This window comes from Prevotella sp. S7 MS 2, assembly GCF_000762865.1.
GTDB lineage: Bacteria > Bacteroidota > Bacteroidia > Bacteroidales > Bacteroidaceae > Prevotella.
Genome location: NZ_JRPT01000023.1, coordinates 1 through 57,671 on the forward strand (window position 1 = coordinate 1; position 57,671 = coordinate 57,671).

A 57,671-nucleotide genomic window follows, 5' to 3' on the forward strand; every position below is an offset into this window, starting at 1 on the left:
GACGATAGACATGGCAAAGATACAAATTAAATCTGAGAGACTCACTCCTTTTTGGGGGCTTATTTTCAATCATGGAGCGAAGTTCATGATTAAAGACTGAAGGGTAACAAAACCCTCACTACTACTTGTGTAATTCGAAAGAATTTCCGAAATTTGCGAATATGTAAGTTCCATTGTTTTTTCTTTTTTATAGTTTACAAATACAAAGATAAGAAAAAAGGAGCTTACACACTTTTATAGGACAGTACCTCTCTTCTACATGGATAGAATATGTTGGAATAGAAAGACAGACACAAACAGAAAGCTATATGTCGCGAAACGACTAAAGACGAATAACCGGTGGTTTATTACCACTGGGAAATAGTATCGACAAAGAAAATGAGTGCCGAGAGGTACTCAATACGGATGACTTCCGCACCCTCCTTACACGATATTCATATTCAGTACCTTCGGCACTGACTCTTGAGCATTATACGTTTTCCACGGACTTCGTCCGCGGTTATTCATCTATAGTCGCTCCGCGACAAAGACAAAAATCAGCTTACAGATGCTACTTAAGAGTTTTCTTGTTCAAAGGGTATCTGTTACATAGTCGCACATCGGCTACTCTCTATACTAGCCGATACATTAGGCAGAAACACCAATCATCGGAAAGCGAGACCACACAAACGAAGAATACTAACAAGTACTCCACTTATGAAGCTGTTCCACATCACTACCTATGAAGAACAGGAAGCATATGAAAAGAAAAAATCTTCAGAATAGTTCTATAAACCCAAGGCACAAACAAACAAAAGGTTGGCAGATTGTTACCAAATCAGAATATTATCATTAAATTTGCAATATATTTAACGAAAACATAAACATGTCTGAAGAAAGAGTAAACTTTGGTAGTAAGCTGGGCGTTATCCTTGCTACAGCCGGCTCGGCAGTAGGTTTGGGCAATGTATGGCGCTTTCCCTATATGACCGGACAGAATGGTGGCGCAGCCTTTATCATCATTTATCTAGGTTGTATCTTGCTGCTCGGCATTCCTTGTATATTGTCGGAATTCATCATTGGTAGGCACAGTGCCTCAAATATGGCACGTGCTTACACCAAGCTTGGTAATGGTACAGCGTGGCGATTGGTGGGGTATATGGGCGTCATCACGGGCTTTCTGATTACCGGTTACTATGCTGTGGTGTCGGGATGGTGCCTGCAATACATCTACGCCTCTATCATGGGAGAATTGAAAGGTGATCCTACGATGGTGGCACAATATTTCTCTGATTTCGAACAATCGCCTATCCGTCCTATCTTTTGGACCGTCGCTATCCTGCTCATGACTCATGGCGTCATCATTCATGGGGTGCGAGGCGGTATTGAGAAGGTTTCGAAGCTCTTCATGCCGGTGCTGTTTATCTTGCTATTGGTCATCGTTGTGGCCTCTTGTCTGTTGCCCGATGCCGGTAAAGGAATCAACTATTTGTTGAATCTCGACTTCTCCAAGGTAGATCAAAACGTATTTCTTGGCGCCCTCGGACAGTCGTTCTACTCGCTCAGTATCGGCATGGGTTGCATCTGTACCTATGCCTCTTACTTCAGTCGACGAACCAATCTACTGCGCTCATCGGTGCAAGTGGCAGCGGTAGACACACTCGTTGCCATCCTAGCCGGGCTCATGATATTCCCCGCAGCATTCTCTGTCGGTGTGAATCCCGATAGTGGTCCGGCTCTCATCTTCATCACCCTACCCAACGTCTTCAACCAAGCTTTTGTCGGATTTCCTGCATTAGGTTGGCTTGTATCACTTTTCTTCTATGCCTTGTTGGCGTTGGCTGCATTGACAAGCCTCATCTCCCTGCACGAAGTAAGTACGGCTTTCTGCTTCGAGGAGATGCACATCAGTCGTAAAAAAGGTGCTACCATCGTGACTATAGCCACCATCATCGTGGGCAGTTTCTGCTCGTTGTCGCTAGGCGGAGTAGATTTCTTGAGGATAGGAAGCATGTCGATATTCGACATCTTCGACTTTGTGACGGGACAGATATTCCTCCCTGTCATCGGATTTTTTACTTGTATATTCCTCGGATGGTATGTCCCACGCACACTGATATACGACGAATTCACCAATTGGGGAACGGTAAGCACACGCTTCTTCGGCATCTATCTCTTTGCCGTTCGGTTTGTTTGTCCGCTCTGTATATTGGCTATTTTTCTCCATCAGTTGGGCTTTATTTGATGAACTATGCGCTGGCGAGAGTTTTTCTATTTCCAAAAATCCGACCGAAAGGTGTTTCTTACGATTCTCACCATCGTGGTGATGGCATTCGGCGCATACCTGTTGATGGATAAAGAGGAACCCCTTCAACCTATAGTCAAGGCTCACAAAGAAGTAAAAACGGAGCAGTCTACATCGGCAAAGTATTATACCCAGCCTCATCAAGTTCCCGAACGATTTGCCTTCGATCCCAATACGGCCGACAGCACACAGCTGCTTCGACTTGGATTGCAGCCATGGCAAGTGCGTGCCATTTATCGTTATCGTGCCAAAGGCGGTGTCTATCGGCAGCCGGAAGACTTTGCTCGGCTCTATGGTTTGACCAAAGGACAATATGAATCGCTACGTCCTTATATTATAATAGGTGAAGATTATCAGCCTGCCGACAAGTTTTATGGGAAGCCACTATTAGTAGGCAAATCGACCAATCGCGACACTTTACTCCATGATTACCCCATGAAACTAAAACCGGGAGAACACGTGATACTTAACATAGCAGACACATTGATGCTGAAACGAGTACCGGGAGTGGGGAGTTATTATGCTCGCCAAATCATGAACTACGGGCGGAGACTGGGCGGTTTTGCACATACAGAACAACTTAGAGAGATAGAAGGATTCCCCGAAGAGGCCATAAGTTATTTCAAAGTGGACGACAGCGCAGTAGAAAAACTCAATCTGAACACGCTCACATTGAACCAAATGCGACGCCATCCATATATCAACTTCTACCAAGCACGCGAGATTATGGACTTCCGACGGTTGAAAGGGGCACTGAAAAGCATCGACGATTTGCACCATCTGCGCTCGTTCAGTTCTACAACTATAGAACGATTGCGCCCTTACGTAACTTTCTAAACTGAATAGGTGTGATATGTTTTCGGCATGTCGGGCACGATTATCACTTATTTTGTGTATTTTTGCAACTTGACAAAATAAATGGTGAGCGTTTCACATAGCATGGGCTCGCTTGGTATATAACTCAAAACAAGTAGCAAATTATGAATCATACTCATTGGAAGTCGGCTTGGCTGACACTCTTTCTAGCGATATTTACTCTTGCCATACATGCTCAGATACAAGAGCCGGTACACTTCTCGGTGCAACAGAAACAAGTTTCGCCCACAGAGGTAGACCTTGTCTTCACCGGAAAGATAGATGCCGGTTGGCACGTCTATTCCACCGGTTTGCCATCAGACGGCCCCATATCGGCCTCATTGGCAGTGGATAAAGCCGTCGGTGTACAAAAGATAGGAAAGCTACAGGCGCGTGGTAAGGAAATCAGTACGTTCGACAAGTTGTTTGAAATGAACCTGCGTTACTTTGAACACGCTGTGACTTTCGTTCAGAAATTTAAGATTACAGGCAAGACCTACGAGGTAAAAGGCTCGTTGGAATACGGCGCTTGCAACGACCAAAACTGTCTGCCACCAACCCAAGTAGACTATCATATTAAAGGAAATGGGCCGGCCGATGCACCGGAAACAGCCGATGTAGCAGCCTTAGTGCCTGCCAATCAACCGAAAGCCGACTCTACAAGCAAGGTACAGGTAGCTGAATCGACTAAAGCAGACAGCATCGTGGCGGCTGCACCTGTATCAAACGTGAAAGCCGACTTGTGGAAACCGGTTATCAAAGAACTGAAGAAACTAAATGGAGATACCGCTCATCAATCATGGTTCTATATCTTCTTCATGGGGTTTGTAGGCGGATTGTTGGCACTGTTTACACCCTGTGTGTGGCCCATCATCCCCATGACGGTGAGTTTCTTCCTCAAGCGTGCAGGCGACAAAAGCCGTGGTGTGCGCGATGCCGTACTCTATGGTATATCCATTATTGTGATTTATCTGTCGCTCGGCCTCATTGTGACAGGCTTGTTTGGAGCCTCATCACTCAACGCACTGGCCACCGATGCAGGATTCAACATCTTCTTCTTCTTGATGCTCGTGGTGTTTGCGCTGTCGTTCTTCGGCTGGTTTGAACTCACGTTGCCCTCATCTTGGACCAATAGTGTAGACTCCAAGGCCAGCAACACCAGCGGAATACTAAGCATTTTCTTGATGGCTTTCACGCTGGCATTGGTGTCGTTCTCGTGCACCGGACCGATTATCGGCTTCTTGTTGGTGGAAGTTTCTAACGCGAAAAACATCCTTGGACCGGCTATCGGCATGTTCGGATTTGCCTTGGCTTTGGCACTTCCGTTCACACTCTTCGCCCTTTTCCCCACTTGGTTGAATAAAGCACCGAAATCGGGCGGATGGATGAACATCATCAAAGTGACATTGGGATTCATCGAACTAGCCTTCTCGCTGAAGTTCTTCTCGGTAGCCGACATGGCTTACGGATGGCATCTGCTCGACCGCGAAGTGTTCCTCTCGCTGTGGATAGTCATCTTTGGATTGCTGGGATTGTACTTGATAGGCAAACTGAAGTTCCCTCACGACGACCAAACGAGCACAGCTATGCCCGTTCCCTGCATCATGCTGGGACTTGTTTCGCTCTCTTTCGCCGTGTATATGGTACCCGGTCTGTGGGGCGCACCATTGAAGGCTGTGAGCGCTTTTGCCCCTCCTATGTTCACACAAGACTTCAATCTGTACCATAACGAGGTGCGCGCGCAATATACCGACTACGAAGAAGGCATGGCAGCAGCGGCAGCTCAGGGCAAACCGGTGATGATAGACTTTACCGGATTCGGCTGTACAAACTGCCGAAATATGGAATTGGCCGTATGGACAGACCCTGTGGTGGCCGACAAACTCAAGAAAGATTACATCCTCATCTCGCTCTATGTAGACGATAGAAAGCCGTTGGCCGAACCGATGGAAGTGGTAGAAAACGGGAAAAAGCGTACTCTGCGCAATGTAGGAGAGAAGTGGAGTTATCTGCAACGCAGTAAGTTCGGCGCCAATACGCAGCCTTTCTATGTGTTGCTCGATGCTAAAGGAATGCCTCTGACGCGCTCTTATAGCTACGATAAGGATATATCCCACTACTTGGATTTCCTGAACAAGGGATTGGAAAAGGCTCGGAAGAAATCTAAATAAAGTGTGACAGGCCTCTTATAAAGAACAGCCACCTTCTTGATATAAGTCAAGAAAGTGGCTGTTATCGCAAACAATTGTAATGATTACTTTGTTTTTTAGGGGTTTACCCCTATCTTTGCATCGTGTTTTTCATAGTATTAGATTTAAGGTTAACAAAGGTTTGGACTCGGCGGAGTCCTTTTTTTATGCCCTTACGTTTGGTGCAGTCTCGTGGAAAATGATTAATTTTGGCAGACGATATGAGTAAAACAATGGAAAATCCCTATATCAGACAATATCCCGACTTGATGGTTGGTAAGAAGATTTTGTATGTGCATGGCTTCGGGTCGTCGGCACAATCGGGTACGGTGAAGCGCATTCAAGAGGCGTTACCACAGTCTACGGTGTTGGCATACGACCTGCCTATCCACCCACAAGAGGCGATGGAACTATTGAGAAAGGTGTGCGAAGAACAGCAACCCGACTTGATTATCGGTACATCAATGGGTGGTATGTATGCCGAAATGCTCACTGGCTATGACCGTATCTTGGTAAATCCGGCCTTCGAAATGGGACAGACCATGCACGACCACAATATGATGGGGAAGCAAATATTCCAAAATCCGCGCCAAGACGGGGTACAGGAGTTCTTCGTAGACAAGCCTTTGGTGAAAGAATATCGCGAAGTGACGGGGCAATGTTTTACCCATGTATTGCCCGAAGAACAGGAACGTGTCTACGGGTTGTTCGGTGATGAAGATCCGGTGGTGCATACGTTCGACCTCTTTCGCAGCCATTATCGACATGCCATCCACTTCCATGGCGAACATCGCATGACGGATAGAAGTTTTATGCGTGGCGTGTTGCCCGTGATAAGGTGGATAGATGACCGGCAGGAAAAACGCGAACGCAATATTATATATATAGGTGAGGAATGTCTGAAGGATTCGTATGGCAAACCGAAGTCGAGTTTTAACAAGGCATACGATTTCCTAATAGAGCATTATACGGTGTATATTGTGGCCTCGGCGCCTACTAACGATCATGAAGCTATCACACAAATGCAGGACTGGACAGAGCAATATATCTCTACACCGGCCCACGATCGCGTCGTATTCACCAATCAACGACAACTGCTTTATGGCGATTATTTCATTGCGACAGAGCCGTTGGATGACTTCATGGGAACAGTAATACCTTTCGCTACCGACGAGTTTAAGACATGGGAGGAAGTGATTGTTTACTTTGAACGGTTGGGCGGACAGTAACTATACGTACTCGTCGCCTTTTTTCATCTGCACTTCGCTGACGTATTTACGGATGAGTGCCGATGAATCTTCTTTCTTACAAATTAATAAAACATTGTCTTGTTCGGCTACGATGAAGCCGTCGAGCCCGTTGATGACAGCAAGTTTACCTTCTGGCAGCTTGATGATATTACCGTGACTTTCGTCTAATAACACGTCGGAAGAAATGACTACATTATCGTCTTGACTCTTCTGCATCGCCTCATAGATACCATGCCACGTGCCAAGATCGGCCCAACCGAAGTCGCACATCATCACACAAACTCGGTCGGATTTCTCCAAAATGCCGTAATCAATAGATATATTAGGATACGACGGGAAGTTCTCGTTGATAAATTCGTTTTCTTCTTCGATGGTGAAATTGGGTTTTACTTCGTCTAACGTACTCAACACAGCAGGCAGAAATTTATAAAAACATACGCTCAGATATTGCAAATTGCAAAGAAAAAGACCAGTGTTCCAATACCATTCGCCACTCTCCATGAACATACGAGCAAACTCGCGGTCGGGCTTTTCGGTAAAAGTCTTCACTTCGTAGACATCCTCCATATCGGCAGGATTACCCACTTGGATGTAGCCATAACCCGGTTCGGGACGCGTAGGACGAATACCCATGGTGAGCAAACTATTGTTTTTGCTCACAAAATCCAATCCTTCCAAGATATTCTTACGGTACAACTCTTCGCGAAAGACAATCTGGTCGGACGGCGTAACCAGCAAGTTGGCATTGGGATTAATGTGAGCTATGCGATGTGCAGCCCACGCTACACTGGGCGCAGTATTACGCCATATAGGTTCAGCCATGAGATTATCAGGAGGCAATTGAGGCAATTGTTCTCTGACAAAGTCGACATATTCTATATTCGTATTGACAAAAATATGGTCTAAAGGGAATATATGGGATATGCGTTCGTATGTTTGTTGTAATTGGGTTTGTCCGGTTCCAAAGAAATCAATGAATTGTTTGGGAAGTTTCTCACGACTGCAAGGCCACAGTCTTCGACCTTTCCCACCGGCTAGAATGACGCAGTAATTGTTTCTAAGGTCATTATCCATGTTTGTACGATTATCGTTCTTGCCACGAAAGTAACGAATAAAAATCACTCCAACAAGGCTTTTTCACTTTTTTATTAAACAATAAGCATTTTGTAACTTGCACTTTGATGAAAGGAGTTTTGTTTTCTTTTAGATATTTTACGGCTTCGTATCCATAATAATCCATATCCTCAGCTACAATATAGAAGTCGCCTAGCCCTTGTTTATCCCAGCGTTTGGTTTGTGCATAGGCTGGAAGAATGAAAGCTATATCTCCCGGATGCAGAAATATGGCTTTCGGAGAAAATCTCTTCGGACTTTTTGCTTTTGCAGGGGTGGTAAAAGTGAAAGCCATGATTGTAATGATGAAGGTTAATAAAGCTGCTCTTATATCATTAAGTTTTAAAGGTTTTACTCTAAAGAAGAGTGCTGTTGGGAGGGTTGAATGTCCATAATACGAGTGTAAGACTGGACGAAATCTACGGTCGAAACGACTTTGTAGCCTTTGCTTGAACACAAGATAGCGATGCCGCCGGCATCCGCTGGCAGGAAGTCTACAACCTCTTCTTGGTCACCGTTGACATAGATGAATTTTTTGTTGCTGGTCTCTTTGGTACTCGCAATGCCTTGAGCGTCGAGGTATTTGGTGGCTTCGTTCACGTAATAACGCATGTCGCGGATAGTCTCCCGGTCGTCGGCATTACCTACAGCCATCCAATGATTGAGCTGGGCACGCGTGGGTTGGATGAAAACAATATTGCCCGGACGTAGGTAAACGGTGTTGGATGAAACCTTTTTAGGTGTTGTTGCATGGACTGAACTAGCGAATATAAAGGTTATGAGGGGTAGAATAACGGAAAACATCCATGTGTTAATATTGTTCCTAAAGATGTGTAGATGAATCATTTTAAGTAGTGGAATACGGATAGAGAGGATGTATAAAAACAAAAGTGTACCTATCTCCACGGTGCGGATGATGGGTACACTCCTATAATGTTACTTCACTGTGATGAGGAAGTAGTTCTTTTTACCTTTTTGTACGAGCAAGTATTTGCCGTCGATAAGGTCGTCGGTGCTGACAACTTGGTCGAAAGCTGTGAGCTTTTCTTTGTTCAGCGACACACCGCCACCTTTAACGAGCTTGCGCATCTCGCCCTTGCTGGGGAAGATATTCATACCTTCTTGGCAGAAGATTTCGATAGCCGGCTGTCCCAGTACGCTGCTGTCGATGGTATAGGTGGGCACACCACTGAACACATCGAGGAACGTTGCTTCGTCGAGCTTCACCAAACTGTCTTTCGTTGCCTTGCCAAAGAGGATGTTACTTGCCTCGATAGCCATTTCCAAATCTTCGCGAGAGTGAACCATGGTGGTTACTTCTTCGGCCAAACGACGCTGCAATATGCGACGACCGGGGTCTTGCTTGTGCTCTTCTACGAGCGCGTCGATGGTCTCTTTATCAAGACTTGTGAAGATTTTGATGTACTTTTCAGCATCGTCATCGCTCACGTTGAGCCAGAATTGATAGAATGCGTAAGGTGTCGTACGGTTGCGATCGAGCCAAATATTACCGCTCTCGGTCTTACCAAACTTCTTTCCGTCGGCTTTGGTGATGAGCGGACAGGTGAGGCAGAAAGCTTCTGCTTCGTTGCCAAGGGTACGGCGAATAAGCTCGGTACCCGTAGTCATGTTGCCCCATTGGTCGTTTCCACCGAGCTGAAGTTTCACTCCATGCTTCTCATAGAGGTGCAGGAAGTCGTAACCTTGCAGCAATTGGTAAGTAAACTCGGTGAAAGAAAGACCGTCGTTAGCTTCTCCGCTGAGGCGTTTCTTCACACTATCCTTGGCCATCATGTAGTTGACAGTGATGTGTTTGCCCACTTCGCGGGCGAAATCAAGGAAAGTGAAGTCTTTCATCCAGTCGTAGTTGTTCACCATTTCGGCACGATTCTCATCGGCAGAATCGAAGTCAAGGAATTTAGCTACCTGTGCTTTAATAGCCTCTTGGTTGTGATAGAGGGTTTTGGCATCAAGCAAATTGCGCTCCTGACTTTTGCCTGAAGGGTCTCCAATCATACCCGTGGCGCCACCGACGAGGATATATGGCTTGTGGCCGCAGCGTTGCAAGTGGCGCAACATCATGATACCACAGAGGTGGCCGATATGTAATGAGTCGGCAGTGGGGTCGGTTCCCAAATATGCCGAAACTGTTCCTTTCATCAAAAACTCCTCGGTACCCGGCATCATCTGTGCCAACATACCGCGCCATTTCAGTTCTTCTACGAAGTTCTTTGTCATAGTTGATAGTTGATAATTGACAATTGGTAAGAATGATAACCTTTTGTCTCTTATTGATTGTAAACGTTAATATTTTGTTTGAATGTTATTTCTTCCAGTCTTACGAGTCGTTTTCAGATTGTCAATTTATAATTTTAAATTATCCATTGTCAATTCTTCATTTAGTATTTCAGGGTACCGGGTCGTATCCACTGCCTCCCCATGGGGTGCAACGCAGAATACGCCAAATGGCCAAGGCGACTCCTTTGAAAGGACCATGCTTCAAGATGGCTTGCCGGGCATACTCGGAACAGGTAGGCGTGAAGCGACATGAGGGTGGTGTGTAGGGGCTGATAGCCGCTTGATAGAAACGGATGGGTAGTATCAGAAGCCAACCCAAAACGTGCAACAGTGTGTGAAAGATGTCTTTGATGGTACTCATAACTTCTCTGCCACACGCGTCAATAGGTTGCATACACGCTGTTCTACCAACTTACTTTCGGCTAATGTGTCGCTTAACCAAATGAAAGCCAGACTCACACGACGATTGGGCTGCCCGGCTAAACGGTCTATAACAGTGTATTTATTGCGCCTGTATGCTTCGCGAACTTGTCTTTTGACGCGGTTGCGTTTGACTGCTCGCTTAAAGCAACGCTTTGGTACGCTTACCAAAATGGCTACTTGTGCGTCCTCAACAGGTTCTTCCAGTTCCTCAACCATATAGACTATCCGTAGTGGGTAGGCCGACATAGAGCGGCTCTGCCCACCCAAAAAGAGCTTGTCTATCTGTTTTTTACTGGATAGTCGCTCTGCCTTCGTCAACGTCTGAGGACGGCATTCGGCCATAAGGGTAGGAATTTAATCCGGTTTATTTATTCTTTTTCAGGAATGCCTGAAGTGCACTAGTCATGGAAGGATACTCTTTTGACGGAGCCATGAAGTCAAGATTGTAGCCCTCTTCCTTCACTGCTGCAGCGGTAGCAGGACCGAACGCACCTACATGGATACCACGATTTTTGAAGTCGGGCATGCTAGTAGCGAGTGATTTCACGCCGGTAGGACTCACAAAGATGACCATACTGTAGTCGAAGTTCTTTACTTCTTCTTCGGTCAAGTCGTCGCTTACGGTGCGATACATTACACATTCAGTATGCTTGAGATTCTTTGCATCGAGCAATTTCTGTATCGTGTCGGTGTGTACATCGCTCATCGGAACGAGGTATTTCTCGTTTTTATGCTTCACCATCGTAGGGATGAGGTCGTCAATTTTGCCCGTAGAGCCGAAGAATATCTTGCGTTTGCGATACTGGGTGTACTTCTGTATGTAGAGTGCAATGGTCTCTGTGACGCAGAAATACTTCATTTCTTCGGGGATGGTAACACGGAGTTCTTTGGCCAATTGGAAATAATTGTCTATGGCATGACGTGATGTGAACACCACAGCAGTATAATCTAAGATGCTAATCTTTTGTTGACGGAACTCACGGCTGGATATTCCCTCGACCCTGACAAATGGACGGAACACGAGTTCTACGCCATATTCTTTCGCAATATCATAATAAGGAGACTTCTCGCTGGAAGGCTTGGGCTGAGAGATTAATATCTTCTTCATCGTTCTGTGTCCTAAAAATTAATTTTCAAATATCCATTCATTGTCACCAATGCTCCCCAGATGGCAAGCAGTGGTAGGATTTCAAGGGCACAAAAGTACAAAAAAAAATGCACAAAAACGGCTCTTTCTCTAAAAAAGATAATGTAGGACTTATAGAATAGTAACAATTTCAATAAAGCCAACACGACTATTATATAAATTGAAATTGTAGATACCGACAAGTTGAAGAATGCCAAGAGCATGATGGCAGGGAATAATAAGACTCCTTCCATGGCTCCGATGAAGAGGTAGGAATGTATCCATTGTATGTTTCGTCGGCGGTCGAAGAACACCCAATTGATAAATGAATAGAGGATGACTTTGAGCAGAAAGTATCCCGCTATAGAACCTGTGTAAATGCCTATGACTTGGTATTGCTCAATGACGAACGTGTCGTTGAGTTGCGCTTTGGAATAGAAGAAGTAGAGTAAGGATATGAGCAAGCAGGTCTGGAGGATGAGAAAGATTTGGAATCGCATCTCTCCACCGGTCTCGGTGAGAGCTGTCGGCCGGTCGCTATGCTGCACATAGAAGAAATTTCTGGTTTGTCTGAAGATGAAACGGCGCGATTGTGAGAACGCTAACATCGTCAAGATAAAACATCCAAGAAGGATGCTGGTAATGAGATTGTCGCCGGCTATGGTGTAAGGAACGGGGTCGCCAGCTACTCCGGGACGCCCTCCTTGCAGTTCGGGATGGAACAATGAGTCTTTTGAAAAGAACGACTCCTTGTAATATTTTGGCAGACTTACATCGCGAAAACTTCGTCCAACAGGATGCCCCGGTAGATGTAAGGTGTCGGGTTCATTGCTCCAATGAATCTCAGAGGGTTTGATATGGGCTTGAATGGCAGAGTCTTGCTGTTCGGGTGTGGCGTTTTTTGGCAACCAACTCAACACCTGAGCCGGTGTGAGTTGTTTGTGCTGTCGCGCAGTGGTGGGTACCGACTGCGCTTCTTGTTCCACTAATGCGGTAGAATCTGCCTGTTGCCACATGACGAGATAGACTTAGAGATTGAACACGCGTTTGATGTCGGCCACGCGGTCGAGTTTCTCCCATGTGAAAAGTTCCACGTCGATGGTGCATGTTTCGTGATAACGACTGCTGAAAGTCTTCTTTACCATCTCGTTCTTGCGACCCATGTGGCCGTAAGCAGCGGTCTCCAAATACATGGGTTGGCGCAGTTTGAGATTGCGTTCAATGGCTTTCGGACGCAGGTCGAACAATTCCTCTATCTTCTTGGCAATCTCTCCGTCGCTCATGTTTACATGGCTGCGACCGTAGGTGTTGACGTAGATGTTCACCGGCTTAGCCACACCGATGGCGTAACTTACCTGTACCAACATCTCATCGGCAACGCCTGCTGCCACCATGTTCTTCGCGATGTGGCGTACGGCATAGGCTGCCGAGCGGTCCACCTTGCTGGAATCCTTGCCAGAGAAAGCTCCACCGCCGTGTGCACCCTTGCCTCCGTAAGTGTCAACGATAATCTTTCGGCCGGTCAAGCCGGTGTCTCCGTGGGGACCACCGATAACGAATTTACCCGTAGGATTGACGAAATACTTGATGTTGTCATTGAATAATGCCAGTACTTTCTCGCCACAACGAGCCTTTACACGGGGTATAAGGATGTTCTTTACATCCTCTCGTATCTTGGCCAACATGGCTTCATCGTCGTCTGTTCCGTCGACTTTCTTGATAAAATCGTCGTGTTGTGTGCTCACCACAATCGTGTCTATGCGCTGTGGGATGTTGTCGTCGCTGTACTCGATGGTCACTTGGCTCTTTGAGTCGGGGCGCAGATAGGTCATCAGCTTGCCTTCCTTGCGAATCTCGGCAAGCTCAATCATCAGCAAGTGAGCCAAGTCGAGCGATACAGGCATGTAGTTTTCGGTCTCGTTGACAGCATATCCGAACATCATACCTTGGTCGCCGGCACCCTGTTCTTCCTCGTTTTGGCGGTCGACACCACGGTTGATGTCGTCGCTCTGTTCGTGGATGGCCGAGAGAATACCGCAAGAATTGTAGTCGAACTGGTATTCGGCTTTGCTATAACCAATCTTCTCGATGGTTCGGCGTGTGATGGTTGGCAGATCGACATAAGCCTCTGAACGTACCTCGCCCATGATAACTACCTGACCAGTGGTGCAGAACGACTCGATGGCACAGCGTGCTTGAGGGTCGTAAGCCAAGAATTGGTCGAGCAGAGCATCGGATATTTGGTCGGACACCTTGTCAGGATGTCCCTCTGAAACTGATTCTGAAGAGAATAAATAAGACATGTTATAACTTCCTTTCTAAATATGCATACACCTGAAGTATGCGTTACATAACTTTGAATGTGCAAAGTTACGACAATTCGTTGACACGGACAAAGAATTTAAAAGAATCGTTGATGGGGAGGGAGGTCTCTTGTTGTTAATTCATAGCAAGTTTTATCGCTCTATAATAGTTAAATCTGTCAAAAAGAGACAGAATCGTATATATATGCATCGAAAAGTTTAAAATATCTTGTAAATACTAGGAATAATGTTTAATTTTGCAAAATAGAATAAAGTAATCAAGGAGCCATCAGTGATTGATGACATGGTGTTTATCTATCACTCCGTGGACATATTTCTAAGATTGTATATATAATATGGTAAAAAGGAGACTTTTATTTAGTATGTTACTCATGTGCTTGATGTTGATTCAGGTGCATGCGGCCGACGTATTCGTCATTAAAGGTACGGTAGTTGATACAAGCAACGAGCCGTTACCGGGCGTTACGGTGAGTGTAGTGAATGGAACCAAGAAGGCATTGACCAATGTCGATGGTGAATTCTCGCTGCAAGTAAGTAAGAAACCTACCCAACTTCGCTTCACATATGTAGGTATGGAAGATTTGATAACGAAGTGGAGTGGGGAGAAGAATTTCAAGGTGACATTGAAGGAATCAGCATATTCTTTGGAGAATGTGGTGGTAACCGGTTATCAACAGATAGACAAGCGCAAGTTGTCGAGTGCCATCACCAGCATGAACATGAAAGAATTGGCAACTCCATCGACCAACTCTATCGACCAAATGTTGCAAGGCCGCGTGGCCGGAGTATCGGTTATGAACAGTTCGGCAACCGTAGGTGTAGCACCTAAGATTCGTATTCGTGGTTCATCGTCTATTACCGGTAACCGTGAACCGGTATGGGTGGTTGACGGTATCGTGCTTGATGAGCCTGTCAACGTGACGACCGAAGAGTTGAACAATATTGATAATGTAAACTTCATCGGTAATGCTATTTCGGGATTGAACCCTGATGACATTGAGCGTATTGACATTTTGAAAGACGTAAGTGCTACGGCTATCTATGGTGTGAAAGCTGCTAACGGTGTCATCGTGGTGACTACGAAGCGCGGTAGAGGCGAACGTCCTACCATATCATATAAGACCAACTTCGGACTGACGCTGGCTCCGAGCTACAGTATCCTCAATCTGATGAATTCGAAAGAGCGCGTGGAGATGTCGGAAGAAATGGTGGCACGTGGCTTGGAGTTCTCTACTTTCCGTCCAACCAACATTGGTTACGAAGGCGAATTGCAGAAGCTTTGGAACAAGGAAATTGACTATGATACCTTCCGTAACAATGTGAAGGCGCTGAAAGAGTTGAATACCGATTGGATGGACATGCTTTTCCGCAACGCATTTTCGCAGCAGCACTCTGTTTCTGTGTCGGGTTCGGGTAAGAAGATGGACTACTATGTGTCGTTGAGTTATCTGAATCAGCAAGGTACGAATAGTTATGAAAAGATGAATCGTCTCACAGGATTGGCCAAGTTCAACATCCAGTTGACTCATAACTTGGATGCTACGGTGAATTTCAATGCAAGTTCCAGCAATTCAGACTATCCACATAACAGTGTCTCACTGCTCGACTACGCCTACCGTACATCAAGAGCCATACCGGCATACAATGCCAATGGCGACTATCTGTACTATAACCAAGAGAAGACAAACTATGCCTCATTGCCCTTTAATATCTTCAATGAGTTGGAGACTACGGGACAGAACATCAAGAAGCATACCACCTCGCTGACTGCACAATTGGTATATCGTCCTTGGGAATGGTTGAAGTTGAGTTCTTTGGCAGGTATTAGTCACAACTCAAGCGACCAAGAGAATTGGGCTGACGAACATAGCTTCTATATCTCAAGATTCCGTTTAGTGCCATTTGGAACTATCATTAGGGGCAATGAAACCTATTATGATGATGCGATTATCCCATTAGGAGGAGAGTTGAAGTATACCAATACATCCTCTACTCGCTACACATTCCGTAACGAAGCCGCTTTTAATAAGACTTTTAATAAAGTTCATCAACTCTATGCTTTGGTTGGTAACGAAATCATTTCGGTGAAAAATAATAGTCATTCTGGACGTTATTTGGGTTACATGCCATTCCGTGGAAAGACTTTTGCTGATATAGATGTAACTACATATAAAGGATATGCTAAGGCTTTGCAAAACAATCCGATGACTATTATTGACAACACGAATAATGTGGTGTCTATGTATGGTGTGGCTACTTATACCTACGACAATCGTTATATCGCCAATTTCAATATACGTGCCGATGGCTCCAATCGTTTCGGACAGGACAAGAGCGTACGCTTCTTGCCAGTGTGGTCGGCTTCGGCTCGTTGGAATATGCACAACGAAAAGTTCTTAAAGAATCAGAATTTGTTGAATGAATTTGCCGTACGTGCTTCGTATGGTGTTCAAGGAAACGTGCATCCGAGTCAGACTCCCTACTTGATTGTAAGACAAGAAAACTACAATGGTACCCTCGGTGAATATGTGTCTACACTGAAACAGTTGCCTAACGACCATCTACATTGGGAGAAGACGGTTTCTTATAACCTTGGTCTCGATTTCTCATTCTTCGACTATCGCGTATCTGGTACGTTGGATATATACCGCAAGAAAGGTTACGACCAAATTGTGTTGCGCAATATTGCTCCCTCTAATGGAGCCAGTGCTGTGGCCATGAACGAGGGCGATATAGAGAACAAAGGATGGGAATTAGCTTTGAATGTGATTCCTGTTCGCACCAAAAATGTCACATGGAGTTTGTCGTTCAATACGGGTAAGAACTATAATAAGATTACGAATGAGGGCGACGTAGAACCAACTTGGCAAGATTATATCAATGGAACGTTGGTTAAGAATGGCTATGCCGTAAACAGTTTGTTCTCATATCGCTTCAAAGGATTGGATCCAAAAACAGGCTTACCCACCTTCTATGGTGAGTCGGAAGTTGATACAGATGGTAAACGAACCATCAATAGTCTACAGGAAGCATACGATGCTGCTTTCGTATATTCGGGTAAACGTGAGGCCGACTTGACCGGTGGATTCTCTTCTTCCATCCGTTATAAGAGCTTTACACTGAATGCTTTGTTCTCATTTGGATTCGGTAATAAGATTCGTCTCAACGATTTGTATGCTTCTAATGGTCAGGGTTTACCCTTCCCGCAGCAGAATATGTCGAAAGAATTCGTAGATCGCTGGCAGCAGGCGGGTGATGAAGCCAAGACGAATATACCTGTTTTGTCTGATAATCCAATGCGTTTTGCTCCTTACGAGCGTAAGTATTCTATAGCGGATAACCGTTGGGATATGTACAACAAGAGCGACATTCGTGTGGCTTCGGGTAGTTTCTTGCGCTGTCGTTCTATTAGCTTACGCTATGAGATTCCTACTAATATCCTCTCGCGCATCCATGTGAGGAGTGGAAACATTACATTCGAGACCAGCAACCTGTTCGTTATCAAGGATAGCAAGTTGAAAGGTCGTGACCCCGAACAGTTATCATTGACTTCAGGAACCATCCCTCCACGTACGGGATATTCTTGCCAGTTGAGTCTTACATTCTAATAAAAAGTACATACAATGAATATCAAACATATCATATATAGCACGGCTCTCCTCGTTTATGGAGCACTGATGTTGACCTCTTGTGATAAGTTGCTCGATGAAAAATCACAAGATTTATATATCCCTAAGACTGTTGGTGACTACCGTGAGTTTATTGCCGGTGAGGCATTGAACCAAGGTAAGAGCAATGGCGTGATGCTTGGGGAGTATTTGGATATGATGACCGACGACATAGGTGAGAAAGTTAATGTACGTCGCAAGGACACACAGGATACGCGTGAGCAGACTTGGGGCTACTATACATGGCAAGAAGATCCTGAGATAGACTTCAATAATACAATCAGAGATGATAATATGTGGAGTGTATGTTACCATCGTATCTTGATTACGAATATCGTGTTGGATCGCTTGAATGAGATGTCAGGCACGCAAAACGAAAAAGATGATTTGGAAGCTGAGGCTCGTTTTATCCGTGCGTGGTCGTATTATATGTTAGCAAACACCTATGCTAAGCCGTATGAAAGTGCTGAACAAGCAAGTAAGACTGCTGGTGTGCCAATCAATACTGCTATCAGTGTAGAGAATAAGAAACTGCAACGTGCCACTCTACAGGAGGTTTATGTCCTCATGAAAAGTGACTTGACTGAAGCCGTCAAGCTATTTAAGTCGTCGGGTATGTCTAAAACAATCTTCCGCCCCAACCTTAGTGCTGTCCAATTGCTGCTCTCTCGTGTATTATTATATGGTAAAGAATTTCAAGAAGTGGTTAATGTGACAAGTGACTTGATAGGAAAGAATGGGATAGAATTGCACGACTTAAGTACACTTACGGACAGGACTAAACGATTCTACGATGGTTCTAATAAAGAGATTTTCTTTTCATACGGTTCTCAGGCAGCTTATAAATTAGCCAATTATATTTCTGCCACTAATGGTACTCGTGGGACCTTCAAGGTTAACATGGAACTTCTTAACATGTATGATAAGAAGGATAAGCGTCGTATGAGTTTCTTTAGTAGCCCTACATCCAAAGATGTAAAGCCGTTCAAATACTATAATCTTGGTTCAAAGAATATTAATCCGGGCAACTTCCATCTCTCTGAAGTTTACTTGAATCGTGCTGAAGCTTATGCCGAATTGGGACAAGGAGCCAAAGCTATGGATGATGTGAATGCCGTACGAGCTAAGCGTATTGAAGGATATACGGCCGAAACCATAACCGAAAAAGACAAGGTAGTAGAGGCAGTTCGTACTGAACGTCGGAAAGAATTGTGCTTCGAGGGCTTGCGTTGGTTCGACCTTCGCCGTTGGGGATGCCCTGAATTGAAACATACATACTCTTCTAGCACCGTCTCAGGACAAAAAACAGAGTACGTATTAAAGCAAGGTGACGCACGCTACACATTGCCTGTACCACGTGCCGAACGCGAACTCAATAACATCTAAAACAATAGTAACGTATGAATACAAAATATATCTTATCGGCTCTTTGCGTCGCTTTGACTCTGGGAACGGTCTCTTGTTCTAACGACGACAATGTGACGGCCGAAATAGAAGAGCCTATCTACAATGTAGAAGATAACACTTCTGATCCTATTCAACACCGTAAGTTCGAGATGTATCGCGATTATAAGACGTATCTGATTACCAATCCTATTACTCGCGACTACAAATATAACTTCCAAAAGAAGAATAATCTGCTCATCACGGCTCCTGAACAAAGCCCCGAACTCATCAAGAAGGGTATCAAGATGCTTGATGATATGTTCTTGAATCACTATTCTGAGGAATTCAAGAAGAAGTATATGCCATTCTCGGTCTTGCTGGCCGACAGCATATTCTTCCTTGGTCAAGAGACCGGCAGACCTTATTATCACTCCTATGTTGCCAATCGTTTCCTCGCATTAGGAGGTGTTCGCAAAGAAATGGGCAGCTATACAGAGGCTCAAAAGCGCGACATCGAGGGTGATATTAACTCTCGCTATTGGATGGATTACTTGTGGGAAGTGAAATCTGCATTCTCTATTCCAGAGGCATTCTCGGATGTAAACCGAGAATATTTTAAGAAAGAAGCAGGTGAATCAAAAGCCTTTGGTAAGGTTACAGAAGAGACACAGCCCGATGACTTGGACTATCATACATTGGGATTTATCAGCTATAACCATCGTACAACATTCTATGATAAAGAGTGGTCGTCGTGGTGGATAGAGCTTCCTGATGAAGATACCGATCGCAGACAGTGGGTAGCATTCATCTTCAGTACGCCCAAGGCAGAGCGAGATGCACTCATTGCCAAGTATTCCAAGATGAAAGAGAAGTATGACATCTTGAAAGAGGCATTCTTGAAATGCGATGGTTACGACATTGAAAAATTACCCTAAATAGAATAAAATGAATATTTTATGGAGAGGAGCAGGCATAGCATTGTGTGCAATGTTATGCGTGGCTCCTGCAAACAGTAAGAAGAAAACTAATAAGAAAGACGCTTCCGAGAAGCAAGAGATGACTTCTGTCAGCGGTTATAGCAAGGCTGTAGCCGGCTATAAAGCGCATCCCGGACTCATTACCGCCTATGAGAAAGAGGGTGAATATCTATTTGCCATTCCCAAATCGTTGTTGGGGAAAGACTTGTTGCTCACTTCGCGTGTATCGACGACAAGCAATAACTCTAGCACGGTGGCCGGAGAGATGCCTCATTCGCCTGTCCTCATTACGCTTTCTACCCAAGGCAAAAGACTCTATATCCATAAGAAGTCGTCTAAAAACATCTGCGATCCCAACTCATCTTTGCAAGCTTCGTTTGATAGAAACTTCATTGCGCCCATCTGGAAGTCGTATAAAATCAAGGAAACCAATGATTCTACTCTTCTAGTAGATATGGAATCGCTCTTTACTTCAAGCATAGAAGAACTCAATCCTTTTAAGACCGGAGTTCCTCAAGCCACACAGATGGGCAGTCCGATTAGCGACCTTTGCGTGATTATTGGGGCTAAATCGTTCCCCAAGAATTTGCAGGTGAAGTCGCAAATGGGCTACACTTCGCGCAACGAACCGTTCACTGTGACCATGACGCGCAACATTATTCTCTTACCAGAGAAGCCTATGCGCCCACGTTTGGCAGACCCTCGAATCGGTTATTTCGATGAGAAAAAGGAGTATTTCAGCGACCGTAACGATGGTGTTGTGCCTGTTTCGTATATCAAACGTTGGAACTTGGAACCTGTAGATAGTGCTGCTTTTGCTCAAGGAAAGCTCACCGAAGTCAAGAACCCCATCGTGTTTTACATCGATACAGCCATCCCTCGCAAGTGGGCACCCTATATTAAAGAAGGTGTATTGGAATGGAATAAGGCTTTCGAAAAGATTGGATACAAGAACGTGATGCAAGTACGTGACTATCCAAAAGACGATCCTAACTTCGATCCCGATGATATTCGATACAATTGTTATCGTATGATTACGACCAATGTTGAGAACTCTGTGGGGCCATGCGCATCCGATCCACGTTCCGGAGAGATTATTCAAGGAGACGTACTCTTTTACTTCAATAGTGTAAAACTGCTGCATAACTGGCGCTTTGTACAAACTGCTGCGGTCGATCCTAAGGTGAGAAAGCGTGTTCTCGACGACGAGTTGACAGGTAGTTCTCTACGGTATGTGGCTACTCATGAAGTGGGTCACACCCTTGGACTCTTGCACAATTTCCGAGCTTCTGCCACCATTCCGGTCGACTCTTTACGCTCTGCTACATTCACACAGAAGTATGGTACCACCCCGTCTATCATGGATTATGCCCGCTATAATTATGTGGCGCAGCCCGGAGATAAGGGAGTCAACCTGCTGCCTCCGCCATTAGGAGTATACGATTCATATGCCATTGCATGGGGATATAAGCCTATTCCCGGTGCAGTGACGCCTGAAGACGAATTGCCAACACTGAATAAATGGATTAGAGAGAAGGAAAACAATCCGATGTATCTCTATGGTCAACAGTATTTCTTCAACTCTGTAGACCCCAGTTGTCAGTCAGAAGACTTGGGCGATGACGCTGTCAAGGCTGGTGAATATGGCATTAAGAATCTCAAGTATATCGTGAAACATCTTGCAGAATGGTGTGTAGAGGATGGCAAAGATTACAAGCGTTTGCAGGAAGCACACAACGAAGTGGCCGAACAACTACAACGCGAGATCTATCATGCAGTGATGTATGTGGGCAGTATCTATATGGATGAGCCTGTCGCAGGAGATGGTAAGCCCAACTTCCGTTTTACCGATCGCAACACACAGAAGCGTGCATTGCAATTTGTTTTGCGCAACATAGCCGACCTACCTAACTGGTATAACGACAAGAGTATTGTTGAAAAGACCGGTCGCATACAGTCGGTCAGCAACATGCAAGCCCGTTTCTTGAAGAGTTTGTTTGCCGGTCCGGTGGCCACAGCGCTCTCGCTGTTTGAGCAGATGGAGCCAACCAAGGCCTATACCTATCAAGAAATGATGGACGAAGTGTATCGTTTCGTGTGGGCTAAGAGCTTACGCAATGCTGTACCTAATCTCTACGAGCGTCAGTTGCAAATCGTTTATGTCAATAGTTTGCTGCGTGCACTCTCTGCCAAGCAAGAAAAGAAGTCGCTATCAGGTTCTGCTTTCTTTGCTTCTCAGCCCCATGTATGCGGTATACACGACAATCTCGACCGCGGTTCTAAGTCATTCTTCGAGTTCGATCCATTGGAAGACTTCCGCATGATTCGCACTCCGGTAACCCAAGGGCTTGCGCTCGACCTCAAGAAACTGCTGGGGCGTTTGCGTGTTTCAGCCTCTAGCAAGATGCTTCGTGCCCATTACGACGCCCTTTATAGCGATGTCAATGCAGCATTAAAATAAGATTTTATGAATGTAAAAAGCCCGACTCTTCATGGAGCCGGGCTTTTTTTATATTCTGATTGAATCTCATCCCCATTCGGAGGGATACATTCTTCTTACAACTTCCAAGTCACTCCGTCCTTGGTATCTTTTATTTCAAAGCCGGCAGCAGCAAGTGCATCGCGTATTTGGTCGCTTGTTGACCAGTCTTTATTGTCCTTAGCTTTCTTGCGAAGTTCCAATACCATATCTACCACCTTGCCGAAAGCAGCCTCTCGTACATCGTTGTTAGAAGCGTGCTCATTCTTCAATCCTAGCAGTTCAAAGGCAAAGAGATTCATCGTGTCGGCCAATTCCGTAAGGTCTTTACCGCTGATTTGCGCTTTATGGTCGAGCAGAATGTTAATCAAATGACATGCTTCGAACAGATGACTGATAACCACTGGTGTCTGTAAATCGTCGTTCATGGCATCGTAGCACTGTTGGCGAAATCCTGCAACAAAGGCTTTTGTTGATGCATCACTCTCGTTTCCGGCCTGTACACGACTCAAATCTGCGATACCATTCATCAACTTATTGAGTCCTTTCTCACTGGCAATGAGCGCTTCGTTAGAGAAGTCTACCGTGCCACGATAGTGGGCTGAGAGGATGAAGAAGCGTATAGTCATGGGCGAGAAAGCCTTCTCCAGACTCTCATGATTGCCCGTGAAGAACTGTTCGAGCGTAATGAAGTTACCTAGACTCTTACCCATCTTCTGTCCATTGATGGTTATCATGTTGTTGTGCATCCAGTAATGTACCATTTGGTCGCCCTGACTAGCCACCGCTTGAGCAATCTCGCACTCGTGATGTGGGAATACCAAGTCCATTCCACCACCGTGAATATCGAAGTGTTCGCCTAGATATTTACGTCCCATAGCCGTACATTCGCAGTGCCAACCGGGGAAACCGTCGCCCCACGGACTCGGCCAACGCATGATATGTTCGGGTTGTGCTTTCTTCCACAAAGCAAAGTCCACCTGATTACGCTTCTCTCCCACGCCGTCAAGTTCGCGACTGTTGTTGATGACATCATCGAGGTTGCGCCCTGAAAGAATACCGTATTTATGGTCTTTGTTGTATTTCTCTATATCGAAATAGATAGAACCATTGCTTTCATAAGCATATCCATTGTTCAAGATCTCTTTTACCAGTTCTTCCTGTTCGATGATATGCCCGGTGGCATGCGGCTCGATACTGGGCGGAAGCACGTTGAGTGCATCCATCGCTTGGTGATAACGATTGGTATAATGCTGCGCTATCTCCATTGGTTCGAGCTGTTCCAGACGTGCTTTCTTCTCAATCTTGTCATCGCCTTCGTCGGCATCGTGTTCCAAGTGTCCCACATCGGTGATGTTACGCACGTAGCGTACCTTATAGCCGAGGTGCTTCAGATAGCGGAAAAGCAGGTCGAACGTGATGGCAGGACGAGCATGTCCCAAATGTGGGTCGCCATAAACGGTCGGTCCACACACATACATTCCCACGTTAGGAGCATGCAATGGCTTGAAAATCTCTTTCCTCCGAGAAAGAGTATTATAGATAAAAAACTTCTGTTCCATATTGTAATATTTAGCTTTTACAAAGGTAATGCAAATGAGCGCAATGAAAGTTCACTTTTAAATTGCCGAGTGTCGCTTAGCTTCTACAAAGGTAATGCAAACGCTAGAAATAGGAAAATAAAACACAAACGTTTTTCACAATTGTCCCGCCTCAACCTGTCTGACGATTCGTTCGGTCACTCTGTCCACGCCATCGCCATCGTATTGCTTCATCAGACTAGCACCGAAAGCCCACGCAAAAGCTTGCCAAAAGCCGGCACGAATAGGACCGAGAAAGGCTTGGATAAGGTTGTACGACGAGCTGTTGCATTCGCGATAGACTAGTTTTATCAAGAGTTTACCCTGTGTATACGAGAGTTTCTTCATGCGTGGCCCGTACTCTTCCTTCAAACTTTTCTCTACTATCTTCATGTGCGCGTCGCGGGCACGCTTGTTAGGGAGTGTTTCCAGATAGTCGCCTGTTTCGATAATGATACGGTTCACTTCCTTGGCTATGGGCAAAACCTTTTTCACATTGGCCACCAAGCGGTTGTAAGCTACGCGTTGACGTGCATTTGTAAACACCGGCACAGGGTACACATAGATATTGTTCAACTCTACATACTGGATGGAATCACCATCTTTCATCACCTTACCCACTTTCACCATCGGCACGAAAGTGGGATTGTCCATATCCACCACTCGATCTTCGGGATTGACACGAACTGCTCCATCGTTCTGTGCCAACGCCGAAATGTGGCACAAACAGATGAATATGCACAGTATGTTGATACGTAGTTTCATCGCAAAGCAAAAGTAGTTATATTTTCGGAATCGGTGAAATTTAGCCTGCTAATTTTCCTTTTACGCGCCATACAGCCCGGTCCTACAGTTGCATTTTAGGGAAAATCCTCTGCCAAATAGGCTTTTCTCCCTGTTCGCTTTGCCCATGATTACGTACATTTGCCTTAGAAACCAAACAATTAGAGACTTATGAAACATTACATTCTTTTATCATTATCGGCCCTCTTGTTATTGTGCACCATGCCGGTCAAGGCACAGTATTACCCTGACGGACGCCCCATTCCGCCACGTAAGCGTGCTGCTTATCCTGGCTTCAGTGAGGATTACAACGACAACTTCAATCGTTTCGATGGTGGTATCAAGGTAGGATGCGGACTTGGATTCCAAATGCTTTATTTAGAAGCGAGCTACGATGTCGGGTTAGCTAACGTCGGTAAAGACGACTTCGAAGATACGCATACCGGTACATTCAATCTTACTTTCGGTGTCAACTTCTAACGGTAAGCTTTTATTCTTACCTATTTCTTGTTTCCAGAAAGGAAGGGTGACTACACTAATTCATCACCTTTCCTTTCCATATACTCCTTCCTCTCCTTGGGAGAGGGGTGGGGTGAGGTTGCTGCAAGCTATTGGCAGCATTGCTGTCTGGGCTCAGCAATTTTGTTGCCACGTTGATGCAGCGATGCTGAAAAGACCTTGCAGTCGGTTAATAGACTGATAGATGGGTAAACAAGTAGACTTATTAGGAGTGAAGAATAGTGAGTTTTCAAGATTGATAGGAGCTTTTTGGGATTCTGACAGTCGTTTTTTCGTTGATAATGTGTACCTTCGTAGATTGTAAGTCGGTAAGACTTGTCAATCAAAAGAATCTATCATGTTCAGTAAAAATCGACAAACTAGTATTTCGCTCTTATATCTTGTTACGATACATGTGTTGGGATTGCTGTGTCTAAGTGCTTTCAGACTCATCGAGTTTTTGTTCTTACGCCATCTCTGTACGGGCGAAGCCAACCCGATGATAGCCTTTGTTCGCGGCCTATGGTTCGACAATGTCATCCTTTGTTATATCTCTTTGTTGCCTATTGTCTTCTTGTTGGGCAGTGCCATTGTGGGTTTTCGTCGTCGATGGACGTATCGGTCGGTCACCATTTGGTACGGTGTGTTGATGACATTGGCATTGGCTGTGTCAGCTGCCAATACTCCTTATTTCCAGTATTTCTCTAAGAATATCAACTCGTCTATTTTTGAATGGTTCTCTTATACGGGCACTACGGCCGGTATGTTGGTCGAAGAGAAGAGTTATCTCGTCCATATTGCGTTATTCTTTGTCGTTGCTGGTCTGTTTTGGTGGGCAGGGTTGAAGCTGGAGAAGTATTGGTATCAACGGTTACAAACGCTTCCTGTTTCGCGTATAGGCATCGTCTCATGCAGTTTACGTACCGTTGTGCTGCTGTTGGTCGGTGGACTTTGTGTTTTTGGCATACGTGGCCGGATAGGGTATAACCCTATTAAAATCAGTCAGGCTTATTACTGTAACGATGCTTTCCTCAATCAGTTGGGCATCAATCCGGCGTTTAATTTGCTTACAAGTGCACTGGACGACATGAGAAGTGAGAACCGAGAGTTGCATTTGATGCCTTATAATAAGGCCATTACGATAGCTCGTAACAGTTTGGGAATCGATGGTAAGGTGGATAGTACGCACGTTTTGCGTCGGTATGTCAAGGCTGATGGTGTTGTCAAGAAATACAATGTGGTTATTATTCTGATGGAGTCGATGTCGGCACCACTACTTGAATCGTTCGGTAACGGCCAACATCTCACACCCACGCTAGACTCGCTCTATCATCATTCGTTGACATTCAACCGCTTCTATAGTGCCGGAATCCACACGAACCACGGTATGACGGCAACGCTATATTCCTTTCCTGCGCTGATGTTTAGGAACCTGATGAAGGGTACGGTGACTCCCCGGCGCGACGGAATTCCCACGGTACTGAAGCGAGAGGGTTACCATAATATGTTTTTTATGACTCATGAGGCACAGTACGACAACATGAAAGCCTTCTTCTCTACCAACGGATATGATGAAATTTATTCGCAAGAGAACTATCCGAAGAGCGAGGTAGTGAACAGTTTCGGCGTGTCCGACCACTATTTGTTCCAGTATGCGCTGCCCGTTATCAACCGTCAGGCGGCTACGGGCAAACCCTTTATGGCGACGCTTCTCACTATTAGCAACCATCCACCTTATATTATTCCATCGTTCTTCAAGCCGCATACCAGCGAACCGGAGTCGCAAATAGTGGAGTATGCCGACTGGGCTGTTGGCGATTTCTTGCGTAAAGCGAGCCGGGAGGCATGGTATAAGAACACAATATTCGTCGTTTTGGCCGATCACGGTAAGATGGTTGGCATGGATAATAGTGAATTGCCAGAAAGCTACAACCATATTCCACTGATGATTTTCGGTGCGGACGTAAAGCCGCAAGTATATGATGGGCTAGGTATGCAAGTTGATGTAATGCCTACTTTGCTTGGTATGCTGAACATGAGTTATGCTTATGATGGCTTTGGTGTCAATCTTTTAAAGACGAAAAGAGACCATGTGTTCTATTCTGCCGATAACCAAATCGTGGGGAGAGATGCTTCGCGACGTTATGTCTATGCCCCGAAGATTCAGAAAAGTTTTTGTTATGACAGTCAGCAAAAGGCTGTGGCAAAGACCAAAGCCTATGAATCGCTCGAAGAATATGCCAAGGCTATGATTCAAACGGCGGAATATATCTACCGCCGAGGTGATGGTCGAAGATAACAAAAATCCCCCAATGCAGTGGGCAAAGGGGGATATGGGTGGAGCTTGATAGGCTTTCTTGTAAGTTGATGTCTATTTATAGGAATCCAAGATGAGGTGGCGGGCAAACTCCCAAACGACGATACCGGTAGTCACACTCACGTTGAGCGAATGCTTGGTACCAAACTGTGGAATCTCCAGACAGCTGTCGCAACGGTCGATAACAGCCTGAGCTACGCCCTTAACCTCGTTTCCGAAGACTACGGCATATTTGCCTTGACGGTCTAACGATAGGTCTTGTAATTTTACAGAACCCTCAACTTGCTCGATACCATATATATAATAGCCATCGCGGTGGAGGGCTTCGACGGCCTCAATCGCGCTAGGGAAGTATTTCCAATCCACACTGTCTTCACCGCCAAGAGCCGTTTTGTGAATCTCGGCATTGGGAGGTGTGGCCGTGATACCGCACAGATAGACTGCCTCTACACGGAAAGCGTCGCATGAACGAAACACACTTCCTACATTATACAGCGATCTTACGTCGTCGAGAACCACTATCAGAGGTAGCTTTTCGGCCTCTTTGAACTCGTCGACCGTGAGTCGTTGCATCTCTATCGTCTTGAGCTTGCGCATTTTACTGCTGTTCCTCCTTAGTTTTATAAGCCAATGCGTACATGCGAATCTGCTTAATCATTGAGAGCAAACCATTGCTACGGGTGGGCGAGAGATGCTCGCGCAGCCCGATACGGTCGATGAAATACAGGTCGGCATCGAGTATCTCGGTCGGTGTATGATTGCTTAATACGCGAATCAACAGGGCTATGATGCCTTTGACGATGAGCGCATCGCTGTCTGCTGTGAGCTTGATGAGCCCGTCTGTATAGTCGCATTGCACCCACACACGGCTTTGACAACCATTGATAAGGTTGCTTTCTGTTTTATATTGATTGTCTAATACTTCCAAATCATTGCCTAGGTCGATGAGCATTTGGTATCGATCCATCCAGTCGGTGAAGTCTTCAAACTCCGCAATGACTTCGTCTTGCAATTCGTTGATAGTCATATTTGTTTGCTAATATCCTTATTCTGTATATTTTATATGGCTCTTTTATGATGTTTTAGAGCATATAGAGTCACCCTTCTACCAGCTTAAACAGCTTGTCATTGGGGCGCACTTTGTCGGGTACGGGGATGGAAATACGCCATCCCTGTTCTGCTTTCTCTACGGGTTTCAGGTCATAACGTATCTCTGTAGCATCAAGATACATGGCTCCGGTAGTCGGTCCGGTGATGAGTAACTTGTCTCCTACGTTGAATGTAGTGGCTTCCACGGCAATCTCGGCTACCCCTATCTTTGCGAAGTGCTTGGTTACTTTGCCTACAAGTATTTTCTTCTGTGTGGCCTTGTTACCGTAATTCTTGGTCCATTCACCCATTGTCTGGCCTTGATAATAGCCATCCCAGAAGCCGCGGTTGAACACGGTTGCGAGTCGTTTGTCCCATTCGTCCTTCTTCTCTTCGGTGAAAGTGCCATCAAGAACGCTCTGTATGGCCTCTTTATAGCATTTTACTACGGTGTACACATATTCGGGGCCACGCGCACGTCCTTCGATTTTGAACACCCGAACACCCGCATCCATCATCTTATCTACGAAGCGTACGGTTTTCAAGTCCTTTGGACTCATGATGTATTTATTGTCTATCTCTAGCTGTTTTCCCGTTTCGTTGTCGGTTACAGTATACGAACGGCGGCATATTTGTACGCATTGGCCGCGGTTGGCTGAGCGATTTGCATCGTGAAGACTCATGTAACATTTGCCCGAAACAGCCATACATAGTGCACCATGACAGAACATTTCGATACGAACGGGCTTGCCTAGCGGACCGTAAATATTCTGTTCGACTATTTGTTCGTGGATGTATTTCACCTGTTCCATTTTCAGTTCGCGAGCCAATACCGATACGTCTGCAAACCGAGCATAGAACTTTAAAGCCTCCGTATTCGATATATTGAGTTGAGTAGACAGGTGAACTTCCTCGCCAATTTCATTACAATAGGCCATTACTGCTACGTCTGAAGCGATAACAGCCGATATTCCGGCCTCTTTGGCAGCGTCTATTATCTCGTGCATTGTGGCTATATCCTCGTCGTAGATGACTGTGTTTACCGTGAGATAGGTTTTGATACCGTGCTCATTACACGTTGCTGCAATCTCTCGTAAGTCGTCTATGGTGAAGTGATTGGCCGAATGTGAGCGCATGTTCAACTGTCCGATGCCGAAGTAAACGGAGTCTGTACCGGCCTGAATAGCTGCTGCGAGCGATTCTCGCGAGCCCACCGGAGCCATTATTTCATAATCTGATATATTCTTATCCATGCTGCAAAGGTACTGTAAATCAATGATAAATGAGCATTAATTTGCAGATAGTTGACTGTAAGAGGGGCTTGTAAAATCACATATAGAGATTGTATCTAGAAATAAGAAGAAATATTTGACTCTTATAAGTCTTTTGTGTATATTTGTAATAACTAATATATAAGTTATAAAATAAGAATATTAGGTATAGTAACTAATATATAAATTGTAATATATGTATATCTTTGAACCGATTTCAAGTGACGATATTCAGCGAAGACTATCAGAGTGTTGCAGGCTACGTAGGCTGGAAAAGAATATGTCACAAAAGGCTTTGTCCGACCTTAGTGGTGTACCTTTGTCTACCATACAGCGTTTTGAACATACCGGTGAGATCTCTTTGGGCAGTTTTGTAAAGATAGGTCGTGCCTTAGGGTATGCTCAGGAACTGATGGAAGTCATGTCTAAGCCCAAGTATAATAGCCTTGATGAGATGGTAAAGATCAACAAAAATAAAAGTAGAAAGAGAGGAACCGATGAGAAAGGTTGAATCTTTGAAAGTCATGTACCATCATATTCTTGTGGGAAGAATGACTATGGGGACGAATGGGACATGTTTGTTCCAATATGATAGAGAATGGCTTGACACCGGATTTTCCATCTCTCCCTTGAAACTTCCGCTTATACCAGAGTTGTTTGAAGCCGAACTTACACCGTTTGGTGGTAACTTTGGCGTGTTTGAGGATAGCATACCCGGTGGTTATGGAGAGTATATGTTGACCAAAGAGCTAAGAAAACATGGTGTCAACTACATGGAACTAGATCCATTACAGAAACTAAGTATCGTCGGTTCGTCCGGTATGGGAGCATTGTGCTATGTTCCTGACAATAAAATATCAATACCGGAAGACAGCATAGACCTTGACAAGATACAGCATGAGGCGCTAGAGGCGCTTTCTGAAAAGAGCGATAAGAATGCCGGAAGATTATATATGGCTAGTGGAAACTCCGGTGGTGTTCGCCCCAAAGTGTTGTTAAATGCAGACGGAATAAGTTGGATCGTGAAGTTTCGCCAAACATATGACCCTCTTGATGCGGGACTTATAGAATACATGTATAACAAAGCTGCGCAGAAAGCAGGAATCATTGTCCTACAATTTAGGTTATTCAATGGTCGCTACTTTGGTGAAGAACGTTTCGATATAGCCCCCAATGGAGATAGAATCCATATGGTTACGGCCAGTGGGCTTCTGAACGAGGGTATCAATCTGCCTAAAATGGATTACAATACACTCCTTGCTTTAACGGGATATATTACGCAGGATCATGTAGAAGTGGAACAACAATTCAGAAGGATGGTATTCAATTACTATTCAGAAAACTTCGATGACCATGTACGAAACTTCTCTTTCCTATATATAGATGGCAAATGGAAGCTATCACCTGCTTACGATATGACTCATGATAGTTCTTTGGGGACGCATGCAACAACGGTTGGTTATACCGATAGTCCTACCGATGAAGATTTAATCAATGCAGGAATGAGAATTCAAATACCTCAAAAAGTGTGTGAATCAATTATTGATGAGGTTAGACCCATTGGCAGAGAATTGGTAAAACGAATTAAGAATAAGGATTATGAGTTTCCTTTTCCGTAATTCGGACTATTGTTGTTGAAAGCAGTTCTAGCTTCTCAACCTCGCGAAAGGGTGAACTTAAACGCCACGCCTCCCTCTTCTAGGTTCTCTACGGTGATGGTTCCACCATGTATCATCACTGCATTTTTGACGATGGCGAGTCCCAATCCGGTGCCGCCGAGCTTTCTGCTGCGACCTTTATCCACCCTGTAGAATCGTTCAAAGATGCGAGATAGATGTTGCGGAGGGATGCCTACACCGTCGTCTTTGAATGTAAACGCATACTCATCCGGAGTTACTTCCACATGAAGCGTGATGCATTTACCCTCTCCGGCGTACGCAATGGCGTTGTCGGTGAGGTTTCGGAAGATGCTGTAGACAAGTGATTGGTCGCCACGGAAAGGCAGTTGTTGCGGTAGTTGGTTGTGGAACAGCATGTTCTTTTCCTGTCTTTCGAGTGCTGTCTCGTCTACAATGCCGCGTACTATTGTCGCAATGTCGAAGTCAACTGGCTGTTGTGGCCTGTTGTCTACATTGTCCATCTTGTTGAGCGTAGATATATCTACGAGCAAACTACCTAACCGTTGACTCTGCGCATAGCTTCGTTCGATGAACTGTTGTTTTATTTTTGCATCCATATCGGGGTTGGCTATGATGGTCTCCAAGTACCCTTGGATGGTGGCAGCAGGTGTTTTAAGTTCGTGCGCAATGTTCTGTGTGAGTTCCTTTCTCATGTTGGCTTGCTCCTCTTTACTACGCTGTAGCCGTTTATAAAGCTTGATGATGTACTCTGATATTTCCCCTAATTCGTCGTTGGAGAATTGTACCAAGTCTTCACTATCAAGACTTTCGTTGCGGTCGGCACGGCTTGCGAAGAGGCGTAACTTCGTCACATTGCGGCTCAATCGGTGGATAAAGCGATAGAGTACAAGCGTGATGACGATGAGTGCACAGAGCGATAGCCATAGATAGAGCATGTTATCGTCCAGTCCATCAAGCATGTTGTTGTCGTAAGGCAGTGCCGAACGAATGACAAGAGAGTCGCTTGGATAATATGTAGCCGAATAGAAATACTTGTGACCCAGCGTCTGGCTGTTGCGATTGATGTCGAAACCGCTTCCTTGGCGTAATGCTGTGGCCACCTCTCGACGATTCTTATGGTTGGGAATATGGGCATAGTCTTTCACCTCGTTGTCGAAGACTATGCGTCCCGATGGGCGTATCAATGTTACGCGCATGCCATTGATGCGGTGCGTATTGACGTATTTGGCAATGGCTGCCTCATTATTTTTCCCCGTCAACTCCAGTACTTCGTACATGCGGTCGTTGTAGTCTTGCAGTCGTAGGTTGATGAGTTCGGCTTTATGCCGGTTCTCTCCCACATGGTTCATGGATAATAAGAGCGCCACAACGAGCACAAAGACTGTGAGCACAAGTACAAACATGCGCTGCCCGATGGTTGTTCCTGTTGGTTTGTCTATGGATGGTTGCATCTTTTAATCTTCAAAACAATAACCGAATCCCTGCCGAGTGACGATGTGTTTGGCATAGATTCCAATCTTTTTACGAATACGTGTGATGTTCACATCCACCGTTCTGTCGAGCACCAATACGTCACTCGGCCATATCTTTGTGATGAGTTCTTGTCGGCTGAACACCCGTCCACGGTGCTTGAGAAGTAGGCTGAGCACGCCTAACTCGGTCTTAGTGAAAGGTATTTCCATACCGTCCAACTCCACTTTTTTGGCAGATAGATTGATGCGAAGGGTGTGATAGCTGATCAATTCGTCGGTGGGAGTCGCGGTAACGGCTGTTCGTCGTAGTACGGCTTTGACTCGAAGAATCATCTCGCGTACCGAAAAAGGTTTCGTGATGTAGTCGTCGGCACCGATGGTAAGTCCGGTTACGGCATCGTTCTCCGTGTCTTTGGCAGTGACGAAGATTATGGGTATGCGCCTCGTATCACTGTTTTGTTTGAGTCGTTTAGCCAGTGAGAAGCCCGAAATCTCTCCCATCATTACGTCTAGCATCATGAGGTCGTAGTCTGCAAGCGACTCTTTGGCCAGCACTTCTTCGGCCGAATAGGCTACATCTACGTTGAATCCCTCATTCTCAAGGTTGAATTGAAGGATTTTACATAGGTCGCGCTCGTCGTCGACCACAAGAATTCTCTGCTTCATCGTATCCATATTATATTGTATATATACCGGTTAGGAGAGGCTTGTTAGCCACTTTGCCATTTTTATTTCTTTTGTTTGTCCCCTCAATCAGCTCTACTTGTCTACTCGTTTACTTGTCTATTACTCGGCTGCAAAGCCTCTGCAACTTTGCTGCCTCGCCTTTTCAGCATTGCTGTCTGGCTTTTGCAGCGATGCTGCTGTGGCCTTGCAATAACCTCACCTCGGCTTTCTCTCAAGGAGCGGAAGATTATATTGAGTCGGCAACTTAATAAGTTGTTAGCCCAACGATGTTGCAAATATATCGAAAAATAACTGAATATGCCTTTTCTGCCGTGCTATTTATCATTTGTAACATGATTGTAATAAGGTTGCAAAGAATTGGAAACATGGGGCTACTACTTTTGCATCAAGAAATTATAAAATCGACTTATGGAATTGATTTATCTGATTATTATTGTCTTTCTGTTTTTGTTGGCATCCTTTGATTTATGGGTGGGTGTCAGCAACGATGCTGTAAACTTTCTCAATTCGGCCGTCGGTGCACGTGTGGCTCGCTATCGTACCATCATGATAGTAGCCTCGGTGGGTGTGCTGGCAGGTGCTTTGTTGAGCAATGGCATGATGGATATTGCCCGACACGGCATCATGAATCCGTCTAACTTCACCTTTCACGAGGTTATGACCATCTTATTAGCCGTGATGGTGACTGATGTTGTGATTCTCGACATGTTCAATAGTCTGGGCTTGCCCACCTCTACCACTGTGTCGATGGTGTTTGAATTGCTTGGTGGTACGTTTGTTATGGCTATCTTGAAGATGGTACATGGCAGTGAATTGCAGATATTCGACCTGTTGAATACCGAGAAAGCGCTGACCGTTATCATCGCTATCTTCGTGTCGGTGGCTGTCGCTTTTGTCTTCGGTTACATTGTTCAGTGGGTTTCGCGTTTGATATTCACCTTTAAATATCAAGAGAATCTGCGTTACACGGTGGCTATCTTTGGTGGCATTGCCGTTACGGCATTGTCGTATTTCGTGTTTGCAAAAGGATTGGGAGGGGCTTGGTTCATCGACCAACGTGTGGTGACTTTCATCAATACCCATATTCATACGCTTCTGATAGTGGTGTTTCTGGGGAGTATGGTGGTAATGGAGATATTGCATTTGTGCAAGGTCAACATCTTCAAATTCATCATCTTGGCCGGTACATTCGCGTTGGCCATGGCCTTTGCAGGCAACGACTTGGTGAACTTTATCGGTGTTCCGTTGGCTGGTCTCAGTTCGTTTCAAGACTATATGATGCATGGTGGTGGTGCCAACGACAGTTTTTTGATGGCGTCGTTACAGGGTTCGGCAAAGACTCCGATGCTCTATCTCGCAATAGCGGCGTTCATCATGATATTTTCGATGGTTACCTCGAAAAAGGCACGCAATGTGATTAAGACCAGTGTAGACCTTTCGAGACAGGACGAGGGCGATGAGATGTTCGGCACATCACGTGCTGCTCGCAGCATAGCTCGCTTGACACAGAACTATTCGGAGAACGTGGAACGCGTGATACCGCAGTCGGTCCGTCGATGGATAGATGGCAGATTTGACAATCAAGGTGTGGTGTTGGCTCCCGGAGTAGCCTTTGACGAGGTGCGTGCATCGGTGAATTTGGTGTTGGCGGCATTGCTTATCATCATCGGAACCAATCTGAAGCTACCCTTGTCTACCACTTATGTGACCTTTATGGTGGCTATGAGCTCGTCTTTGGCCGACCGTGCATGGGGACGGGAGAGTGCTGTGTTCCGTATCACGGGTATGCTTTCGGTGATTGGCGGATGGTTTGTGACGGCGGGAGTTGCCTTCCTTGGCTGTATGTTGGTGACGCTTGTGATGTTCTATGGAGGCATCGGTGCGATGATAGCCTTTATGGGATTGGTCATCTATCTGCTTATTAGAAGCAGCAAGAAGTTTAGCGACAGCGAGAAAGAGAATAAGGAAGACGAGTTGTTCAAGCTGATGATGCGCAGCAAAGACCCGGAGATAGTGTGGGATTTACTGGTGAAACATGTGAGTAGGATGCAAGCCGGTATGACCAACTTTGCCTTGGAGCAGTACACGCATATCTTTGATGGGTTGTCAAAACAAAAGATGAGCGAGCTAAGGAGTAGTCAAAGTGCACTTAAGAAAGAACAGGAAATGTTGAAAAAGTATCGAAAGAAGGAGATATTAGTGATGCATCTGGTGCCGCAGGAGTTGGCTTTGGAGCGCAATACGTGGTTCTATCTAGGTATCAATAGTGCACAGCAATACATCTATTGTCTGAAGCGTATGCTCGAACCAGTAAAGGAACATGTGGACAACAATTTCAATCCGTTGCCCCAAAGTTATATTGATGAATTCCAACCTGCATTGAACAGCATTCATCAACTGATGAAACAAACGGCCGGTTTTATCAGTACGGGTCGATATTATGGGTATCGCGACGTGATGGAAGAGGCCGACCGATGCAAGAACGAACTCTCCGTGTTGCGCCATAAGCACATAGACCGCATGCAGAAAGATAGGAATTCAAAGAATCTGCAAATCTCTATCGTCTACCTGAATCTTATCCAAGAGACACAGGAATTGCTAAGTGTGATGCGCCATCAGTTGAGAGCGACACGCAAATTCATCGGTGCGCCCGGCACATCTTACGCTCAAAACGAGCAAATGGATTAGAATTTCCATCGCATTTGCACGTCGATATCGGTCTGTGAGTGGCTGTCTATCTGCTGCAATCCGCTGGAAATGTGGTCTCGATCGGAATAGTTGGTGTGCCCGGCTTGGGCTATCAGCTGTAGACGAGAGGTGACATCGGCTTGCACATGAGCTACATAGCGCATGCCATGTCCATAGAATGAAGGGAAAGAAAAGGTGTAGAGAAGTCCCGGTTCGTAGGTATATACGCGGCTGATATAGCCGTCGGTGTGGAACCAAGCGACTTGTATGCCAGCCTTGAAGACTCCTAATTGGTAGTTAAAGTTATCTGTCAGCATCCAGCCTTTGGCTGTTTGCTGATTTTTTATATATGTAAAATCGGTCTGGATTCTATTCCTCCAATGGGTGGAAGTATAGGTGGCTGATAGTCGGGCACGGTGTTCGGTTTGGGGAATGAGCCTCGTTTTGTCCGCATTATCATATTGCTTGCGGTGCCAACGATAGCGGGCGTTGAGGCTAAGAGAGTGATAAAGATAGGTGGCTTGCACGAGATGGTCCCACGCGTAAGATGATTTAGAAACCCGATAGCGAGCCCATGGCATGGAAACATAGTCGCTATACCACATCAAACTGAGGTTTCTAAGGGGTGTCCAAGAGGCTCCAATGTAGTATCCACTCTCGTTTTGAACGTTGCCGGTCTCGCTAAAACTTGTTGCAAAGAGATTATGATAACGGTAGGAATAGAAACGTTGCAAGGCGATAAGAGTGAGGTTATCGCGGAGCTGATAGCTTATGGTATTGAGGGTAGCAAGGGCATGACAGTCGCCTGTAGCAGTTTCTCCGCTAATCATGAGTCGATGGTTTTGATAACCATAGTCTATGCCTAAATTGTAAAAACGGCGTCCGCGCGGTCGCCAACGTCGATATGTTAGGACGGTGTCGGGTCGCAGTTGGTGGTTGAAAGAGGTGTAGACACCCGATAATCCCATGTGGAATCCCTTATCACTCCAATACAAGCGTGCGCCCAAAGTGGCTTGCATGGCATTCCGACGACGGTTCATCTCGCTCTGGGTGCGATGATATCCGGTTTCAAGAATAGTGGCAATGGTGACGCTATCCTTGTTCATGGTAGCGTCGATGGGGCGATATGAGGCGAAAGCTGTCGCATAGGTATGCTTTGTAAGAGCTAGTCTGACGGCTGCTCCTTGCAGATAATTAGCCTCAAGGCGTGATGCATGGCCACAGATATGATCGGTGTTGCGGCCTAATGTAGCCAAAGTTCCCAGTTTACCGAAGCTGAAATCGTTGTTCATTACAAGTCCCATGCCGAATCGCAGACGGTATCTGCCCACGACAAGAGTATTGAGTAACCCCTTTGTTCTAACGAGAGCGTAGGCCGAATAGAAGTCGTAGCCACTGCTATTATGCCCTTTGAAGAAAGGTTCACCGGCATCTTTGGCGCCTATCAATCCTACCTTGAAGTACTGACCGTAGTTGAATGTGTAGCGCATCCAGTGTTTGAGAGGGTCGCCTAGATACCCTTTGTCATCGCCTTTGCGTTTGTATAGTGGGATGCGGGCATATCCTACGAGTTCGTGTTTACCATATTTGAGGATATTACGGAGGGTTGGGAAGCTGGTTTGCTCGATGGGTTTGACTTCTACGAAGCACTGGAGAAGTCGGCGACGGGGCGCATCCAGTGATTCAATCATGGCCAGTTCGTCCACGCTTTGCAATGGTGCGTACTGGTAAATATACGCCACTATCTCTTCAATCTGCTGTGCCGAGAGGAATGGGATGCGTTCTAAATCTTGTTGAGTAGCTGTGTTGAGGTTTATTTTGTGGGTTGCCAACTCGTTCAACACGTCGTAAGCCTCTTCCCACGAGCCCATTTCTACATCTTCTAAGGTGCCGATTTCATCGTAATAAGTCTTCCAATCATCGGCCATTTGTGCCTGTCCGGTAAGGAAATGAAGAGACAGGCATGCCATTAGAATGCCTTGTTTCCACATAGATATGAAGGTATTAGATAGTGAATATTCTGTTCTAAATATGCATGGGTGATTATTTCTGCATTCAAGTTAGAATTATCTATGAGCATCCATTCGTCTACAATGAGGTTATTCTGCTAACGTAAAGTCCAATTGTTTTTTCTCTATATTGGCCTTAGCTACCTGTATTTTGATGGCATCACCGAGTTGATACTTATGGTGACGACGCCGTCCTACGAGGCAGAAGTTGCGTTCATCGAAGTCATAGAAGTCGTCACCGAGGTCGCGCATAGGCACCATACCCTCGCAATGGTTCTCGTCTATCTCGGCATAAATGCCGTAACTGGTGATTCCACTGATATGTGCGTCGTACACATTACCCAACTTATCGGCCATAAATTCGACCATCTTGTACTTGATGGAGTCGCGCTCAGCATTCTGGGCTATCTGTTCCATGTCCGAACAGTGCTCGCAGAACTCCTCATAATGTTTCTCGTTGGCACTTCGTCCGCCTTCGGCATAGCGCGTCAAGAGGCGATGTACCATCGTATCGGGATAACGACGGATAGGCGAAGTGAAGTGTGTGTAGTAGTCGAATGCCAATCCGAAGTGCCCGATATTGTGCACGCTGTACTTCGCTTTCATCATGGCGCGTAGAGCAACGGTCTGTATGAGCTTGCCTTCGGGTTTGCTTTCTACCTCGTCCATGAGCTTGTTTAGGCTGCGGGCAGCAGCTCCTTTGGTGCTACTACTCTTGAGACGATAGCCGAATTTTACGATAAATTCGCGCAATACCTCCAACTTCTGTGGGTCGGGATTGTCGTGGATACGATAGGGGAGCGTCTTGGCTTTGGCTCCTTTCTTTACCTTTCCGATGCTTTCGGCCACCGTCCTGTTGGCTAATAACATAAATTCTTCGATGAGTTTGTTGGCATCGTGCGAGCGTTTGAAGTAACATTTCGTAGGTGTACCCTTCTCGTCGATGTCGAAATGCAACTCCTCTCGGTCGAATTTCACGGCTCCGTTTTTGAAGCGGGCAGCCCTTAACTTCTTGGCCAATCGGTCTAACATGATGAGATTGTCGGCATTTTCGCCCTTGTATCCTCCCTTAGGTGCTTTCGGAGCAGGCTCCCCTGTGCCGTCGACCACGCCGTTGGCTTCCAGCAATTCCTGCACCTCTTCGTAGGCGTAGCGGCGATTGCTGCGGATGATGGTGTGTACTACGCGATGCGTTTTCACGTCGCCTTCCTCGTCCATATTAAAGATAACGCTGTAAGCCAACTTGTCTTCATCGGGTCGAAGCGAACAGATGAAGTTGCACAGGCGTTCCGGCAACATGGGGATTGTGCGGTCTACGAGATACACGGAAGTCGCTCTCTTGTAGGCTTCCTTATCGATAATGGAGCCTTCGGTGACGTAGTGAGACACGTCGGCAATGTGTACACCTACCTGCCAAAGCCCCTTGTCTAGCTTTTTGATGCTTAGTGCGTCGTCGAAATCCTTTGCATCCTTGGGGTCAATGGTGCATGTGAATACGTCGCGGAAGTCTTCCCGCTCTCGTTCATCTTGCTCCGTTATCTCGCCGCTAATCTTCTCTGCTGCCTCTTCCACGGCTTTCGGATACTTATAGGGCAGGCCGTATTGCGAGAGAATGGTATTCATCTCCGTGTCGTTATCGCCTGATTGGCCGAGCACATCAATCACTTCGCCCACTAGATTCTTATGTTCTGCGTCGGGCCACTGTTTGATTTTAACGATGGCTTTGTCGTTGGTTTTGCCCCCTTTGAGTTTACGTTTGGGGATGATAATATCTCGAACGAAGAGGTTTTCCTGCGTTATGAGGAAAGCCAAATCTTTCTCTACGCGCAGTTTCCCCACCACGGTATCTTTCTTACGACTGATGATTTCAATCACCTGTGCTTCTTTGATGTGGTTTGCCCGACGTGCCATGATAGACACTTTTACGCGGTCTCCGTTGAGTGCCGACATGGAATTGCGCTCCGAAACAAAGATGGGGAGCGAGCCGTCATCGGGGATAAACGAGTTCTTACCATTCGATTTGCGCACGAACGTACCCTCTTGAACCTGTCCTTTGAGATTGAGTTTGTATGAATTATCCGATACACGCGTCAGATAATCTTCCCATGCCAAACTCTCCAAAATATCTATAGCAAGCATCTTCAGTGGGTGGGTATCCAACCGCAGGATGCGAAATATCTCTTTAAAACTTAATGTCTTCTCAGGCTGAGAAGAAAACAGACCTATCAACTTTTCCGATAGTTGATTTTTTGTCATGCGTTTACCGCCTTTTTTACCTTTTCCCATATCGTGATGAGTTTTATGTTCTGATGGTAAAGTTATAAAATATTTTCGACACGGTATCGTAATATCGATGAATTAATTATGAAAAGATGAAAACACCGGGATTATCGGTTGGTATAGTGATGGTTGCTATATTGGCTTTACAAAGACGATGTGTACATCGCTTTCCATGATTGATTTGCTAATAATTTGTGCTTATTTTGCTTGTGAGATGGAAGACTTTTCGTCTCTACTGTTCTTCTCTTTTCACTCCTAACTCATCACTTCTCACTCTAAATTTGTCTACTTGTCCACTCGTTAACTCGTCTACCATCAAATTGCAAAGCCCCCGCAGCACTGCTGCCTAGGTCTTTCAGCATTGTTGTTTAGGCTTTGCAGTATCGCTGCTAAGCCATTGCAGTGGATCAAGGGTGAATAGTGAGGAATATGGAATGGTATATTTCTGAATCAATTATACCATCGAATAAGGTTCTTTGCGCGTATATTTTGTTATCTTTGTAAGTGGCTTTGTTGCCGGAAAGTGTGTTTGGTATTGAGCCAAAGACGGTTTGTAAGGCGGTGTATATACTGTCTCTATATTCCGGCATATAATAAATAGATACTTAATGACCGAAATATGGCAGGGAAAAAAGTTGCTGTGGATATTGTAAAGGCGTATGTGCGCTATCTGAAACTGGAGCGAGGGTATTCGGGAAATACCATCGCGGCTTATCAGCACGACCTTCAATGGTTGATAGACTATGCACGGGCGGAGGATTTACAATTGACGGAAATGAAGTTGGAGAATCTGGAAAACTTCACGGCTTTCCTGCACGACCGAGCCATTTCGGCCAAGTCGCAGGCGCGAATCCTTAGCGGTATCCGTTCTTTCTATCGTTTTTTGGTGCTGGACGATTATATAGATGCCGACCCTACGGAATTGTTAGAGTCACCACAGATAGGTAAACATCTGCCCGAAGTGTTGTCTACGGAAGAGGTGGATATGCTGGAAGGCAGCATCGACCTGTCGAAACTGGAAGGGCAACGCAACAAGGCTATCATCGAAGTGTTGTTCTCTTGTGGGCTGCGTGTATCGGAACTCGTCACATTGAAGTTGTCGCAACTCTACTTGGAAGAAGGGTATGTGCGCGTATTAGGTAAAGGGAATAAGGAAAGACTGGTGCCCATATCGGGTAAAGCCGTCAAAGAACTGCAGCTATGGTTTTACGACCGCAACCTGATGACGATAAAACCGGGTGAAGAAGACTATGTGTTCTTGAATCGACGAGGCGCCCATCTTACGCGAACGATGATTCTTATCATGATCAAGCGGCAAGCCGATGAGGCCGGAATTAAGAAAACCATCTCGCCACATACGCTTCGTCATAGTTTTGCCACGGCACTTTTAAAGGGTGGAGCCGACCTGCGTGCCATCCAAGCCATGCTGGGGCATGAGGATATTGGTACTACGGAGATTTACACCCATATCGACACTACCACGCTACGCGAGGAAATCTTGCATCATCATCCGCGCAATATGAAGTATCATGAAGAGTCATGAAAGAGGAATAAGACAGTAAAAGGGCAACCATCATGAAGATGATTGCCCTTCTTATTTCTTGATGAAATCTGCTGAGATTACTTGTTTACAGCATCAGCGAGTTCAGCACCAGCCTTGAACTTAGCAACTTTCTTAGCTGCGATAGTAATGTTCTGCTTGGTAGCTGGGTTGATACCCTGACGAGCAGGACGCTCGTTAACACTAAATGTACCAAAACCTACGAGCTGAATTTTATCACCTGCAACGAGTGCACCCTTGATAGTTTCTACAGTAGCTTCCAATGCTTTCTTCGCATCAACCTTTGTCAAACCAGCTTTAGCTGCAATCTGATCGATCAATTCTGTCTTATTCATAATTCAGTTTTTTATTAAATGATAATTTATAAATATTCCGTTTATACATGGCAAATATAGGAGAAACCTTTCATAAATCAAACAAAAAGGCGAAAAATATTTCGCTTTTTTTGAAAAATTGTGTAAAAAGGCCTGTTAATAGGCCTTTTCGATAATCTTTTATCCTATTTTTTACTTGTAAAGTCCACTGTTGTGAAAAGGCCGAATTACAGTTTATCTCCGTAGCAGAGGTCGCCTGCATCACCGAATCCGGGTACTATATACTTATATTCGTTCAAGCCCGGATCGATGGCTGCGCACCAAATGGTGGTTTTGTCTTCGGGGAATGTGTTGCGGATGTGCTCAATGCCTTCGGGGGTAGCTATGACACAAGCCACATGAATGCGCTTCGGTGTACCCTTGGTGAGGAATGCTTTGTAGCCCAATTCCATGCTACCACCGGTGGCAAGCATCGGGTCGGCGATGATAAGGCACTTCTCGTCGATGCTGGGAGTTGCTAGATATTCTACGTGGATGCCCACTTGTTTGTGCTCGCTGTCGGTATATTCGCGATAAGCACTGACGAAAGCATTGCCCGCATGGTCGAAGATGTTGAGGAAACCATTGTGGAACGGCAAGCCTGCACGGAATATAGTGGCCAGTACGATCTTGTCGGTGGGGACGTTGATACGTGAAATGCCGAGGGGAGTGGCAATGTCTTTAGCCTCGTAGTTCAATGTCTTGGAGATTTCAAAAGCTTCAAATTCTCCGATACGCATGATGTTGTTGCGGAAGAGCAGACGATTTTTCTGATATTCAACATCGCGAATCTCGGCCATGTACTGGTTGATGATACTGTTTTTGTCTGAAAAGTTAATAATTTCCATAAGGCTTGTGTTTTTGCTTGCAAAATTATGAAAAATCACCCGATTATGTCACGTCGGAATAGCAAAAGTAAACAGTAGGCAAAGGATTTTAGTATCTTTAACCAAATCGGCAAAAGCGGTTGACGATTTTTTGTGGCTGCAAATTGCTGTATTGGTGTTTTTTTTGTTATCTTTGCGCACGGTATTTAAGATAATTGCCACATCTGAATGCAGATATTTTTTTCAACTTAAAATACATTTTATATAATGGCAAAGTTTGACAAGAGCGTACTTGAAAAGTACGGTATTACAGGTACAACGGAAGTTGTTTACAATCCTTCTTACGAAACATTGTTCGAAGAAGAGACAAAAGAAGGTCTCGTAGGTTTTGAAAAAGGTCAGGAAACAGAGCTTGGCGCGGTTAACGTGATGACAGGTATCTATACTGGTCGCTCTCCTAAGGATAAGTTTATCGTAGATGATGAAAACTCTCACGACACTGTATGGTGGACATCTGAGGAGTACAAGAACGACAACCACCCTGCTACAAAAGAAGCATGGGCTGTGGTAAAGGAACTTGCTAAGAAAGAACTTTCTAACAAGCGTCTGTTCGTTGTAGACGGTTTCTGCGGTGCTAACAAGGATACTCGCATGAAGGTTCGTTTCATTGTTGAGGTTGCTTGGCAGGCTCACTTTGTAACAAACATGTTCATCCGTCCTGTAAATCAGGAAGAGTTGGATCAGGAACCAGACTTCATCGTTTATAACGCTTCTAAGGCTAAGGTTGAAAACTACAAGGAATTGGGTCTGAACTCAGAGACTGCTGTTGTCTTCAACGTAACAAGCAAGGAGCAGGTTATTTTGAATACATGGTACGGTGGTGAAATGAAGAAGGGTATGTTCTCTATGATGAACTACTTCTTGCCATTGAAGGGTATGGCTTCTATGCACTGCTCTGCTAACACAGATATGAACGGTGAGAACACAGCAATCTTCTTCGGTCTGTCTGGTACAGGTAAGACTACATTGTCTACCGATCCGAAGCGTCTCCTTATCGGTGATGACGAGCACGGATGGGATGACAACGGTGTATTCAACTTTGAAGGTGGTTGCTACGCTAAGGTTATCAACCTTGATAAGGAAAGCGAACCCGATATCTTCAACGCTATCCGTCGTAACGCATTGTTGGAGAACGTAACAGTAGACGCTAACGGTAAGATTGACTTCGCAGATAAGAGCACTACCGAGAATACTCGTGTATCTTATCCTATCAATCACATCAATAACATCGTTCGTCCTGTATCTTCTGCTCCTGCAGCTAAGCAAGTTATCTTCTTGTCAGCAGATGCATTCGGTGTATTGCCTCCAGTATCTATCTTGACTCCTGAGCAGACACAGTACTACTTCTTGTCTGGTTTCACAGCTAAGTTGGCAGGTACAGAGCGTGGTATCACAGAGCCTACTCCTACATTCTCTGCTTGCTTCGGTCAGGCTTTCTTGGAGTTGCATCCTACAAAGTATGCTGAAGAGTTGGTTAAGAAGATGGAGAAGAACGGTGCTAAGGCTTACCTCGTTAACACAGGTTGGAACGGTACCGGCAAGCGTATCTCTATCCGCGATACACGTGGTATCATCGATGGAATCTTGAGTGGTGCTATCAATGAGGCTCCTACAAAGCAGATTCCTTTCTTCGACTTCACTGTTCCTACACAGCTCGAAGGTGTTGACACCGGTATCCTCGATCCTCGCGATACTTACGCTGACGCAGCTCAGTGGGAAGAGAAAGCTAAGGATTTGGCTGCTCGTTTCATTAAGAACTTCAAGAAGTACGAAGGTAACGAGGCTGGTAAGGCTTTGGTTGCTGCTGGTCCTCAGCTGTAATTTCGTAATTCACGATTATAAAGAGGCGCTCTCCTGCACAGGGAGAGTGCCTCTTTCCGTAAATATGACTGCCGACCGAAACCTACGTAAAATCATCCACGTAGACATGGATGCCTTCTATGCCTCTGTGGAGCAACGCGACGACCCCTCGTTGCGTGGGAAGCCTATTGCCGTAGGATTTGATGGTGAGCGCAGTGTGTTGACTACGGCCAGTTATGAGGCTCGCCAGTTTGGCGTACATTCGGCCATGCCTACTTCTAAGGCTAAACGACTATGTCCTGAATTGATACTTGTACCAGTAAACTTTGAGAAGTATCGTGCCGTGTCGAGTAAGGTTCATGCTATTTTGCAGGATTACACAGACGTCATAGAGCCCCTTTCGCTTGATGAAGCTTTCTTGGATGTCTCTAATAATAAAATAGGTGTAGAGTTCGCTGTTGACATCGCACGTGAGATACGTCGGCGTATCAAAGAAGAACTGCATTTGACCGCTTCTGCCGGAGTTTCTTACAATAAACTGCTGGCCAAGATAGCATCCGATTATCGAAAACCCGACGGATTGACCGTGATTCATCCCAGTCGTGCACTCGATTTCTTGTCGCGTCTGCCTGTGGAAGACTTTTGGGGAGTCGGAGCTAAGACGGCTGAAAAGATGCATGGTCTCGGTATATTCACAGGTTTGCAACTACGACAATGTTCACAAGAGATGTTGATACGCCATTTTGGAAAGATGGGTGGCATCTTTTACCAGTTTACGCGGGGTGTAGATGACCGTCCGGTGGAAGCTCATTACATCAGGAAATCACTAGGCTGCGAACGTACTTTTCTAAAGGATTTGTCGCAACATTCATCGTTTGTCATTGAACTTTATCATTTGACGGAAGAATTGGTAGGCCGTATTGCGAAGGAAAATTTTAGGGGAACGACCCTAACCTTGAAGGCAAAGTATAGTGATTTTACGCAGGTAACACGCAGTGTGACGCGTCGGAAGCCTTTTATATCTAAAGATGAGATACTACCAGTGGCCAAACAGCTCATCGCACAGATAGAAGCCGAAAATCATGAAATACGTTTGTTGGGGCTGTCGGTGTCGCATTCGCATTTGGAAGATGATATGGGAAAGGCAGAATGGACAGAACTTGACATTCCATTTCCGGAGTGGATGAATGAAAAAAGATGAGTATGTAGATTTCGAGATTGATGTAAATCAAGGAAAATGGATTGAGGTTGAAGAAATATAGACAAAAATTCGAGGATGAAGAATGAGCCTTATACCTTTGCGACTTCTTTTGTAAAAGGATATTATTACGCAAAAAATAATTAGATAAGGCAGTGGATTGGTTGTCTAAAATAGGAGTAGTATTCATGGATATGGAAACGGTATCGTTGCTTGGTGGCGTGCTGTTTTTAACGATTCTCAGTGTTATTGCACTGAGACATACGAATGTACACTAGTAAATTATAAATAATTGTTACAGCGAAGATTGTATTTTATCTCTTGATATTAAACACTAAACAAACTTTAAAATAATGGACTTATTCATTATTTTACATAATAAAGAGTATAAAAGTTGGCCTAATTAAGGATTTCTACTTAAATTTGCAGCTAAAATAATATTTTCAATTTGAATGAAGGGGAAGTTATTATCCACTGCAGTGCTGTTGTTGTCGGCAATAAGTCTGCTTACTTCTTGTCTGGGCAATAATGACGAGAAAACAACTTACTATGGGGAAACGGCCATTACGTCCTTCAAGCTTGGGACATTAAAGAGAACCATACATACTAAGAATTCTGCTGGAAAAGATAGCGTTTACACTACAACGATAGATTGTAGTGGCTATTCTTTCTATATAGATCAAATCAATAATCGGATTTATAACCCGGATTCGTTGCCAAAAGGTGTCGATGTGGGTAAGGTGATATGTACGATTGCTGCGAAGAACGGTGGTGTAATTCTCTTGAAAGATAATGATTCTGACAGTTTGTTTTATTACAATACCTCGGATTCCATCAATTTTAAGCAGGCTCGTGAATTCCGTGTGATGTCTGCCGTGAACAGTTCTGAGACAGCTACACGTTCTTATCTCATTGACGTGAATGTGCATAAGGAAGTGGCTGATTCTTTCTCTTGGAACAATCTAGCAACCAATAATCCTCAGATCGCCGCATTGACAGCCATGCGCGGTTATGCGCTTGGAGGCTTCGTCTATGTGGTTGGAAACAAGGGAGCAGGCGTAGAGGTGTATCGTACAGCTGAAAGCGATGGCGCCACATGGTCTGCCGTAACACCTAATATTGCATTGTCTACTGAGGCATATAAGAATATTGCCATTCAAGATGGTACGGCTTATCTGCTCAACGATGGTGCTATCTATACATCGTCTGATTTCAAGACATGGCAGAAAGGTGCTTCGGCAGCTACAATCAAGCAATTATTGGGTTCTGGAACCAAGAAACTCTATGCGCTAACAACGACCAGTGGTTTGGCTGCGTCTGTAGATAAAGGTGCCACTTGGATTGTTGAGAAGTTGGATAATGATGCAGCGTTATTACCGACAGAAGATGTTAGCTTTGTTTGTCGACATGGGTCTGCAGGCGATGCTGTCGATTATTTGACGATTATTGGCAATCGTGCGGATTCTTATTCGAAAGATTCTACAGCGATGGTATGGGGTAAAGTAGAGGAACTCTCTGCCGGTGGCAAGACGCAGGCATGGACTTATTATCCTATAGCCCGCTCGGATAGATATAAAGCACAGCGCTTGACTAATTTGCAGGCAGTGCTCTATGGAAATGGTATGAGAGCCATTGGAGGTTCCGGTCGTGGAGCTAGTAAGGGCAAGGCTTTTGCCCAAGTGTATACAAGTGAGGACGGTGGATTGCATTGGCCTAAGGATACTGTTGTCACAATGCCTACGGGATTCTCTTCCAGCGAAACCTCGTTTGCGTTGGTGACAGACTCTCAACACCGCTTATGGATTATCTGTGGCGGTACAGGACAGGTGTGGAAGGGGTTGCTCTCCGGCTTGGCTTGGAAGAAGGAAGATACAATCTTTCAATAAAAATAAGAGCATTGCCCGTGAATAAAGGCTTTGGTGTGAATAGAAAGGTAGGTAATAGTGTGCGAATAGGATTGTTGGCATGCTTATTAGTCTTTACTGTCACACCGCTACATGCCCAAGATGATGACGAGTATCGTATGGAAATCGGTGCCGGATTAGGGCTTGATGGCTATCTTGGTGATTTCAATGGAAATCTGACGAAAGATTTACGGCCGATGATGGCGGTGATATTGCGACGCAATTTGAATCCTTATATGGGTTTACGATTGTCGGGTATGTTTGGAAAGTTAAAAGGTTCGTCGGCCGATGTAGACACCTATTATCCTGCTTATGCCAGTATTCCCCATCAATTTAGTCGTTCTTTGGTAGATATAGGCCTCACTTATGAATATAATTTCTGGTCGTATGGCACTGGGCGCGATTACCGTGGAGCCAAAAGATTGACCCCCTATGTGGGTATAGGTGTTGGCGGTACGTTCGTGTCGGGTAATGGTAACGATTTTACTTTCAATTTCCCGATAGGGCTAGGTCTTAAATATAAGGTGGCCGACCGATTGAATTTGGGGTTGGAATGGATGATGCATTTCGGTACGAGCGATATGTTGGATGGGGTGAAAGACCCTTATGCGATAGCTAGTTCCGGCTTGTTTAAGAATACTGATAGCTATTCGACGTGCATGTTGACACTGGCTTATAGTTTTATGCCGAAGTGCAAGACGTGTAATAAAGATTATTGACGATATGACAGAGCAATTAGATATGAATCGCATTCCGCAACACGTGGCTATCATCATGGATGGTAACGGGCGTTGGGCTGCAGAGCGTGGCAAGGAACGCAGCTTTGGTCATCAGGCTGGGGTGGATACGGTACGTCGTATTACATCAGAGTGTGTGCGCCTAGGTGTGAAATATTTGACGCTATATACATTCTCTACAGAAAACTGGAATCGACCTACTGATGAGATTTCTGCCTTGATGGGCTTGGTGTTGTCTTCGTTGGAAGATGAAATTTTCATGAAGAACAATGTTAGATTCCAAGTTATTGGCGATATAGAACGTCTTCCAGAGGTGGTACAAGAAAAGCTGAGAGAGACCGAAAGTCATACCTCTGATAATGATGCCATGACCATGGTGGTGGCTTTGAGTTACTCTTCGCGTTGGGAAATCACAAAAGCTTTGCGTGATATGATAAGCGAAGGTGTTAAACCGGAAGATGTGACAGAGGCGTTTGTCACTGCTCATTTGGAGACGAAAGATATGCCTGATCCCGAATTACTCATCCGTACTGGCGGTGAATTGCGCATCTCTAATTATCTGCTTTGGCAGATTGCTTATTCTGAACTCTATTTCTGTGATACCTATTGGCCCGATTTCGGTGAAGAAGATCTACGACGTGCCATTCTCAGTTATCAGAGTAGACAGCGCAGATTCGGTAAGACAGAGGAGCAAGTAGAAAACGAACAGAATTCAAAATAAGAATATCTATACACCACAGAATATAAAGACGAAAGAAATTTTCCGAATGATGAATTATATAAATAAGGTGTTGATAGCCTTGGCGGTGTTTACATACAGCCTCGGTATAGAAGCGCAAGATAAAATAGTAAATCCTGATATCTCGTATGCAGGCAATCCTCGTACGTGTATTCTGGGGGGTATCAATGTCTCAGGAGTGGAGAACTATGAAGATTATATGCTGACAGGTATCTCCGGATTGAGCGTTGGACAAGAGATAAGTGTGCCGGGAAGCGAAATCACAGAGGCTGTGAAGCGTTACTGGAAACATGGTCTTTTCTCTGATGTAAAGGTGTCTGCCGACTCTATCGTTGGTCGTAAGGTGTACTTGCACTTCTATCTAAAGACTCGTCCTCGTGTTTCTACCATCAATTACTCTGGCTTGAAGAAGAGTGAGCGTGAGGATATGGAACAGAAACTCGGCTTATTGAAGGGGTCACAGATTACACCGAATATGATTGACCGTGCCAAGATATTGGCCAAGAAATACTTTGATGATAAAGGCTTTAAGAACGCGGAGATAGAGATAAATCAGCGCGAAGACGTGGCAAACAAGAATCAAGTGATTCTTGATGTCAATGTTGATAAGAAAGAGAAGATGAAGGTTCGTAGGATTATCATCGATGGAAACGAGAAACTTTCAGACTCTAAGATAAAAGGTGGATTCCTTAAGAAAGGTGCTTTTTCGAAGATTCATGAGGCTGGAACACTTGGTGGATTTTTGAAAGCAAAGAAGTTTACGCCAGAGCGTTATGCTGAAGACAAGAAGAAGCTTATTGAGAAATATAATGAACTGGGTTATCGTGATGCCACTATTGTGAAGGATAGCGTATGGAATAATGACGATAAACATGTCAATATATATATAAAGGTAGACGAAGGACAGAAGTATTATCTGCGCAATATCACATGGGCTGGTAACACTGTTTACTCTACTGACTATCTGAGTGCGTTGCTTGGTATGCAGAAAGGGGATGTTTACAACCAAAAGCAATTGAGCAAACGCTTGTCTGAAGATGAGGATGCTGTGGGCAATAGCTACTGGAATAATGGTTATTTGTTCTACAATTTGAATCCTACAGAGGTTAATATTGTTGGCGACTCCATTGATTTGGAGATGCGTATTGTGGAAGGACCGCAGGCTCATATCGATCATGTGCGAATCAATGGTAACGACCGTTTATATGAAAATGTAGTTCGTCGTGAGTTGCGTACCAAACCCGGAGACCTATTCTCTAAGGAAGCTTTGCAGCGTTCAGCACGTGAATTGGGCTCTATGGGACACTTCGACCCAGAAAAAGTGAATCCGGATGTGAAGCCAAACTATGAGAATGGAACGGTAGACATTAACTGGAACTTGGCTCAGAAGAGTAATGACCAGATTGAATTCTCACTCGGTTATGGACAAACGGGTGTCATTGGGCGAGTTGGATTGAAGTTGAATAACTTCTCTATAGCCAACTTATTCAATAAGAATAGAGAGCATCGTGGTATTATGCCTATCGGTGATGGTGAGACATTGTCATTGGGTGCACAGACCAATGGTACTTACTATCAATCGTATAATGCCAGTTATTCAACTAACTGGTTGGGTGGAAAGCGCCCCATTCAGTTCTCTGTGAGTGCTTATTACAGTAAGCAGACTGACGTATCAAGCAGTTATTATAATAGTGGATATATGAACAACTATTATAATTCCATCTATGGTATGGGTAACAGCTATTATAACAACTATGAGAACTACTATGATCCAGACAAGTATGTGAAGTTGTTAGGTGTCAGTGTAGGGTGGGGTAAACGTCTACGTTGGCCCGATGACTATTTCATGTTGTCTATGCAGTTGTCTTACCAGCGCTATATTTTGAAGAATTGGAATTACTTCTTGATGACGAATGGCTCTGCTAATAATATCAACTTGAACCTTTCGTTGAGTCGAGTATCTACCGATAACCAACTCTTCCCACGTCGTGGTTCTGAGTTTATGGCCTCTGTTACTTTGACTCCGCCTTGGAGTGCATGGGATGGTAAGGACTATAAGAACCTTGCAACAGATAGACAATCGGCCACTTACTCACAAGAACAACAAGAGAAGTTCCACTGGATAGAGTATCATAAGTGGAAGTTTAAGGCTAAGACCTATACGGCTCTTTCAGGTGGTCAGAAGTGTTTTGTGTTGATGACCCGTGTAGAAATGGGTATCTTAGGTAGCTATAACAAGTATAAGAAGAGTCCGTTCGAGACCTATTATATGGGTGGTGACGGTATGAGTGGATATTCTACCGGCTATGCGGAAGAGACTATTGGATTGCGTGGTTATGAGAATGGCTCGCTCACATCGCAAGGTGAGGGTTATGCTTACGACCGTTTCTCGCTGGAACTTCGCTATCCATTCCTCCTTGGTAATACTACAATCTACGGTCTTACCTTCGTAGAAGCAGGTAATGCTTGGACATCTGTGAAGAATTTCAACCCATTCGACATGAAGCGTAGTGCCGGTGTTGGTGTTCGTCTCTTCTTGCCTATGGTTGGTCTGATGGGTATTGACTGGGCTTACGGATTTGATAAGGTGTTTGGAACAAAGGGTGGAAGCCAGTTCCACTTCATCTTAGGACAAGAGTTCTAGAATTAAATGATAATGAAATGAAGAAATTGTTGATGATATGCCTGATGGCTCTAGTGGGGCTTACGGCAAATGCGCAGAAGTTTGCGTTGATGGATATGGAATATGTGTTGAAGCATATTCCGGCCTATGAGCGTGCCAATGAGCAACTCAATCAAGTGAGCAAGAAGTGGCAGGCAGAAGTAGAAGCCCTGAATACGGAAGCCAGCACGATGTATAAGAATTATCAGAACGAGGTGGTCTTCCTCTCTAAGGAGCAGAAGAAAGCCAAGCAAGATCAGATCATGCAGAAAGAGAAAGCAGCAGCTGACCTCAAGAAGAAATATTTCGGACCGGAAGGTGAACTCTTTAAAAAGCGTGAGAGTTTGATGACACCTATCCAAGATGAAATCTATGCAGCTGTGAAGGAGATCTCAGAATTGCGTGGTTACAGTCTTGTCTTGGATCGTGCTAGCGATACAGCCATCATCTTTGGTAGTCCACGTATTGACATTTCTACCGAGATACTACAAAAACTGGGATATGAATAGAGTGAAGAGTTAGGAGTGAGAAGTGATGAATTATGGGCATTTTGCTTAACTCTATCACTCCAATTTACTCCTTAACTCCCATGATAGAAATAGAATTAATAATTAAATAAACTTTAGAAACGATGAAGAAGATTATTTTGATGTTGATGCTTTTTGCACCATTGTCAATGTTTGCACAGAAGTTTGGCCACCTGAATGCTCAGGAAGTAATGGCTAGCATGCCTGAGTTTATCAAGGCTCGTGGTGAGATGGAAGCTACTGCAAAGCAGTACGAGAACGACTTGAAGGCTATGCAGGACGAGTTGACTCGCAAGTCTCAGGACTATGACAAGAATAAGAGTACGATGAATGCTACCAAACAACAGGAGACAGAGACCGAATTACAGACTATGTATCAGAAGATACAGCAGACTTATCAGGACAATCAACAGGCTCTTCAGAAAGCTCAGCAAGAGAAAATGACTCCTATCACAACCAAACTTGTCAACGCTATCAAAGCAGTTGGTAAGACCGGTGGCTATGTTTACATCATGGATGTGAGCGCAGGTATCCCTTATATCAGCGATACATTGAGCAAGGATGTTACTTCAGAGGTAAAGGCTCAGCTCTCTAAGACTAAGTAATACAAGTTGTTTATATCATATAGGTGGGGGCAGGGGAGATTCCTTGCCCCCATTTTGTTCTTTCTTAATATCCACAACTAATCTTAACGACTTATGAAAAAATATTTCCTTTTTTTAGTGCTATGCTTCGTTATGCTATCGGCTTCGGCTCAAGATATGCAGAAGTTTGGCTATTTCAGTTTCGACACGGTGCTCAAATCGATGCCGGAATATACCATTGCACAGCGCAATATGGAAAGCTTGCGCGGTAAATATGCGGCTGAAACCAAGCGAGTGGAGGATGAGTTTAATAAGAAATATGAGGAATTCCTCGAAGGACAACGTGAGTTTGAACCAACTATTTTGCAAAAGCGTCAGGCAGAATTGCAAGAGATGATGGAGAAGAATGTTGCCTTTAAAGCCAATGCCGAACGTCTTTTGAAGCAGGCTGAGGCCGATGCTTATGGACCGGTACGCGAGAAGTTGAGGACAACGGTTCGTCGTATTGGCATGGAGCGCGGTTATATGTTCGTCTTGAACACCGATAACGATGCTGTTCCCTACATCAATAGCATGATGGGAGAAGACATCAATACCTTGTTACTGGATGCAGTGAAGTAATGGAAACCTCACCCCTAACCCCTCTCCCAAGGCGAGGGGAATAAAGATAGAGTTTTATAAATGATGGTCAATAGGCTTTTAGCTTCACTCCATCACTGCTTCACTCCCCCTAAATCTTTACCTCATTTCCCCTCTCCCAAGGCGAGGGGGAATAAAGATAGAGTTTTATAAATGATGGTCAATAGGCTTTTAGCTTCACTCCATCACTGCTTCACTCCCCCTAACTCCTTACCTCATCTCCCCTCTCCTTGGGAGAGGGGGTGGGAGAGAGGTTAATTAATTGCATTTATGAATCTTCCCCAAAATCCCGGCCCTATAGGCGTATTCGATTCCGGTTATGGCGGATTGACCATCTTACATGGTATTCGTCAGTTGCTACCGCAGTACGATTATGTCTATTTAGGTGATAATGCACGTGCGCCATACGGTACACGCTCTTTCGATATAGTGTATAAATTTACACGTCAAGCAGTCTTAAAATTGTTCTCAATGGGCTGCCATCTCGTGATATTGGGCTGTAATACCGCTTCGGCCAAAGCTCTACGCTCCATTCAGCGTCGCGATATTCCGATGTGGGATTCTGGCCGGCGTGTGCTGGGAGTAATTCGTCCTACAGCCGAGATTATTGGTAATATCACACAATCTTGCCATGTAGGTTTGCTAGCGACCGAAGGAACGGTCAAGAGTAGAAGCTATGACATGGAGATAGGTAAGCTTTGGCCTGATATCAAAGTGTCGGGTGTGGCTTGTCCTTTTTGGGTTCCTTTGGTCGAATATAATGAAGCTGATAGTCCCGGAGCCGATTATTTCGTCAAGAAGCGTGTGGATGAGTTGATGCGGAAGGATGCAAATATTGATACCATTATCTTAGGATGCACCCATTATCCCATTCTGATGCCGAAGATAGTGAAGTATGTTCCCTCCGGCGTGAGGGTCTTGCCACAAGGCGAGTACGTAGCCGATAGTCTGCAAACTTATCTAGGTGAGCATCCGGCTATTGAGAAGAAGTGTACCCAAGGTGGCAGTTGTTACTACTACACGACGGAGAATGCCGATAAATTTAAAGAGTCGGCACGTATTTTCCTGCACGAAGACGTACAGGTAACACATATTGATCTCGACGATCGTAAGTTTTTCTAATGGAGCATGGACAGTGGTTATCGTCTTTTTCGACCACTGTCCATGTTTTTTGTTAATGCCATTGTCCCAAAGAAAAATAGGATGGCCGTCACGAAACCGGCTATTGCGTCAATGGCATAATGGGCTTGGATATAGACCGTTGCCATACATAGTAATAGATAGAAAGGCAACATCAATACTAGTAATTTATAATTTCGTGCATACAGCACAAGCAGCATGCAGATGGTCGATATACCTACATGGCTGCTAGGGAAAGCTGCCGTAGGGCGTTCTCCAGCAGCTTTGGCGTCTTCTACCAATTGATAGAATATGCCGTGTGTGTATCCCGGACTAGGCAGGCAATCCGTATGCGTATTGAAATAGTCGTGTACTTGTGGAAAGATTCCTTTTACCACGTATTCCATTCCTATCGCTTTGTAATAGAATGTTGGCCCGGTTACGGGTAGGAATACATAAATTACGTAATAAGCAAAGAACGAAACCAATACAACGGTTGCAGCTCGTTCAAACTCCTGATAGCGGCATACGAAGAAGTAAAGTATGGTCAATACTATCATAGGATAATAGGAAGCATACCCCATATCCATGAGTTCGCTTACGATATGCGAAGGGAATTTGGCAGCAAAGAGCAAGGCTGGTTGACAACCAAACATCATCTGTTCCCAGCGAGCAAATAAGTGGTCGAGGTTGGGAAAGATACGATTGAGTTCGTAAGTGTCGGGATACCACCACGCCAGTAGGCCGAGTTGAGCTCCCACTCTTATAAAGCGTGTCAGCCGGCAAGGCACCAGTCTATAGACAGCCCATAGTGCTATGGTGATGGCTCCAATGCGTACACGTCCCCATATCATCGCATGGGGACTCTCCATCTTTGTGTATGTAAAGAGTATAACGAGCAGTGTTAGTAGCATATAGCCCAGCACTGCCCATTCCAATACCATGAGTCCGCGATGCGGTTTCTTCTCGATGGTAACCAAGTCTTTCAGAAATTTCATTGTTTTCATTTATAGCCAACTGTTTTCTCGATACCATTGAATCGTGAGGTCTACACCTTTCTTCAAGTCGTAAAGTGCGTGGTATCCCAGTTCATCCATTGTTGGCTCTATGTTACAACGCCAGTTGCGTTGTTTCAATATATGATATTTATCGTTGTTGAGTGCCGAAGGTTGTTTGCCGGTTCTACCTACGTATTCGCCTATCCATGTGATGATGCGGAGTAGTGCTATCGGGGCTGTGAGGCGTATCCACCAAGGGCGCCCCAATGCTTCGTGTATGTAGTTGCTGAATGCGCTCGATTGATAGACATTACCATCACTCAAGAAGTATTTTCTCCCGTTCATGCCATGGTCGAAAGCAAGGAATACAGCCTGTACCACATCCTGTACATATACGAATGTAATGTCTTGTCGTGTGAATCCTACAGCAAAGTCTACATGGTTCTTAATACTCTTTGCCATGAGGAAGTAGTCGTGCTCACGTGGCCCATAGACTCCTGTGGGGCGCAGAATGATATAAGGGAAGTCGTTGCCTATGCTGTCGAGGAATTGTTCTGCTTGCAGTTTGCTCTGCCCATAAGCCGTATTCGGGCGGGGCGTATCTTCTTCGCAAATCTCTGCATAGGGCTTTTGTTCGCGTATAGCTCCATACACGCTGAGGCTGCTTAGGTAGACAAAGCGGCGTATCGGCATCTGTAATTCGAGCAAAGCATTGACTAAATTTTTTGTTCCTTCGGTATTGACGCGGAAGAAATCGTTCTTGTTCCGACATTTGGTCACGCCTGCGGCATGTACCACATAGTCGAAAGTATGGTCGCGGAGTTGTTCTTTCAACTCCTGCTTGTCATTCAGATTGAGTTCGATGAAGTGGATACGTGGGTCGGTGAGATACTGTCGAGAACTGCTCTTTCGCACAGCTGCCCACACTTCAAACCCTTTGTTCAAGGCTTCTTCTACGATAAAACTTCCGATGAATCCACTGGCACCGGTAATGAGAACGTTCATTTAAAGATACTAATAACTATTCGATACAAAAATAGTGATATTTTCTGAAATACGAGAATTCTCACAACATTTACTTCTCATTAGCCGGTGTCTTGCCTTTTTGTTTTTCTTACATCGTCTTATTTGTTCCTATAAAAATTGTCGATAAGCAGAATATATCGTATCTTCACGACCGTATTTATAGACAAATTAATTGAAAGTATTTTTATGAGTAATGTATTATTAGTAAGCGGACATCCAGATTTAAATATATCGAATGCCAATGCGACGGT

The 57,671-nt window shown here is 45.0% G+C and carries 47 protein-coding genes (1 of these 47 running past the window's edge); 25 read left to right on the forward strand and 22 right to left on the reverse strand.

Annotated features, from left to right (window positions below):
- Window positions 1-865 precede the first annotated feature (865 nt).
- The 4 genes from HMPREF0671_RS05390 (at window position 866) to HMPREF0671_RS05405 (ending at window position 6,557) form a co-directional block, all read left to right on the forward strand.
- On the forward strand, window positions 866-2,224 hold the full coding sequence (locus HMPREF0671_RS05390; RefSeq protein ID WP_036897673.1) for a sodium-dependent transporter: 1,359 nt from the start codon (window positions 866-868) through the stop codon (window positions 2,222-2,224).
- A gap of 6 nt (window positions 2,225-2,230) precedes the next feature.
- A complete protein-coding gene (locus tag HMPREF0671_RS05395; RefSeq protein WP_036897676.1) occupies window positions 2,231-3,121 on the forward strand; it encodes a helix-hairpin-helix domain-containing protein in 891 nt (296 codons plus the stop codon).
- Window positions 3,122-3,264: 143 nt separating this feature from the next.
- Window positions 3,265-5,310: a cytochrome c biogenesis protein CcdA gene (locus HMPREF0671_RS05400; RefSeq protein ID WP_036897679.1), complete on the forward strand. Its 2,046-nt coding sequence runs from the start codon at window positions 3,265-3,267 to the stop codon at window positions 5,308-5,310.
- 251 nt (window positions 5,311-5,561) lie between these two features.
- Window positions 5,562-6,557, forward strand: coding sequence for a YqiA/YcfP family alpha/beta fold hydrolase (locus tag HMPREF0671_RS05405; protein WP_036897682.1), 996 nt, complete (start codon window positions 5,562-5,564; stop codon window positions 6,555-6,557).
- Here HMPREF0671_RS05405 and HMPREF0671_RS05410 read toward each other — a convergent pair whose 3' ends face one another.
- The 9 genes from HMPREF0671_RS05410 to metK all read right to left on the reverse strand — a co-directional run bounded on the left by HMPREF0671_RS05410 (window position 6,558) and on the right by metK (window position 13,841).
- Window positions 6,558-7,652 carry a mannose-1-phosphate guanylyltransferase gene (locus tag HMPREF0671_RS05410; RefSeq protein WP_036897685.1) on the reverse strand — a complete coding sequence of 365 codons (1,095 nt, stop codon included), beginning with the start codon at window positions 7,650-7,652 and terminating at the stop codon, window positions 6,558-6,560.
- Between the two features lie 10 nt (window positions 7,653-7,662).
- The gene (locus tag HMPREF0671_RS05415; RefSeq protein WP_036897688.1) at window positions 7,663-7,986 is read right to left on the reverse strand and encodes a hypothetical protein; all 324 of its coding nucleotides are present in this window, start codon (window positions 7,984-7,986) and stop codon (window positions 7,663-7,665) included.
- 56 nt (window positions 7,987-8,042) lie between these two features.
- Window positions 8,043-8,495, reverse strand: a complete 453-nt coding sequence (locus tag HMPREF0671_RS12205) for a hypothetical protein (protein WP_198025882.1) — start codon at window positions 8,493-8,495, stop codon at window positions 8,043-8,045.
- 132 nt (window positions 8,496-8,627) lie between these two features.
- Window positions 8,628-9,929, reverse strand: coding sequence for a tyrosine--tRNA ligase (tyrS, locus tag HMPREF0671_RS05425; protein ID WP_036897694.1), 1,302 nt, complete (start codon window positions 9,927-9,929; stop codon window positions 8,628-8,630).
- 169 nt (window positions 9,930-10,098) lie between these two features.
- On the reverse strand, window positions 10,099-10,350 hold the full coding sequence (gene yidD / locus HMPREF0671_RS05430) for a membrane protein insertion efficiency factor YidD (RefSeq protein WP_036897697.1): 252 nt from the start codon (window positions 10,348-10,350) through the stop codon (window positions 10,099-10,101).
- Window positions 10,347-10,754, reverse strand: coding sequence for a ribonuclease P protein component (locus tag HMPREF0671_RS05435; RefSeq protein ID WP_036897700.1), 408 nt, complete (start codon window positions 10,752-10,754; stop codon window positions 10,347-10,349). Before HMPREF0671_RS05435 ends, yidD begins: the two co-directional genes overlap by 4 nt.
- A gap of 22 nt (window positions 10,755-10,776) precedes the next feature.
- On the reverse strand, window positions 10,777-11,520 hold the full coding sequence (locus tag HMPREF0671_RS05440) for a uroporphyrinogen-III synthase (protein WP_036897702.1): 744 nt from the start codon (window positions 11,518-11,520) through the stop codon (window positions 10,777-10,779).
- An 11-nt stretch (window positions 11,521-11,531) separates the two neighbouring features.
- Window positions 11,532-12,554: a DUF4271 domain-containing protein gene (locus HMPREF0671_RS05445; RefSeq protein ID WP_036897705.1), complete on the reverse strand. Its 1,023-nt coding sequence runs from the start codon at window positions 12,552-12,554 to the stop codon at window positions 11,532-11,534.
- 12 nt (window positions 12,555-12,566) lie between these two features.
- Window positions 12,567-13,841, reverse strand: coding sequence for a methionine adenosyltransferase (gene metK / locus HMPREF0671_RS05450; protein ID WP_036897708.1), 1,275 nt, complete (start codon window positions 13,839-13,841; stop codon window positions 12,567-12,569).
- Window positions 13,842-14,197: 356 nt separating this feature from the next.
- Here metK and HMPREF0671_RS05455 point away from each other — a divergent pair, with 356 nt between their 5' ends.
- The 4 genes from HMPREF0671_RS05455 to HMPREF0671_RS05470 are packed head-to-tail and all read left to right on the forward strand — an operon-like array spanning window position 14,198 to window position 22,354.
- Window positions 14,198-17,470 carry a SusC/RagA family TonB-linked outer membrane protein gene (locus HMPREF0671_RS05455; protein WP_036897712.1) on the forward strand — a complete coding sequence of 1,091 codons (3,273 nt, stop codon included), beginning with the start codon at window positions 14,198-14,200 and terminating at the stop codon, window positions 17,468-17,470.
- Between the two features lie 15 nt (window positions 17,471-17,485).
- Window positions 17,486-18,916, forward strand: coding sequence for a RagB/SusD family nutrient uptake outer membrane protein (locus tag HMPREF0671_RS05460; RefSeq protein ID WP_052052859.1), 1,431 nt, complete (start codon window positions 17,486-17,488; stop codon window positions 18,914-18,916).
- A 14-nt stretch (window positions 18,917-18,930) separates the two neighbouring features.
- Window positions 18,931-19,851, forward strand: coding sequence for a hypothetical protein (locus HMPREF0671_RS05465; protein WP_036897715.1), 921 nt, complete (start codon window positions 18,931-18,933; stop codon window positions 19,849-19,851).
- 10 nt (window positions 19,852-19,861) lie between these two features.
- Window positions 19,862-22,354, forward strand: coding sequence for a zinc-dependent metalloprotease (locus tag HMPREF0671_RS05470; RefSeq protein ID WP_036897718.1), 2,493 nt, complete (start codon window positions 19,862-19,864; stop codon window positions 22,352-22,354).
- 95 nt (window positions 22,355-22,449) lie between these two features.
- Here HMPREF0671_RS05470 and cysS read toward each other — a convergent pair whose 3' ends face one another.
- Window positions 22,450-23,934, reverse strand: a complete 1,485-nt coding sequence (gene cysS / locus HMPREF0671_RS05475; protein WP_036897721.1) for a cysteine--tRNA ligase — start codon at window positions 23,932-23,934, stop codon at window positions 22,450-22,452.
- 135 nt (window positions 23,935-24,069) lie between these two features.
- Complete coding sequence (locus HMPREF0671_RS05480) at window positions 24,070-24,717, reverse strand: DUF4294 domain-containing protein (protein ID WP_036897723.1); 648 nt, start codon at window positions 24,715-24,717, stop codon at window positions 24,070-24,072.
- 189 nt (window positions 24,718-24,906) lie between these two features.
- Here HMPREF0671_RS05480 and HMPREF0671_RS05485 point away from each other — a divergent pair, with 189 nt between their 5' ends.
- Both HMPREF0671_RS05485 and HMPREF0671_RS05490 read left to right on the forward strand, forming a co-directional pair.
- Window positions 24,907-25,215 carry a hypothetical protein gene (locus HMPREF0671_RS05485; protein ID WP_036897726.1) on the forward strand — a complete coding sequence of 103 codons (309 nt, stop codon included), beginning with the start codon at window positions 24,907-24,909 and terminating at the stop codon, window positions 25,213-25,215.
- Window positions 25,216-25,591: 376 nt separating this feature from the next.
- Window positions 25,592-27,532 (forward strand): LTA synthase family protein, encoded by a 1,941-nt coding sequence (locus tag HMPREF0671_RS05490; RefSeq protein WP_036897729.1) that lies wholly within the window; start codon window positions 25,592-25,594, stop codon window positions 27,530-27,532.
- Window positions 27,533-27,604: 72 nt separating this feature from the next.
- Here HMPREF0671_RS05490 and HMPREF0671_RS05495 read toward each other — a convergent pair whose 3' ends face one another.
- The 3 genes from HMPREF0671_RS05495 to HMPREF0671_RS05505 form a co-directional block, all read right to left on the reverse strand.
- Window positions 27,605-28,147 (reverse strand): RNA methyltransferase, encoded by a 543-nt coding sequence (locus HMPREF0671_RS05495; RefSeq protein WP_036897731.1) that lies wholly within the window; start codon window positions 28,145-28,147, stop codon window positions 27,605-27,607.
- A gap of 1 nt (window position 28,148) precedes the next feature.
- A complete protein-coding gene (locus tag HMPREF0671_RS05500; protein ID WP_036897734.1) occupies window positions 28,149-28,577 on the reverse strand; it encodes a SufE family protein in 429 nt (142 codons plus the stop codon).
- Between the two features lie 70 nt (window positions 28,578-28,647).
- A complete protein-coding gene (locus HMPREF0671_RS05505) occupies window positions 28,648-29,892 on the reverse strand; it encodes a peptidase U32 family protein (RefSeq protein WP_036897737.1) in 1,245 nt (414 codons plus the stop codon).
- Between the two features lie 214 nt (window positions 29,893-30,106).
- On the opposite strand from HMPREF0671_RS05505, the gene HMPREF0671_RS05510 reads away from it, so the two are divergent.
- Both HMPREF0671_RS05510 and HMPREF0671_RS05515 read left to right on the forward strand, forming a co-directional pair.
- On the forward strand, window positions 30,107-30,421 hold the full coding sequence (locus HMPREF0671_RS05510) for a helix-turn-helix domain-containing protein (protein ID WP_036897740.1): 315 nt from the start codon (window positions 30,107-30,109) through the stop codon (window positions 30,419-30,421).
- On the forward strand, window positions 30,408-31,529 hold the full coding sequence (locus HMPREF0671_RS05515) for a type II toxin-antitoxin system HipA family toxin (protein WP_036897742.1): 1,122 nt from the start codon (window positions 30,408-30,410) through the stop codon (window positions 31,527-31,529). Before HMPREF0671_RS05510 ends, HMPREF0671_RS05515 begins: the two co-directional genes overlap by 14 nt.
- Before the next feature lie 35 nt (window positions 31,530-31,564).
- On the opposite strand, the gene HMPREF0671_RS05520 is transcribed toward HMPREF0671_RS05515, so the two are convergent.
- On the reverse strand, window positions 31,565-33,001 hold the full coding sequence (locus tag HMPREF0671_RS05520; protein ID WP_052052861.1) for a cell wall metabolism sensor histidine kinase WalK: 1,437 nt from the start codon (window positions 32,999-33,001) through the stop codon (window positions 31,565-31,567).
- A gap of 3 nt (window positions 33,002-33,004) precedes the next feature.
- Window positions 33,005-33,688, reverse strand: coding sequence for a response regulator transcription factor (locus tag HMPREF0671_RS05525; RefSeq protein WP_036897792.1), 684 nt, complete (start codon window positions 33,686-33,688; stop codon window positions 33,005-33,007).
- A gap of 429 nt (window positions 33,689-34,117) precedes the next feature.
- On the opposite strand from HMPREF0671_RS05525, the gene HMPREF0671_RS05530 reads away from it, so the two are divergent.
- Window positions 34,118-36,397: an inorganic phosphate transporter gene (locus HMPREF0671_RS05530; protein WP_052052863.1), complete on the forward strand. Its 2,280-nt coding sequence runs from the start codon at window positions 34,118-34,120 to the stop codon at window positions 36,395-36,397.
- On the opposite strand, the gene HMPREF0671_RS05535 is transcribed toward HMPREF0671_RS05530, so the two are convergent.
- Both HMPREF0671_RS05535 and rnr read right to left on the reverse strand, forming a co-directional pair.
- Entirely contained in the window at window positions 36,394-38,388 is a 1,995-nt protein-coding gene (locus HMPREF0671_RS05535; RefSeq protein ID WP_036897744.1) for a helix-hairpin-helix domain-containing protein, read from the reverse strand. The genes HMPREF0671_RS05530 and HMPREF0671_RS05535 overlap by 4 nt on opposite strands.
- Before the next feature lie 108 nt (window positions 38,389-38,496).
- Complete coding sequence (gene rnr / locus HMPREF0671_RS05540) at window positions 38,497-40,692, reverse strand: ribonuclease R (protein WP_036897747.1); 2,196 nt, start codon at window positions 40,690-40,692, stop codon at window positions 38,497-38,499.
- A gap of 613 nt (window positions 40,693-41,305) precedes the next feature.
- Between rnr and xerA the strand changes: the two genes are divergently transcribed.
- Entirely contained in the window at window positions 41,306-42,229 is a 924-nt protein-coding gene (gene xerA, locus HMPREF0671_RS05545) for a site-specific tyrosine recombinase/integron integrase (RefSeq protein WP_036897750.1), read from the forward strand.
- A gap of 77 nt (window positions 42,230-42,306) precedes the next feature.
- Here the strand turns inward: xerA and HMPREF0671_RS05550 are convergent, their stop codons facing one another.
- The gene (locus HMPREF0671_RS05550) at window positions 42,307-42,582 is read right to left on the reverse strand and encodes an HU family DNA-binding protein (protein ID WP_036897752.1); all 276 of its coding nucleotides are present in this window, start codon (window positions 42,580-42,582) and stop codon (window positions 42,307-42,309) included.
- A gap of 206 nt (window positions 42,583-42,788) precedes the next feature.
- Entirely contained in the window at window positions 42,789-43,448 is a 660-nt protein-coding gene (gene upp, locus HMPREF0671_RS05555; RefSeq protein ID WP_036897755.1) for a uracil phosphoribosyltransferase, read from the reverse strand.
- 246 nt (window positions 43,449-43,694) lie between these two features.
- Between upp and pckA the strand changes: the two genes are divergently transcribed.
- The 10 genes from pckA (at window position 43,695) to murI (ending at window position 55,399) form a co-directional block, all read left to right on the forward strand.
- Window positions 43,695-45,308, forward strand: coding sequence for a phosphoenolpyruvate carboxykinase (ATP) (gene pckA / locus HMPREF0671_RS05560; protein WP_036897757.1), 1,614 nt, complete (start codon window positions 43,695-43,697; stop codon window positions 45,306-45,308).
- Between the two features lie 64 nt (window positions 45,309-45,372).
- Window positions 45,373-46,488, forward strand: coding sequence for a DNA polymerase IV (gene dinB, locus HMPREF0671_RS05565; protein ID WP_036897759.1), 1,116 nt, complete (start codon window positions 45,373-45,375; stop codon window positions 46,486-46,488).
- A gap of 449 nt (window positions 46,489-46,937) precedes the next feature.
- Entirely contained in the window at window positions 46,938-48,371 is a 1,434-nt protein-coding gene (locus HMPREF0671_RS05570; RefSeq protein ID WP_036897762.1) for a DUF6242 domain-containing protein, read from the forward strand.
- Between the two features lie 59 nt (window positions 48,372-48,430).
- Window positions 48,431-49,108 (forward strand): DUF6089 family protein, encoded by a 678-nt coding sequence (locus tag HMPREF0671_RS05575; protein WP_036897800.1) that lies wholly within the window; start codon window positions 48,431-48,433, stop codon window positions 49,106-49,108.
- A gap of 4 nt (window positions 49,109-49,112) precedes the next feature.
- A complete protein-coding gene (locus HMPREF0671_RS05580) occupies window positions 49,113-49,847 on the forward strand; it encodes an isoprenyl transferase (RefSeq protein ID WP_036897765.1) in 735 nt (244 codons plus the stop codon).
- A 49-nt stretch (window positions 49,848-49,896) separates the two neighbouring features.
- A complete protein-coding gene (locus HMPREF0671_RS05585) occupies window positions 49,897-52,509 on the forward strand; it encodes an outer membrane protein assembly factor (protein ID WP_036897803.1) in 2,613 nt (870 codons plus the stop codon).
- Between the two features lie 17 nt (window positions 52,510-52,526).
- Complete coding sequence (locus HMPREF0671_RS05590) at window positions 52,527-53,036, forward strand: OmpH family outer membrane protein (RefSeq protein WP_036897767.1); 510 nt, start codon at window positions 52,527-52,529, stop codon at window positions 53,034-53,036.
- A 122-nt stretch (window positions 53,037-53,158) separates the two neighbouring features.
- A complete protein-coding gene (locus HMPREF0671_RS05595) occupies window positions 53,159-53,659 on the forward strand; it encodes an OmpH family outer membrane protein (RefSeq protein WP_036897770.1) in 501 nt (166 codons plus the stop codon).
- Between the two features lie 93 nt (window positions 53,660-53,752).
- The gene (locus HMPREF0671_RS05600; RefSeq protein WP_036897772.1) at window positions 53,753-54,259 is read left to right on the forward strand and encodes an OmpH family outer membrane protein; all 507 of its coding nucleotides are present in this window, start codon (window positions 53,753-53,755) and stop codon (window positions 54,257-54,259) included.
- A gap of 288 nt (window positions 54,260-54,547) precedes the next feature.
- The gene (gene murI / locus HMPREF0671_RS05605) at window positions 54,548-55,399 is read left to right on the forward strand and encodes a glutamate racemase (protein ID WP_036897775.1); all 852 of its coding nucleotides are present in this window, start codon (window positions 54,548-54,550) and stop codon (window positions 55,397-55,399) included.
- 17 nt (window positions 55,400-55,416) lie between these two features.
- Here the strand turns inward: murI and HMPREF0671_RS05610 are convergent, their stop codons facing one another.
- Complete coding sequence (locus tag HMPREF0671_RS05610; protein WP_198025883.1) at window positions 55,417-56,403, reverse strand: phosphatase PAP2 family protein; 987 nt, start codon at window positions 56,401-56,403, stop codon at window positions 55,417-55,419.
- Window positions 56,404-57,399, reverse strand: a complete 996-nt coding sequence (locus tag HMPREF0671_RS05615) for an NAD(P)-dependent oxidoreductase (RefSeq protein ID WP_036897778.1) — start codon at window positions 57,397-57,399, stop codon at window positions 56,404-56,406. It lies immediately after the preceding gene.
- 207 nt (window positions 57,400-57,606) lie between these two features.
- On the opposite strand from HMPREF0671_RS05615, the gene HMPREF0671_RS05620 reads away from it, so the two are divergent.
- On the forward strand, window positions 57,607-57,671 hold the start of the coding sequence (locus HMPREF0671_RS05620; protein WP_036897780.1) for an NAD(P)H-dependent oxidoreductase. Its footprint extends 481 nt past the window's final position; the window shows 65 of its 546 coding nt (coding positions 1-65); the start codon lies at window positions 57,607-57,609; its stop codon lies beyond the right edge, outside the window.

Coding starts and splice junctions, on each gene's coding strand:
- HMPREF0671_RS05390 (WP_036897673.1), top strand. CDS start 866: ATGTCTGAAGAAAGAGTAAACTTTGGTAGTAAGCTGGGCGTTATCCTT.
- HMPREF0671_RS05395 (WP_036897676.1), top strand. CDS start 2,231: ATGCGCTGGCGAGAGTTTTTCTATTTCCAAAAATCCGACCGAAAGGTG.
- HMPREF0671_RS05400 (WP_036897679.1), top strand. CDS start 3,265: ATGAATCATACTCATTGGAAGTCGGCTTGGCTGACACTCTTTCTAGCG.
- HMPREF0671_RS05405 (WP_036897682.1), top strand. CDS start 5,562: ATGGAAAATCCCTATATCAGACAATATCCCGACTTGATGGTTGGTAAG.
- HMPREF0671_RS05410 (WP_036897685.1), bottom strand. CDS start 7,652: ATGGATAATGACCTTAGAAACAATTACTGCGTCATTCTAGCCGGTGGG.
- HMPREF0671_RS05415 (WP_036897688.1), bottom strand. CDS start 7,986: ATGGCTTTCACTTTTACCACCCCTGCAAAAGCAAAAAGTCCGAAGAGA.
- HMPREF0671_RS12205 (WP_198025882.1), bottom strand. CDS start 8,495: ATGTTTTCCGTTATTCTACCCCTCATAACCTTTATATTCGCTAGTTCA.
- tyrS (WP_036897694.1), bottom strand. CDS start 9,929: ATGACAAAGAACTTCGTAGAAGAACTGAAATGGCGCGGTATGTTGGCA.
- yidD (WP_036897697.1), bottom strand. CDS start 10,350: ATGAGTACCATCAAAGACATCTTTCACACACTGTTGCACGTTTTGGGT.
- HMPREF0671_RS05435 (WP_036897700.1), bottom strand. CDS start 10,754: ATGGCCGAATGCCGTCCTCAGACGTTGACGAAGGCAGAGCGACTATCC.
- HMPREF0671_RS05440 (WP_036897702.1), bottom strand. CDS start 11,520: ATGAAGAAGATATTAATCTCTCAGCCCAAGCCTTCCAGCGAGAAGTCT.
- HMPREF0671_RS05445 (WP_036897705.1), bottom strand. CDS start 12,554: ATGTGGCAACAGGCAGATTCTACCGCATTAGTGGAACAAGAAGCGCAG.
- metK (WP_036897708.1), bottom strand. CDS start 13,841: ATGTCTTATTTATTCTCTTCAGAATCAGTTTCAGAGGGACATCCTGAC.
- HMPREF0671_RS05455 (WP_036897712.1), top strand. CDS start 14,198: ATGGTAAAAAGGAGACTTTTATTTAGTATGTTACTCATGTGCTTGATG.
- HMPREF0671_RS05460 (WP_052052859.1), top strand. CDS start 17,486: ATGAATATCAAACATATCATATATAGCACGGCTCTCCTCGTTTATGGA.
- HMPREF0671_RS05465 (WP_036897715.1), top strand. CDS start 18,931: ATGAATACAAAATATATCTTATCGGCTCTTTGCGTCGCTTTGACTCTG.
- HMPREF0671_RS05470 (WP_036897718.1), top strand. CDS start 19,862: ATGAATATTTTATGGAGAGGAGCAGGCATAGCATTGTGTGCAATGTTA.
- cysS (WP_036897721.1), bottom strand. CDS start 23,934: ATGGAACAGAAGTTTTTTATCTATAATACTCTTTCTCGGAGGAAAGAG.
- HMPREF0671_RS05480 (WP_036897723.1), bottom strand. CDS start 24,717: ATGAAACTACGTATCAACATACTGTGCATATTCATCTGTTTGTGCCAC.
- HMPREF0671_RS05485 (WP_036897726.1), top strand. CDS start 24,907: ATGAAACATTACATTCTTTTATCATTATCGGCCCTCTTGTTATTGTGC.
- HMPREF0671_RS05490 (WP_036897729.1), top strand. CDS start 25,592: ATGTTCAGTAAAAATCGACAAACTAGTATTTCGCTCTTATATCTTGTT.
- HMPREF0671_RS05495 (WP_036897731.1), bottom strand. CDS start 28,147: ATGCGCAAGCTCAAGACGATAGAGATGCAACGACTCACGGTCGACGAG.
- HMPREF0671_RS05500 (WP_036897734.1), bottom strand. CDS start 28,577: ATGACTATCAACGAATTGCAAGACGAAGTCATTGCGGAGTTTGAAGAC.
- HMPREF0671_RS05505 (WP_036897737.1), bottom strand. CDS start 29,892: ATGGATAAGAATATATCAGATTATGAAATAATGGCTCCGGTGGGCTCG.
- HMPREF0671_RS05510 (WP_036897740.1), top strand. CDS start 30,107: ATGTATATCTTTGAACCGATTTCAAGTGACGATATTCAGCGAAGACTA.
- HMPREF0671_RS05515 (WP_036897742.1), top strand. CDS start 30,408: ATGAGAAAGGTTGAATCTTTGAAAGTCATGTACCATCATATTCTTGTG.
- HMPREF0671_RS05520 (WP_052052861.1), bottom strand. CDS start 33,001: ATGCAACCATCCATAGACAAACCAACAGGAACAACCATCGGGCAGCGC.
- HMPREF0671_RS05525 (WP_036897792.1), bottom strand. CDS start 33,688: ATGAAGCAGAGAATTCTTGTGGTCGACGACGAGCGCGACCTATGTAAA.
- HMPREF0671_RS05530 (WP_052052863.1), top strand. CDS start 34,118: ATGGAATTGATTTATCTGATTATTATTGTCTTTCTGTTTTTGTTGGCA.
- HMPREF0671_RS05535 (WP_036897744.1), bottom strand. CDS start 38,388: ATGTGGAAACAAGGCATTCTAATGGCATGCCTGTCTCTTCATTTCCTT.
- rnr (WP_036897747.1), bottom strand. CDS start 40,692: ATGGGAAAAGGTAAAAAAGGCGGTAAACGCATGACAAAAAATCAACTA.
- xerA (WP_036897750.1), top strand. CDS start 41,306: ATGGCAGGGAAAAAAGTTGCTGTGGATATTGTAAAGGCGTATGTGCGC.
- HMPREF0671_RS05550 (WP_036897752.1), bottom strand. CDS start 42,582: ATGAATAAGACAGAATTGATCGATCAGATTGCAGCTAAAGCTGGTTTG.
- upp (WP_036897755.1), bottom strand. CDS start 43,448: ATGGAAATTATTAACTTTTCAGACAAAAACAGTATCATCAACCAGTAC.
- pckA (WP_036897757.1), top strand. CDS start 43,695: ATGGCAAAGTTTGACAAGAGCGTACTTGAAAAGTACGGTATTACAGGT.
- dinB (WP_036897759.1), top strand. CDS start 45,373: ATGACTGCCGACCGAAACCTACGTAAAATCATCCACGTAGACATGGAT.
- HMPREF0671_RS05570 (WP_036897762.1), top strand. CDS start 46,938: ATGAAGGGGAAGTTATTATCCACTGCAGTGCTGTTGTTGTCGGCAATA.
- HMPREF0671_RS05580 (WP_036897765.1), top strand. CDS start 49,113: ATGACAGAGCAATTAGATATGAATCGCATTCCGCAACACGTGGCTATC.
- HMPREF0671_RS05585 (WP_036897803.1), top strand. CDS start 49,897: ATGAATTATATAAATAAGGTGTTGATAGCCTTGGCGGTGTTTACATAC.
- HMPREF0671_RS05590 (WP_036897767.1), top strand. CDS start 52,527: ATGAAGAAATTGTTGATGATATGCCTGATGGCTCTAGTGGGGCTTACG.
- HMPREF0671_RS05595 (WP_036897770.1), top strand. CDS start 53,159: ATGAAGAAGATTATTTTGATGTTGATGCTTTTTGCACCATTGTCAATG.
- HMPREF0671_RS05600 (WP_036897772.1), top strand. CDS start 53,753: ATGAAAAAATATTTCCTTTTTTTAGTGCTATGCTTCGTTATGCTATCG.
- murI (WP_036897775.1), top strand. CDS start 54,548: ATGAATCTTCCCCAAAATCCCGGCCCTATAGGCGTATTCGATTCCGGT.
- HMPREF0671_RS05610 (WP_198025883.1), bottom strand. CDS start 56,403: ATGAAAACAATGAAATTTCTGAAAGACTTGGTTACCATCGAGAAGAAA.
- HMPREF0671_RS05615 (WP_036897778.1), bottom strand. CDS start 57,399: ATGAACGTTCTCATTACCGGTGCCAGTGGATTCATCGGAAGTTTTATC.